At 69.8% G+C, this 55866-nt stretch carries 51 protein-coding genes and 1 pseudogene (2 of these 52 cut by a window edge); 21 read left to right on the top strand and 31 right to left on the bottom strand.

Annotated features, from left to right (window positions below; all coding sequences use genetic code 11):
- On the top strand, positions 1-576 hold the 3' portion of the coding sequence (locus ACW5DW_RS01525) for a copper resistance protein B (protein WP_457016893.1). Its footprint begins 408 nt before the window's first position; 576 of the gene's 984 nt are visible here — the last part of the coding sequence; the start codon falls outside the window, past its left edge; it ends in the stop codon at positions 574-576.
- 193 nt (positions 577-769) lie between these two features.
- Here ACW5DW_RS01525 and ung read toward each other — a convergent pair whose 3' ends face one another.
- The 5 genes from ung to rhlB form a co-directional block, all read right to left on the bottom strand.
- Positions 770-1474 carry a uracil-DNA glycosylase gene (gene ung, locus ACW5DW_RS01520; protein ID WP_457016891.1) on the bottom strand — a complete coding sequence of 235 codons (705 nt, stop codon included), beginning with the start codon at positions 1472-1474 and terminating at the stop codon, positions 770-772.
- Positions 1471-2316: a response regulator gene (locus ACW5DW_RS01515; RefSeq protein ID WP_457016889.1), complete on the bottom strand. Its 846-nt coding sequence runs from the start codon at positions 2314-2316 to the stop codon at positions 1471-1473. The genes ung and ACW5DW_RS01515 overlap by 4 nt, the downstream gene beginning before the upstream one ends.
- A 4-nt stretch (positions 2317-2320) precedes the next feature.
- On the bottom strand, positions 2321-3268 hold the full coding sequence (ftsX, locus tag ACW5DW_RS01510) for a permease-like cell division protein FtsX (protein WP_457016888.1): 948 nt from the start codon (positions 3266-3268) through the stop codon (positions 2321-2323).
- Positions 3261-3950 (bottom strand): cell division ATP-binding protein FtsE, encoded by a 690-nt coding sequence (ftsE, locus tag ACW5DW_RS01505; protein WP_457016886.1) that lies wholly within the window; start codon positions 3948-3950, stop codon positions 3261-3263. The genes ftsX and ftsE overlap by 8 nt, the downstream gene beginning before the upstream one ends.
- Before the next feature lie 155 nt (positions 3951-4105).
- On the bottom strand, positions 4106-5896 hold the full coding sequence (gene rhlB, locus ACW5DW_RS01500) for an ATP-dependent RNA helicase RhlB (RefSeq protein ID WP_457016884.1): 1791 nt from the start codon (positions 5894-5896) through the stop codon (positions 4106-4108).
- A gap of 356 nt (positions 5897-6252) precedes the next feature.
- Here rhlB and trxA point away from each other — a divergent pair, with 356 nt between their 5' ends.
- Positions 6253-6579 (top strand): thioredoxin TrxA, encoded by a 327-nt coding sequence (gene trxA, locus ACW5DW_RS01495; protein ID WP_457016882.1) that lies wholly within the window; start codon positions 6253-6255, stop codon positions 6577-6579.
- A gap of 363 nt (positions 6580-6942) precedes the next feature.
- The gene (rho, locus tag ACW5DW_RS01490; RefSeq protein ID WP_457018371.1) at positions 6943-8748 is read left to right on the top strand and encodes a transcription termination factor Rho; all 1806 of its coding nucleotides are present in this window, start codon (positions 6943-6945) and stop codon (positions 8746-8748) included.
- A gap of 269 nt (positions 8749-9017) precedes the next feature.
- On the opposite strand, the gene ACW5DW_RS01485 is transcribed toward rho, so the two are convergent.
- The 3 genes from ACW5DW_RS01485 to ACW5DW_RS01475 form a co-directional block, all read right to left on the bottom strand.
- Complete coding sequence (locus ACW5DW_RS01485) at positions 9018-9923, bottom strand: energy transducer TonB (RefSeq protein ID WP_457016881.1); 906 nt, start codon at positions 9921-9923, stop codon at positions 9018-9020.
- Between the two features lie 147 nt (positions 9924-10070).
- Positions 10071-13364 carry an ankyrin repeat domain-containing protein gene (locus ACW5DW_RS01480; RefSeq protein ID WP_457016879.1) on the bottom strand — a complete coding sequence of 1098 codons (3294 nt, stop codon included), beginning with the start codon at positions 13362-13364 and terminating at the stop codon, positions 10071-10073.
- The gene (locus ACW5DW_RS01475) at positions 13357-13629 is read right to left on the bottom strand and encodes a YcgL domain-containing protein (RefSeq protein WP_457016877.1); all 273 of its coding nucleotides are present in this window, start codon (positions 13627-13629) and stop codon (positions 13357-13359) included. Before ACW5DW_RS01475 ends, ACW5DW_RS01480 begins: the two co-directional genes overlap by 8 nt.
- Before the next feature lie 181 nt (positions 13630-13810).
- Here ACW5DW_RS01475 and ACW5DW_RS01470 point away from each other — a divergent pair, with 181 nt between their 5' ends.
- From ACW5DW_RS01470 to pdxK, 5 genes are read left to right on the top strand one after another with little or no spacing between them, the layout of a single operon-like run.
- On the top strand, positions 13811-16183 hold the full coding sequence (locus tag ACW5DW_RS01470) for a S9 family peptidase (protein WP_457016875.1): 2373 nt from the start codon (positions 13811-13813) through the stop codon (positions 16181-16183).
- Between the two features lie 40 nt (positions 16184-16223).
- Positions 16224-16715 (top strand): hypothetical protein, encoded by a 492-nt coding sequence (locus ACW5DW_RS01465; protein WP_457016873.1) that lies wholly within the window; start codon positions 16224-16226, stop codon positions 16713-16715.
- A gap of 44 nt (positions 16716-16759) precedes the next feature.
- The gene (hemF, locus tag ACW5DW_RS01460; RefSeq protein WP_457016871.1) at positions 16760-17689 is read left to right on the top strand and encodes an oxygen-dependent coproporphyrinogen oxidase; all 930 of its coding nucleotides are present in this window, start codon (positions 16760-16762) and stop codon (positions 17687-17689) included.
- 7 nt (positions 17690-17696) lie between these two features.
- Positions 17697-18467, top strand: a complete 771-nt coding sequence (locus ACW5DW_RS01455) for a YggS family pyridoxal phosphate-dependent enzyme (RefSeq protein WP_457016869.1) — start codon at positions 17697-17699, stop codon at positions 18465-18467.
- Positions 18464-19342, top strand: a complete 879-nt coding sequence (gene pdxK, locus ACW5DW_RS01450) for a pyridoxine/pyridoxal/pyridoxamine kinase (RefSeq protein WP_457016867.1) — start codon at positions 18464-18466, stop codon at positions 19340-19342. The genes ACW5DW_RS01455 and pdxK overlap by 4 nt, the downstream gene beginning before the upstream one ends.
- A gap of 177 nt (positions 19343-19519) precedes the next feature.
- Here pdxK and ACW5DW_RS01445 read toward each other — a convergent pair whose 3' ends face one another.
- On the bottom strand, positions 19520-21586 hold the full coding sequence (locus tag ACW5DW_RS01445; RefSeq protein WP_457016866.1) for a TonB-dependent copper receptor: 2067 nt from the start codon (positions 21584-21586) through the stop codon (positions 19520-19522).
- 232 nt (positions 21587-21818) lie between these two features.
- Between ACW5DW_RS01445 and ACW5DW_RS01440 the strand changes: the two genes are divergently transcribed.
- A complete protein-coding gene (locus ACW5DW_RS01440) occupies positions 21819-22058 on the top strand; it encodes a hypothetical protein (RefSeq protein WP_457016864.1) in 240 nt (79 codons plus the stop codon).
- A 169-nt stretch (positions 22059-22227) separates the two neighbouring features.
- Here the strand turns inward: ACW5DW_RS01440 and glmS are convergent, their stop codons facing one another.
- The gene (glmS, locus tag ACW5DW_RS01435; RefSeq protein ID WP_457016862.1) at positions 22228-24057 is read right to left on the bottom strand and encodes a glutamine--fructose-6-phosphate transaminase (isomerizing); all 1830 of its coding nucleotides are present in this window, start codon (positions 24055-24057) and stop codon (positions 22228-22230) included.
- A gap of 180 nt (positions 24058-24237) precedes the next feature.
- On the opposite strand from glmS, the gene ACW5DW_RS01430 reads away from it, so the two are divergent.
- The 7 genes from ACW5DW_RS01430 to ACW5DW_RS01400 all read left to right on the top strand — a co-directional run bounded on the left by ACW5DW_RS01430 (position 24238) and on the right by ACW5DW_RS01400 (position 32012).
- Complete coding sequence (locus ACW5DW_RS01430) at positions 24238-25533, top strand: efflux RND transporter periplasmic adaptor subunit (RefSeq protein ID WP_457016860.1); 1296 nt, start codon at positions 24238-24240, stop codon at positions 25531-25533.
- Position 25534: 1 nt separating this feature from the next.
- Entirely contained in the window at positions 25535-25747 is a 213-nt protein-coding gene (locus ACW5DW_RS01425) for a hypothetical protein (RefSeq protein ID WP_457016858.1), read from the top strand.
- 107 nt (positions 25748-25854) lie between these two features.
- The gene (locus tag ACW5DW_RS01420; RefSeq protein ID WP_457016856.1) at positions 25855-26580 is read left to right on the top strand and encodes an ABC transporter ATP-binding protein; all 726 of its coding nucleotides are present in this window, start codon (positions 25855-25857) and stop codon (positions 26578-26580) included.
- A gap of 50 nt (positions 26581-26630) precedes the next feature.
- Positions 26631-27932, top strand: coding sequence for an ABC transporter permease (locus tag ACW5DW_RS01415; RefSeq protein WP_457016854.1), 1302 nt, complete (start codon positions 26631-26633; stop codon positions 27930-27932).
- Positions 27933-27958: 26 nt separating this feature from the next.
- Positions 27959-29191, top strand: a complete 1233-nt coding sequence (locus tag ACW5DW_RS01410; RefSeq protein ID WP_457016852.1) for an ABC transporter permease — start codon at positions 27959-27961, stop codon at positions 29189-29191.
- Positions 29192-29341: 150 nt separating this feature from the next.
- Positions 29342-30676 (top strand): sigma-54-dependent transcriptional regulator, encoded by a 1335-nt coding sequence (locus ACW5DW_RS01405; RefSeq protein WP_457016850.1) that lies wholly within the window; start codon positions 29342-29344, stop codon positions 30674-30676.
- 13 nt (positions 30677-30689) lie between these two features.
- Complete coding sequence (locus tag ACW5DW_RS01400; protein WP_457016849.1) at positions 30690-32012, top strand: sensor histidine kinase; 1323 nt, start codon at positions 30690-30692, stop codon at positions 32010-32012.
- A 150-nt stretch (positions 32013-32162) separates the two neighbouring features.
- Here ACW5DW_RS01400 and glmU read toward each other — a convergent pair whose 3' ends face one another.
- Positions 32163-33530 carry a bifunctional UDP-N-acetylglucosamine diphosphorylase/glucosamine-1-phosphate N-acetyltransferase GlmU gene (glmU, locus tag ACW5DW_RS01395; protein WP_457016848.1) on the bottom strand — a complete coding sequence of 456 codons (1368 nt, stop codon included), beginning with the start codon at positions 33528-33530 and terminating at the stop codon, positions 32163-32165.
- A 199-nt stretch (positions 33531-33729) separates the two neighbouring features.
- Between glmU and ACW5DW_RS01390 the strand changes: the two genes are divergently transcribed.
- Positions 33730-34113, top strand: coding sequence for a GtrA family protein (locus ACW5DW_RS01390; protein ID WP_457016846.1), 384 nt, complete (start codon positions 33730-33732; stop codon positions 34111-34113).
- Positions 34114-34210: 97 nt separating this feature from the next.
- On the opposite strand, the gene ACW5DW_RS01385 is transcribed toward ACW5DW_RS01390, so the two are convergent.
- From ACW5DW_RS01385 to ACW5DW_RS01335, 11 genes and pseudogenes are all read right to left on the bottom strand, one after another.
- Positions 34211-34633 carry a F0F1 ATP synthase subunit epsilon gene (locus tag ACW5DW_RS01385; RefSeq protein ID WP_457016844.1) on the bottom strand — a complete coding sequence of 141 codons (423 nt, stop codon included), beginning with the start codon at positions 34631-34633 and terminating at the stop codon, positions 34211-34213.
- Positions 34634-34675: 42 nt separating this feature from the next.
- Complete coding sequence (gene atpD, locus ACW5DW_RS01380; protein WP_457016843.1) at positions 34676-36079, bottom strand: F0F1 ATP synthase subunit beta; 1404 nt, start codon at positions 36077-36079, stop codon at positions 34676-34678.
- A 78-nt stretch (positions 36080-36157) separates the two neighbouring features.
- The gene (atpG, locus tag ACW5DW_RS01375; protein WP_457016841.1) at positions 36158-37021 is read right to left on the bottom strand and encodes a F0F1 ATP synthase subunit gamma; all 864 of its coding nucleotides are present in this window, start codon (positions 37019-37021) and stop codon (positions 36158-36160) included.
- Between the two features lie 92 nt (positions 37022-37113).
- On the bottom strand, positions 37114-38679 hold the full coding sequence (gene atpA, locus ACW5DW_RS01370; protein WP_457016839.1) for a F0F1 ATP synthase subunit alpha: 1566 nt from the start codon (positions 38677-38679) through the stop codon (positions 37114-37116).
- 141 nt (positions 38680-38820) lie between these two features.
- Positions 38821-39348, bottom strand: a complete 528-nt coding sequence (locus tag ACW5DW_RS01365) for a F0F1 ATP synthase subunit delta (RefSeq protein ID WP_457016837.1) — start codon at positions 39346-39348, stop codon at positions 38821-38823.
- Between the two features lie 4 nt (positions 39349-39352).
- The gene (locus ACW5DW_RS01360) at positions 39353-39838 is read right to left on the bottom strand and encodes a F0F1 ATP synthase subunit B (RefSeq protein ID WP_457016835.1); all 486 of its coding nucleotides are present in this window, start codon (positions 39836-39838) and stop codon (positions 39353-39355) included.
- A gap of 116 nt (positions 39839-39954) precedes the next feature.
- Complete coding sequence (gene atpE, locus ACW5DW_RS01355) at positions 39955-40236, bottom strand: F0F1 ATP synthase subunit C (RefSeq protein WP_013534007.1); 282 nt, start codon at positions 40234-40236, stop codon at positions 39955-39957.
- A gap of 64 nt (positions 40237-40300) precedes the next feature.
- Positions 40301-41101, bottom strand: coding sequence for a F0F1 ATP synthase subunit A (atpB, locus tag ACW5DW_RS01350; RefSeq protein WP_457018370.1), 801 nt, complete (start codon positions 41099-41101; stop codon positions 40301-40303).
- A gap of 35 nt (positions 41102-41136) precedes the next feature.
- Positions 41137-41448, bottom strand: a complete 312-nt coding sequence (locus ACW5DW_RS01345; protein WP_457016833.1) for a hypothetical protein — start codon at positions 41446-41448, stop codon at positions 41137-41139.
- Positions 41449-42329: 881 nt separating this feature from the next.
- Entirely contained in the window at positions 42330-44498 is a 2169-nt protein-coding gene (gene lpdA, locus ACW5DW_RS01340; RefSeq protein ID WP_457016832.1) for a dihydrolipoyl dehydrogenase, read from the bottom strand.
- 98 nt (positions 44499-44596) lie between these two features.
- Positions 44597-46123: pseudogene (locus tag ACW5DW_RS01335) on the bottom strand (dihydrolipoyllysine-residue acetyltransferase); the annotation flags it as partial.
- Between the two features lie 385 nt (positions 46124-46508).
- Here ACW5DW_RS01335 and ACW5DW_RS01330 point away from each other — a divergent pair.
- Positions 46509-47126 (top strand): OmpW/AlkL family protein, encoded by a 618-nt coding sequence (locus ACW5DW_RS01330; RefSeq protein WP_457016830.1) that lies wholly within the window; start codon positions 46509-46511, stop codon positions 47124-47126.
- Positions 47127-47257: 131 nt separating this feature from the next.
- Here ACW5DW_RS01330 and ACW5DW_RS01325 read toward each other — a convergent pair whose 3' ends face one another.
- From ACW5DW_RS01325 to ACW5DW_RS01310, 4 genes are read right to left on the bottom strand one after another with little or no spacing between them, the layout of a single operon-like run.
- Positions 47258-47809 carry a DUF1453 domain-containing protein gene (locus tag ACW5DW_RS01325; RefSeq protein ID WP_457016829.1) on the bottom strand — a complete coding sequence of 184 codons (552 nt, stop codon included), beginning with the start codon at positions 47807-47809 and terminating at the stop codon, positions 47258-47260.
- Between the two features lie 10 nt (positions 47810-47819).
- Complete coding sequence (locus tag ACW5DW_RS01320; RefSeq protein WP_457016827.1) at positions 47820-48731, bottom strand: DMT family transporter; 912 nt, start codon at positions 48729-48731, stop codon at positions 47820-47822.
- Positions 48731-49771 (bottom strand): NAD(P)-dependent alcohol dehydrogenase, encoded by a 1041-nt coding sequence (locus ACW5DW_RS01315; RefSeq protein ID WP_457016826.1) that lies wholly within the window; start codon positions 49769-49771, stop codon positions 48731-48733. Before ACW5DW_RS01315 ends, ACW5DW_RS01320 begins: the two co-directional genes overlap by 1 nt.
- A gap of 51 nt (positions 49772-49822) precedes the next feature.
- A complete protein-coding gene (locus tag ACW5DW_RS01310) occupies positions 49823-50935 on the bottom strand; it encodes a prephenate dehydrogenase (protein WP_457016825.1) in 1113 nt (370 codons plus the stop codon).
- Positions 50936-51167: 232 nt separating this feature from the next.
- Between ACW5DW_RS01310 and ACW5DW_RS01305 the strand changes: the two genes are divergently transcribed.
- Both ACW5DW_RS01305 and ACW5DW_RS01300 read left to right on the top strand, forming a co-directional pair.
- Positions 51168-51650, top strand: a complete 483-nt coding sequence (locus tag ACW5DW_RS01305) for a YajQ family cyclic di-GMP-binding protein (RefSeq protein WP_457016824.1) — start codon at positions 51168-51170, stop codon at positions 51648-51650.
- The gene (locus tag ACW5DW_RS01300) at positions 51643-52227 is read left to right on the top strand and encodes a DUF1415 domain-containing protein (protein WP_457016823.1); all 585 of its coding nucleotides are present in this window, start codon (positions 51643-51645) and stop codon (positions 52225-52227) included. Before ACW5DW_RS01305 ends, ACW5DW_RS01300 begins: the two co-directional genes overlap by 8 nt.
- A gap of 49 nt (positions 52228-52276) precedes the next feature.
- Here the strand turns inward: ACW5DW_RS01300 and ACW5DW_RS01295 are convergent, their stop codons facing one another.
- Genes ACW5DW_RS01295 through ACW5DW_RS01285 form a run of 3 tightly spaced genes read right to left on the bottom strand, consistent with a single transcriptional unit; the run spans position 52277 to position 54725 of the window.
- On the bottom strand, positions 52277-52975 hold the full coding sequence (locus ACW5DW_RS01295) for an HAD family hydrolase (RefSeq protein WP_457016821.1): 699 nt from the start codon (positions 52973-52975) through the stop codon (positions 52277-52279).
- Entirely contained in the window at positions 52972-53682 is a 711-nt protein-coding gene (locus ACW5DW_RS01290) for a pseudouridine synthase (RefSeq protein WP_457018369.1), read from the bottom strand. Before ACW5DW_RS01290 ends, ACW5DW_RS01295 begins: the two co-directional genes overlap by 4 nt.
- An 11-nt stretch (positions 53683-53693) precedes the next feature.
- Entirely contained in the window at positions 53694-54725 is a 1032-nt protein-coding gene (locus ACW5DW_RS01285) for a class I SAM-dependent methyltransferase (protein WP_457018368.1), read from the bottom strand.
- A 132-nt stretch (positions 54726-54857) separates the two neighbouring features.
- Between ACW5DW_RS01285 and ACW5DW_RS01280 the strand changes: the two genes are divergently transcribed.
- A complete protein-coding gene (locus tag ACW5DW_RS01280) occupies positions 54858-55115 on the top strand; it encodes a hypothetical protein (protein WP_457016819.1) in 258 nt (85 codons plus the stop codon).
- 184 nt (positions 55116-55299) lie between these two features.
- Here ACW5DW_RS01280 and ACW5DW_RS01275 read toward each other — a convergent pair whose 3' ends face one another.
- Complete coding sequence (locus ACW5DW_RS01275; RefSeq protein ID WP_457016817.1) at positions 55300-55743, bottom strand: hypothetical protein; 444 nt, start codon at positions 55741-55743, stop codon at positions 55300-55302.
- Positions 55740-55866, bottom strand: the final stretch of a protein-coding gene (locus ACW5DW_RS01270) for an RNA polymerase sigma factor (RefSeq protein WP_457016815.1). 635 nt of this gene lie beyond the right edge of the window; the window shows 127 of its 762 coding nt (coding positions 636-762); its start codon lies beyond the right edge, outside the window; its stop codon occupies positions 55740-55742. Before ACW5DW_RS01270 ends, ACW5DW_RS01275 begins: the two co-directional genes overlap by 4 nt.

Raw genomic sequence — 55866 nt, 5'->3', positions numbered from 1 at the left:
GATGCCAGCGGCCAGGCCTGGGAAGGCAGCGCATCGACCGGAGGCGACATCCATCGCGTCTGGCTGCGCAGCAGCGGCAGCCGCAGCGCCGGCAGGACCAGCTCGGCGAATGCCGAGCTTCGCTGGTCACGCGCGGTCGCACGCTGGTGGGACGCCGTTGCCGGCGTGCGCCATGACTTCGATCCGGGGACGTCTCGTACACGCGCGGCGTTTGGCGTGCAGGGGATCGCGCCGTACATGTTCGAGGTCTCGGCGCTGGCGTATGTCGGCGACGGCGGCGGTGTCGCCGCCAAGCTCGAGGCCGAGTACGACATGCGCTTCAGCAACCGGCTGGTCCTGCAGCCGCTGCTGGAGCTGGAGCTGCATTCCAGTGACGACCCGGCGCGACTCACCGGCAGCGGCCTGTCGAAAGCGGAGGCCGGCTTGCGCCTGCGCTACGAGCTCACGCGCAGGTTCGCGCCCTACCTCGGCATCGCGCACGAGCGCAGCTTCGGTCGCACCGCGCGGTATCACGAAGATGCCGGCGAGGCCGCGCGCGATACGCGGCTGGTGGCGGGCGTGCGGTTCTGGTTCTGAGGCCGGTGCCAGGGGACGCCCTTCCCCCACGTGGCGAATGACGCCACACATTGTCATTTCGACCGAAGGGAGAATCTCATTCGAAGTGCCGGAAAGCGGATTTCTCCCTTCGGTCGAAATGACACACTTTCCTGCCTGTCTCGCCGTGCAGGTCGTGCGGGACCGGCCGGGTTGCAGTCGCCACATCGCGCCGTCAGTTCCCCAGCGCTGCGAGCGGCGGCAGCGCCCAGTCGATCGGGGTCACGCCGCGGCGCGTGAGGTATTGATTGGCGGCCGAGAAATGCCCGCAGCCCAGAAAGCCGCGATGCGCCGACAGCGGCGACGGGTGCGTCGTGCGCAGCACGCGGTGGCGCTGCGTGTCGATGACCTTGCCCTTGGCCTGCGCGTAGCTGCCCCAGAGCATGAACACCAGGCCTTCGCGCTCGCGGTTGAGCACGTCGACCACATGGTCGGTGAAACCTTCCCAGCCCTTGCCCTGGTGAGAGCCGGCGCGGCCTTCCTCGACGGTCAGCACCGCGTTGAGCAGCAGCACGCCCTGGCGCGCCCACGGCATCAGCCAGCCGTGGTCGGGCGGCGCGATGCCCAGGTCACGCTCCAGCTCCTTGTACATGTTTCGCAGCGACGGCGGCACCGGCACGCCCGGCGGCACCGCGAAGCACAGCCCATGCGCCTGGCCATGGCCGTGGTAGGGATCCTGGCCAAGCACGACCACCTTCACCGCATCGAACGGCGTGGCCTCGAACGCCGCGAAGATCCGCGGCCCAGGCGGATAGATGCGCACGCCGGCCGCCTTGCGCTGGCGCAGGAAGGCCGACAGCGACTGCATGTCCTCGCGCGCGAACCAGTCGCCCACGCGCACCTTCCAGGAAGGCTCCAGCTGCACTTCGGCTTCGCTCATGGCTGCTGCGCGGGCGACGTCGGCAGGCGCGACAGCCGCAGCTGGAACAGCGCCTTGGTCGCCAGCAGGCGTTCCTCGATCGGCTTGAGCACCAGGTCGTTGGCGCCGTGGCGCAGCAACGTGGCCTGGTTGGCGCGGTTGTCGTCGCCGGTCATCACCAGCACCGGCAGCCGCCGCTTGCCGTAGCCCAGGCCGTTGCGCACCTTGTTCAACACGTCGCGGCCGTCGAGCTCGCCCTTGAGGTAGAGGTCGGTCAACACCAGGTCGGCGCCGGGCGCACCCTCGGTGCCGGCATAGGCTTCGAGGTAGGCGATCGCATCCTCGGCGGTGGTGACGTGGGTAACGCGCATCTGGTGCGCCTCGAGCATGCGCCGGATCGCCACCGCCACCGTGCGGCTGTCCTCGATGTAGAGCACGTGCGCGTCGGGGATCGGCTGCGGCTGCACGTAGCCGCGGATGAAGGCGGCCAGCGCGTTGTGGCCCAGGCTCTTGTCGAAATAGTCGGTGACGTCCTCGGTGAAGCGCCGGTCCTCCAGGTGCGACTGCACGTCGCCGGAGATCACGATCACCGGCACGTAGCGCTGGCTGTCGGCCTCGCGTACCGCGCGCGCGACCTGCAGGCCGTCGCCATCGGGCAGCACCAGCGCGGTGGTGACCAGGTCGATCGGCTCGCCGGCCAGCAGCGCGCGCGCATCGGCCAGGCTGCCGCCCTCGACCACCTGCACGCCCGGCAGCTCCTTCACCAGCACCGCATGGATCAGCTTGCGTACCAGCCTGGAGCCGTCGACGACCAGTACACGCGGGCTGTCGGATTCGAGGTGTCGGAGGTCGTGCTGGATCATGCGCTCAGATTCCGGTGGGGCGCGTCTGGCGCAGGAAATGGCCGGCCACGAGACCCGCGCCGAGCCAGCCGAGCAGGGTCGAACCGCCGATCACGGCGAGCGCCCACGGCGGGTTGATCGCGGACAGCGCGAAGCTGCTGCCGTAGCTGGCGGCCAGCCCGGCCAGGGGTTCGCGCAGCGCCAGTCCGGCCACAGCCAGCAGCACAAGCGCCAGCCCGCCGGACGCCACGCCGTACCACGCGCCCAGGTACAGGAACGGCCGCCGGATGAAGCCGTCGGTGGCGCCGAGCAGCTGCAGCACGCCGATCTCCTCGCGCCGCGACTGGATGTCCAGGCGCACCGTATTGCCCACCACCAGCAGCGCGCCCAGCCCCAGCAACGCCGCCAGCACCCACGACACGCGCGTGCCGAAGCGCAGCCAGGTGTCGAGGCGCTCGCGCCACTGCACGTCGTGCTGCACCAGCTCGGCCTCGGGCAGCTGCTCCAGCGACGTGGCCACCATCAGCTCGTCGCCCGCCGGCGTCACCACCAGCACGTGCGGCAGCGGATTGTCCTCGCCCACCGCGTCGACGATGCCCGCCAGCGCGCCACCTTCGCGCAGCGAGGCAAGCCCCTGGCCCGGGGTGACATGGACCACGCCGCCGATGTTGGCACGCGCACGCAGCTCATCCGCCAGCGCGCCAGCGCGCGCGGCATCGACATCCTGCTTGAGGAACACGCTGATTTCGCGCGAGCGTTCGACGTTGCCCGCCAGCCGTTCGACATTGCCCAGCACCAGCCACAGTCCCAGCGGCAGGGCCAGCGCCAGCGCCATCACCGACACGGTCAGCAGCGCCGCCCACGGCTTGCGGAACACGCGCCCCAGGCTGGCGACAAGGCTGTAGGAATGATGGTCGAACCAGGTCCCGACCTGCGACGCGGAGCCGGCGCCGCGCACGTTGGCCTCACTCATCGGCCAGGTCCTCGGGCGCGATGTCGTCGACCAGGCGCCCGTGGTCGAGCACCAGCACGCGCTTGCGCATGCGCTTGACCAGGCCGAGGTCGTGGCTGGCCACCAGCACGCTGGTGCCGCGCTCGGGCAGCGAGGCGAACAGCGCCATGATCTCCGACGACAGGGTCGGGTCGAGGTTGCCGGTGGGTTCGTCGGCAACCAGCAGCCGCGGCTCGGCCACGACGGCGCGGGCGATGCCCACGCGCTGCTGCTCGCCGGCCGACAGCTGCGTGGGCAGCGCGCGCTCGCGGTCGCCCAGGCCCAGCCGTTCAAGCACGTTGCGCACGCGCTTGCCGATCTCGCCGCGGCGCAGGCCACGCAGGATCAGCGGCAGCGCGATGTTGTCGAACACGCTGCGGTCGGTGAGCAGGCGGTGATCCTGGAACACCACGCCGACCTCGCGCCGGTGCAGCGCCACGCGCCGCCCGCGCATCTTGAGCAGGTTGCGGTCGTTGAACAGCACCGCGCCGCGGCTGGGCCGCTCGGCGAGGTGGATCAGCTTGAGCAGGGTGCTCTTGCCGGCGCCCGAGTGCCCGGTGAGGAACAGCATCTCGCCGGCGGCCACGTCGAAACTGACCTCGGCAAGCGCAACGCGCCCACCGGAGTACTGCTTGCTGACGCTGTCAAAACGCAGGACGACCATGGCGAGGGAGTATCGCAGAACTCGCACGGGCCGAATCGGACCCACTGCGGCCTTTGCAATCGAAGCCGAAGGGCTGCCGCCGAAGCGGGACCGCGCGCTCCGTCATCCGGCGCGCGAGAGCCTGCCGGCGCGCACGCGCCGGCAGGCCGCGTCACTCAATGCTGGTTGTGCGGTGCGCGGGTGACGAGCTTGCGCAGCCGCGTGCCGATGCGCGAGAACAGCGATGGTTCCTGCGCGGTCGATGCGTCGGCCTGTCGCGAGCCGGACTGCGGACGCGCCGCAGGCGCCGGCCTGGCTTCGCGCGCCTTGGGCTGGCCGGGGTTGTCCTGCCCATTGCCATTGGTCGCCGTGTCTTCGGCACCGGCGAGGCGCTTGCCGCCACGACGCCGACGGCGCTTGCGCGGGGGACGCGACTCATCCGGCATGGCCGCGGCCACCGTGGCGGCGACATCGATCACCGGCTTGGCCACCGCCTCATCCGGCGCAGCAGCCACGACCGGCGCGGACTCACTCACCGACGCTGGTCCGGCAACGGCAACCGGTTCGCCCTCGGGCTTCACCCGCGGCTGGCGGGGAGGCCGGGCGCGCTCGCCGCCAGCGGCGCCGGCACGCGACCCACGACCGCCACCCGGACCACCACGGCCACCGCCACGCTTGGCATCCTCGGCCGCCCGCGCCTCGCGCACCTCGCGGTAGATCTCGTTGATGCTGTCGCCGTCCTCGTTGTCAGCCGCCTCGACAGTGGCACCGGCCCGCGGCGTGCGCGGCTGCGGCACCAGCAGTTCCGGCGTCACCGGCTCGGACGGGATCCTCTGCTCGATAAAGGCCTCGATGTCCGGCAGGCCGATCGCGTAGCGCTCGCAGGCGAAGCTGATCGCGTCGCCCTCCTCGCCCAGGCGCGCGGTGCGGCCGATGCGGTGCACGTAGTCTTCGGCGTCGAAGGGTAAGTCGTAGTTATAGATGTACTTGACGCCGTCGATGTGCAGGCCGCGGGCGGCGACGTCGGTGGCGACCAGGATCTCGAGCTGGCCGCCCTGGAACTTCTTCAGCAGCGACTCGCGCTTCTTCTGCGGGACGTCGCCCGAGAGCACGCCCACGCGGTAGCCGGCGCGTTCCAGCGCACGGGCCACGCGCTCGACGAACACCTTGGTGTTCACGAACACCATCGTGCGGGCACCCTCGCCGCGCGAGAGCAGGCCCAGCAGCAGCGGCAGCTTCTCTTCGTCGGAGGGGTAGTAGAGCTTCTGGCGCACCAGCGCGGCGGTGATGGTCTCGGTCTCGACCACCATTTTCTGTGGCTCGTTCATGTGCTCGTAGGCGAGCTCGAGCACGCGATGGCTCAGCGTGGCCGAGAACAGCAGCGTCTGGCGCTCGGTGCGCACCGGCATGCGGCGCAGCAGGAAGCGGATGTCCTTGATGAAGCCGAGGTCGAACATGCGGTCGGCCTCGTCCAGCACGCAGATCTCGCAGGCGTGGAGGCTGACCACCTTGTGCTGCTTGACGTAGTCGATCAGCCGGCCCGGGGTGGCGATGATGACGTCCACGCCCTCCTGCAGCAGCTGGCGCTGCTTGTCGTAGTCGACGCCGCCGTAGACCAGGGCGAAGCGCAGGCCCAGCTCGGGGCCGAACTTCACCGCGTCCTTGTGGATCTGGATCGCAAGTTCGCGGGTGGGCGCCAGGATCAGCGCGCGCGGGTCCTCGGGCTTGCGGTCGGCCAGCGCCGGGCGCGTCAGCAGGCGGTTCATCACCGCTACCAGGAAGGCCAGCGTCTTGCCCGTGCCGGTCTGGGCCTGGCCAGCGACATCGCCCCCGGGCAGTGCGACCGGGAGGGTCAGCGCCTGGATCGGCGTGAGGCGCGTGAAGCCTGCGGTCTCGAGCCCGGCCTGCAGCCGCGGATGGAGATCGAAGGAGGAGAAGGTGATGTCGGTAAGTGGCTTATCGCTCATATATGGGATCTTGTGTGCCGCGCCAGCGCATGCCGTGTGCTCCGAAGGACTCCCGGTCCGCTTGGGTCGCCGCAATGCGGGGCGATTCGCCGCTTTGCGGCGACCCAAACGGGCAGGGAATACGTTCAAGCTGCATGACACGCTCTGGTGCTTGCGTGGGCGGCGCCCGCATCGCAGACTGCCTGGGAAACGGGATGACGCCGTCAGGCGCGGTTCCCGGAGACTCGCGGACCATGGCCGCGTGGGGCGACCGGGGTTTTCCGTACGGTGGCCTTGATTCGGGCCGCGAATCGCCCAAGTTTAGCATCCATCCGCGGCCGCCCTGCTGGCCCGCCCCCTACCCCAGGAGCCTTTCCGTGAGCGAACACGTCATCCATGCCACCGACGCCGATTTCGATGCCACCGTGCTGCAGTCCGCCGAGCCGGTGCTGGTCGATTTCTGGGCGCCCTGGTGCGGGCCGTGCAAGATGATCGCCCCCGCCCTGGACGAGCTGGCCAGCGAGTACGCCGGCAAGGTGAAGATCGCCAAGGTCAACGTGGACGAGAACCGCGCCACCGCCCTGAAGTACCACGTCCGCTCGATCCCGATGCTGCTGCTGTTCAAGGACGGCCAGGTGCAGGCGACCCAGATCGGCGCCGTCGGCAAGCCGCAGCTGGCGCAGATGATCGACAAGGCGGTCTGACCAGGACCGTCTGAATCGGCCCGCGTCCGCGTCTGCCCACTGGCGGCCGCGGGCCCGCTCCGCATGCAGGAGCCTGGCCGTTGCCCCTGGGCTGTGCGCCCCTCTGGCCTGCCCGGTGGACCCACCCTCCGCCCATCACCCGATGCGTTGCCAACCGGCGCGCATGAACGAGGTCCTGCCAGACCGCTTGCCGACGTCCGCCGTCTGGTGTTAGTTTGGCCGCATCCGGCGTTGAATTGGGCGCCGCACCCCGTCTGCACGACTCCCCTCACCATCCCGCCCGCTTCAGGGCGCTCGCACCGAGCGAGGAACTCTCACTTGTCCGACCAAACCCCCGACGCCGGCGATACCGCCGTCAAGCGCGTGCGCAAGACCGCTTCGCGCGCCACCAAGAAGCCCGCAAAATCCGCCGACGCCGACGCGCCGACGCTGTTCGAGTCGAGCCCGGCGCCCGCCGAGCCCAGGCCCGCCGAGCCCAGGCCCGCTGCGCCGGAACCGGCTGCGGCCAGGCAGCCTGCGCGAAGCGAGACCCCGGAAGGCCAGCCGAGTCAGCCCTCCCAGCCCTCCCAGCCCTCCCAGCCCTCGCAGCCCAGCCAGTCCAGCCAGCCCGCACAGGGCGGTGGCGCCCAGCCCACGCAGAGCGGCGGCGAGAGCCAGTCCTCGGATTCCGGCCAAGGCCAGCGCCAGCCCCAGCAGGACAACCGCGGCGGCAACGGCGGCAACCAGGCCAATGCACAGGGCACCAGCAAGCGCGACCGCTTCCGCAATCGCCGCGATCGCCAGCGCGGTGACGATCGCCCGCGCGGTGACCGCCCACGCGACGGCGGCCTGCCGCAGGACGACGGCGGCAACGGCCACGAGCAGGCCAACCGCATGCCGCCGCCGAACATCCCCGAAGGCTTCCCCCAGTATTCGCTGGGCGAGCTCAAGCGGATGCCCGCGCACAAGTTGTTCGACATCGCCGAACTGCTCAACATCCATGAAGGCGTGGCCCGCGCGCGCAAGCAGGACGTGATCTTCGCCCTGCTCAAGGTGCTCACCCGCACCAACGAGGGCGTGCAGGCCGACGGCGTGCTGGAAATCCTGCCCGACGGCTTCGGCTTCCTGCGCGGCGCCGAGGCGAGCTACCTCGCCGGCCCGGACGACACCTACATCTCGCCCAGCCAGATCCGCCGCTTCAACCTGCGCACCGGCGACCACCTGTCCGGCCGCATCCGCTGGCCGAAGGACGGCGAGCGCTACTTCGCGCTCAACGTGGTCGACACGATCAACGGCGAGCCGCCGGAGGCCAGCAAGGGCAAGGTGCTGTTCGAGAACCTGACCCCGCTGTTCCCGCGCAAGCGCTTCAAGCTCGAGCGCGGCGACGGGTCCACCGAGGACATCGCGGGCCGCATCCTCGACCTGATGGCGCCGCAGGGCAAGGGCCAGCGCGCCCTGATCGTCTCGCCGCCCAAGGCCGGCAAGACCATGCTGATGCAGCAGATCGCCACCGCGATCACCAGCAACCACCCGGACGTGCACATGATCGTGCTGCTGGTGGACGAGCGGCCCGAGGAAGTGACCGAGATGCAGCGCACCGTGCGCGGCGAAGTGGTCAGCTCCACCTTCGACGAGCCGGCCGCGCGCCACGTGCAGGTCGCCGAAATGGTGATCGAGCGCGCCAAGCGCCTGGTCGAGCACAAGAAGGACGTGGTGATCCTGCTCGACTCGATCACCCGACTGGCGCGTGCCTACAACAACGTCGTGCCGTCGTCGGGCAAGGTGCTGACCGGCGGCGTCGACGCCAATGCGCTGCATCGCCCGAAGCGTTTCTTCGGCGCGGCGCGCAACGTCGAGGAAGGTGGTTCGCTGACCATCATCGCCACCGCACTGGTCGACACCGGCAGCGCGATGGACAAGGTGATCTACGAGGAGTTCAAGGGCACCGGCAACTCGGAAGTGCACCTGGACCGCCGCATCGCCGAAAAGCGCGTGTACCCGGCGATCGCGGTCAACCTCTCCGGCACCCGCCGCGAGGACTATCTGATCGAGCCCGACATGCTCCAGCGCATCTGGATCCTGCGCAAGCTGCTGCATCCGATGGACGAGATCGCGGCGATGGAATTCCTGCTCGACAAGATGAAGAGCACCAAGTCCAACGACGAGTTCTTCGCCTCGATGAAGCGCTGAGGCCCGCACCGGACCGCGATGACGAAGAGCCCGCCCTGCGGGCTTTTCGTTTTTTCGGGTCCTGCACGCGATGCCGCGCCCGCAAACCCGCCCCGCGTTTCACTGGCGCCCTTCAGTCGGACAGGCACGCGGGATGGATGTCCGTCGATGCGCGACCATCGGGCCGTCCGCCGCTCCCGGCCATTGCACTCGTCGGCGCGGGGGCCCAAGCGCGGCGCGCGTCAGCTGCAGATGCTGGCGGGGCGACAAAGCCCGGTGCGTGACGTGGCTCAGCCGCCTTCCAGCGGAACCAGCAGCTTCAACCCCGTCCCGACCTGGTGCACCACACCCGACACCAGCGCATCCGGTGCGATATCGAAACCTTCCAGGCCCTCCATTTCCCAGGGGATCGGATTGCGCGGGCCGGCCACGTAGGACTGCCACTGCCCGTAGCCGGGCTCGCCGTCGTCGGCAAACCTGTAGTCGACCGGAACCCGCGCCGACCAGTTCTCCTGGTCGGCCCACTCGCCCCGGGTGGGCGGCTGGAAGGTCCATTTGCGCGCGGCCACCAGGGCCGACTTCGCCAGCAGCTCGCGCATCTGCACCATCTCCCGCTCGGTGCCCAGCACCCGCAGGTTCACCATCTCCGCCACGGCGTCCTGCACCCGGCCGGTCCGGTCCACCCGGACAACGACGTAGACCACGCCATGCGCACCGGCATAGCGCGCCTGCACCGGATACTCCGGTGGCTTCATCTCAATCGACGACAGTTGATCGCTCTCGTCCCGCGTCGCCGCGCCCGAACGCTCCGCGGAATGGCGTGCGGCCATCAGGACCGCCTCGCGCCCGAAGTAGCCGCTGCGGATCGTCACCCGGAACCGCCGGGCGTCGACCCGTTCGGCCAGCATCAGCAGGCTCATCCTGGCGCTGCCGTGTGCCGGCTTGCCGTCGACCAGGATCGGCTCGAAACGCCAACCTGGCGCGGCGGCATCGATCACGTTCGCGACCGCCGGCGGCAGCTTGTTCCGCTGGTCGATGGTCCAGTCGCTGACGGTGCCCTCGAGCGTGATGGTGACCCGTCCGGTCACCAGCATGCTCGCCTCGACCTGCCTGCGCGCCTCGGCCGCGCCGGCAGCGTGCACCGCACCCGCCACGAACCACAGCATCAGCACGCACCCGCACAAATGGCGTCTCATCCGCATGTTCCCGCTCCCTGGTGCGGCGTCGAGGCCGGATCGCCGCAGCGCGGCCCCGGCGCAGTTACCCGGGCCGCTCGGGCACTGCCGGCGGACTGTAGATCCCGCCCCCGCACGCCCGCAAGTGGAGAGGTCCGGGCGGTGCCTTCAGCCGCGGTCGCGCAGGAACCGGGCCATCGACACGCCGGCCGGGGATGGGACGTATTCGTGGGCGACGTCGACGAAGCCGCGCATCACCGCGATCTCGCGCGGGGTCCGATTGAGCGCGTCGCGCGCTTCGGGGTCGGCGCCGGCGCGCAGCAGGCGCCGGGTGAGCAGCAGCAGACCGTGCAGGGCGGCGAGGTGCAGTGGGCCGAAGCCGCGCGGGTCGCGCGCGTCGAGCATGGCGCCTTCGTCGAGCAAGTGTTCGAGCACCGCCAGCAGCACATCCTCGTCGCAGGCGGTGCCGGGTTCGGCGCGGGCGCCGAGCAGCAGCAGCAGCGGGGTGACGCCACCGGCGGCCAAGGCGTCGACCTCGGCGCCGGCCAGCAGCAGGGTGTCGAACAGGGCCACCAGGCGGGTGCGGTCGCGCGCGGTGAAGCCGTACAGCGCCGCACAGTGCAGCGGGGTCAGGCCCTGGGCGTCGGTGGCGTGGACGTTGGCGCCGGCGGTCATCAGCTTGGCGCACAGGTCCGGCAGGCCGAGCGCGGCGGCCAGCATCAGCACGGTGACTTCGCCGGGCAGGCGCTGTTCGAGCCTGGCGTTGGCGGCGAGCAGGCGGTCGACCAGCTCGCCGTGGCGCATGCTGACCGTCGCCGACAGCGGCGTGGCGCCGGTGTGGGCGACGTGCTGCGGATTGGCGCCACGCGACAGCAGCAGCTCGACCACGGCGCGATGGCCGCCGCCGCAGGCGCGCAGCAGGCCGGTGCAGCCCTGCGCGTCGACGGCGTCGACCGGCAGGCCAAGTTCGATCAGGCGGCGGACCGCATCGGCATCGCCGGCCATGGCGGCGGCGGGCAGGTCGGACGGCTGCAGCACGCGCCGCGGCAAGGGCCAGTCGCGCCAGTCCAGCCAGTCGGCCAAGTCGCGCCGCCCGCTGGCCAGGGCCACGCCCAGCGGCGTTTGCCCGTCCTGTGCGCGCACGTCGACTGCCGCGCCATGGCGCACCAGGGTCTTGAGCACGTCCTCCCGCGCCAGCGCCGCGGCCAGGTGCAGTGCGGTCATGCCGCGCGCATCACGGGCGTCGGCGTCGACGCCGATCACCAGCAGGCGCTCGATCAGCCGGTCCCAGCCCAGGTGCACGGCCAGCGACAGCGGCGGATCGCCGGCTGGCGAGGCCGCGAACGGGTCGGCGCCGCGCTCGAGCAGGTCCAGCGCGCACTGCTCCAGCGCGCGGCCGGCCTGGTCGCCGGCGACGCAGGCGGCAAGGAACCGGGCCAGCCCGCCGCGGCCGGCCGGCGAGGCGCCGTGGCCGAGCAGGGCCTGCAGCGCGGGCAACGCGGCCGGGCCGCGTGTGAGCAGGCGGAAGACAGCGGTTTCGCCCGACGCGTCGCGGACCTCGAGGTCGGCGCCCTGGGCGGCGAGCCAGTCGATGCGGGCCGGCGTCGGGAGATCGTCGACGCAGGTCAGCAGGCCGCCGAGCTCGGCCGGCGGCACCAGCGCGGCGACGCGCTCCAGGTCATCGTGGCGGCCCGCGTCCAGGCCTTCCCGCAGCAGCAGCAGCGGCGAGCGCTGCTCGGGCGGCGCCTCGCCGGCATCGGGCCGCACGCTGGCCGGCAGCGCGTAGTCCGGATCGAGCATTGCGACCAGGCGCCAGCGGCCCGCCTCGGCCGCGACTTCGGTTGCGCGCCTGCCGTCGCGTGCCGTGGCCTGCGGGTCGAGGCCGAGTTCGAGCAGGCGCCCCACCAGGGCCGAGGACGGCGCATCAGCCAGGCAGGCCAGCAGCAGTGCGCTGCGGTCCTGCGCGTCGACCGCCATTGGATCGGCCTTGGCGCCGAGCAGGGCCTCGAAGACGCTGGCGGCGCCACCGCGCGCCGCTTCCAGCAGCGGCGTGGCGCCGGCGGCGTCGTGCGCATGCACGTCCGCCCCCGCGTCCAGCAGCGCGGCGACGATTCCGGCATGGCCCTGGAAAGCGGCGACGTGCAGCGCGGTGCGGGCGTCGCGGTCGCGCGCGTCGACCCGCGCCTTGTGCCGGAGCAGCAGCTGCACGGCCGCCGGATCATCCTCGTCGCCACCGGCCGCCGCCACCAGCGCCGGGGTGCCGTCCTCGATCGCCGGGCTGGCGCCGCGTTCGAGCAGGAACCGCGCAAGCCGCCAGTTGCCTGCGGCGCAGGCCACACCCAGCGGGGTCATGCCCTCGTGGTTGGCCACGTCCAGCGCACAGCCGGCATCGCGCAGCAGCGCCGCGACGCCTGGATCGGAGCTGCGCGCGGCGTGGTGCAGCGGGGTGTTGCCGTCGCGGTCGGCATTGCGCGGATCGGCGCCGTTGGCCAGCAGGGTCATCACCGCCTCGGGGCGACCGTGCCAGCTGTCGCGGGTGGCGGCCAGCAGGGGAGTCAGGCCCGCATGCGCGGCGTTGAGGTCGACGCCGCGGGCGATCAGCAGGCGCAGCAGGCGCAGGTCGGGCAGCACCGCGGCCAGCACCGGCAGGCCGCGCTGGTCGCGATCCTCGTCCAGCGGCAGCGCGCGCACGTCGGCACCGGCCTCGACCAGCGCCAGGGCCTGGTCGACGCGGCCAGCGCGCGCGGCGGCATACAGCGCGCGGTCGAGGTCGCCGTCCAGCACCGACGACGGCAGGCTTGTAGCCTCGCCGTCCATTTCCACCACCGGAATCGGGCGCGCCGCTTCGATCGGGGCCGGCAGGCGCTGCAGCAGCAGGTGCAGCAGCGGCCATGCCAGCGCCGAAACCAGAGCCAGCGACCAGCGCGCCGTGTCGGTCAGCAGCTGTGGCCAGGCCAGGAGCACGATGCAGGCCAGGATCGCGGCCACGCAGGCGGCGGCGGCGGCGCCGTGCCAGCCCGAGGCGTCGCGCTTTGCCAGCGCCTGCCAGTGGCGGACGACGCTGCCGCCCTCGCGCTCCAGCCCGTGCCACAGCGGCCAGGTGCGCCACAGGCCGAGCACACACAGGCCGGCCATCGCGCTCAGCGCCAGCACAACGCCCAGGCCGTTGCTGCGCAGCAGTTCCACCAGCGGCCAGCCGACCAGCACCACGGCCGCCAGCAGGCCACCCGTCCACAGCGACAGCAGCGCCCGCGCATCGCGCAGCAGGGCGTCGCGCCCGGCGGGCAGGTCCATGCGCCAGCCGCGCACCGCCAGCGCCAGCGCGGGCTGGGCCAGCAGTGCGGCCAGCAGCGCGACGATGCCGCCAAAGCCGGTGGCCAGCACCAGGGCCAGGCCAAAGGCGGCGGCAGCCGCGGGGACGCGTCGTTGTCGCAGGGGTGGGATCCGCGGGGCCTCAGGCATCGGTGCCCCAGTCCTCGCTCATCGGGTCGGCGTGCGCGTCGGCCGGGAACTGCAGGTGGAAGCCATGCAGCGCCAGGTTGTCGCGCACTTCGTCCGCATTGCCACGCGCCAGCCGGCGGCCGGGCACCAGCGCCACGTCCAGCACGAACTGCAGCGCACCCAGCCGGGCACGCAGCGGTTCGGGCAGACGGTCGAAATCATCGTGGGCGGCCAGGTAGACAAAGGTATCGGCCCGGCGCTGGCTTTTGTAGACGTAGGCGTGCATGTCCGCGCGGTGTCACAGGTCGCGGAATTGTGCGGTAAATCGGCCCTGCGGGGAACGTCGCGGTGTTCAGGCGGCGATGCGCGTGCGGCCCGCGCCCGCCCGCGGAGCATGACCGTCGGCAGATGCCACGCCGGAAGCGACTGCTAGGCTGTCGCAATTCCCGCTTCCCGTGCACGTGCAAATGCATCGATCCGCGCCATTGCTGTCCTGCCTGCTGCTCGCCAGCGCCGCCGCACTCGCCCAGGCGCAGCCTGCGCCGCCGCTCACGCTGGACCGGATCATGGCCGATCCGGACTGGATCGGGCCGACGGTCGAACAGGCCTGGTGGTCGTGGGACGGCCGCCACGCCTACTACCCGCTCAAGCGCGAAGGCAACGGCATCCGCGACGTCTACCTGCAGGACATCGCCGGCGGACAGGCGCGCATCGTCGACGGCCCCTCGCGCGCCGGCATCGACGCCGCGCGGCCGGTACTCGATGCGCAGCGCACGCGCATGGCCTTCGTGCGCAACGGCGACGTGTTCGTGCGCGACCTGCGCAATGGCGCGCTGACCCAGCTCACCCGCAGCGAAGCGACCGAAGCCAACCCGCGCTGGTCAAGCGACGGTGCCCTGCTCTGGCGCAGCGGCCACGACTGGTTCCGCTGGAGCGCGGCCGACGGCGCCACCACCCACGCCGCCTCGCCCAAGGCCGAGGACGACCCTGCGGCGGCGCCCAAGCCCGACCTGCTGCGCGAGAACCAGCTGCGCCTGGTCGAGACGCTGCGCACCGAGCGCGAGCGACGCGAGACCCAGCGCAACCGCGATGCCGAACTGCGTCGCGCAGACCCCACCCGCGCGCCCGCGCCTGTGTTCCTGGGCAAGGACGTGGAAATCGCCGCGACCTCGCTTTCGCCCGACGGGCGCTGGCTGGCGGTGGCGGCCGAGCGCAAGTCCGACGAGCGCGGACAGGCCGGCAAGATGCCGAAGTACGTCACCGAATCGGGCTACGAGGAGTTCGAGGACGTACGCACCCGCGTCGGCCGCAACCTGCCGCGCGCGCAGACCTTCTGGCTGGTCGACATGCGCGACGGCTCGCGTCGCGAACTTTCGACCGGCGCGCTTCCGGGCATCGGCGACGATCCGCTGGCGACGCTGCGTAAGGCCGCCGGCAAGGAGCCGCTCAAGGGCGCGCGCGCGCTGCGGCTGGAGGACGACGAGGACGGGCTGCTGTGGAGCGCGGACTCGCGCTTCCTCGCGCTGATGCTGCATTCGATCGACAACAAGGACCGCTGGCTGGCAACGCTGCAGCCGGAAGGCGGCGAGCCGCAGTCGCGCCACCGCCTCACCGACCCGGCCTGGATCAACTGGAGCTTCAACGAGTTCGGCTGGCTGCCCGACCAGCGCAGGCTGTGGTTCGTGTCCGAGGAAAGCGGGCATGCGCACCTGTACACGGTCGATGCCGGTCGTGGCCGCGCGAGCGCGCTGACCTCGGGCCGCTGGGAAGTCTCGCAGCCGGTGCTGGCGCCGGACGGCGCACGCTTCCACTTCACCTGCAACCGCGCCCGCCCGGGCGACTACGAGCTGTGCACCGTGCCCGCGGCCGGCGGCGATGTGGCGGAGCTGACCCAGCTCGGCGGCGTCGAGGATTTCGTAGCCTCGCCCGATGGCGCGCGCCTGCTGCTGCGCCATTCGTCGAGCTACGTGCCGCCGCAGCTGGCGGTGGTCGATGCCGACGGCGGCAACCTGCGCACGCTCACCGACACGCGCAGCGCCGAATACCGCGCCTACGAGTTCCTGCAGCCGCAGTACGTGCAGGTGCCGTCGAAGCACGGCGCCGGCACGATCTGGGGCAAGTACTACGGCCCGGCGACGATGGAGCCCGGGCGCAAATACCCGGTGGCGCTGTTCGTGCACGGCGCGGGCTACCTGCAGAACGTCAGCGACCGGTATCCGAACTACTTCCGCGAACAGATGTTCCACAACCTGCTGGTGCAGCGCGGCTACATCGTGCTGGACCTGGACTTCCGCGCATCCGAAGGCTACGGCCGCGACTGGCGCACCGCGATCTACCGCAACATGGGCCAGCCGGAACTCGAGGACTACCTGGACGGCATCGACTGGCTGGTCGAGCACCAGCAGGCCGACCGCGAACGCGTCGGCATCTACGGCGGCAGCTACGGCGGCTTCATGAGCTTCATGGCGCTGTTCCGCGAGCCGGACAAGTTCAAGGCCGGCGCCGCGCTGCGTCCGGTCACCGACTGGACCCAGTACAACCACGACTACACCGCCAACATCCTCAACACGCCCGACATCGACCCCGAGGCCTACCGCGTGTCCTCGCCGATCGAGTACGCCGAAGGCCTGCAGGGCCACCTGCTGATCGCGCACGGCATGATCGACGACAACGTGTTCTACCGCGACTCGGTGGTGCTGGCGCAGCGCCTGATCGAGCTGCGCAAGGACAAATGGGAGCTGGCGAGTTACCCGATGGAGCGGCACGGCTACGTGCATGCCGACTCGTGGTACGACCAGTACCGGCGGATCCTGGAGCTGTTCGAGCGCACGCTGAAGTGAGCGCCTCGCGGCAACGGAGGCAGCAGCAACTGCCAGCGACATGAGCGCGCCGTCACCAGGCACGGAGATCCTGCGCCCTTCGCCGCTGAAGTGGCTGGCGATGGGCGCGGCCTCGGCCGGCCTGGTGTGGATCGGCGGCATCATCATGCCCACGCATCCGGTGCTGGCCTGGGGCTGCATCGTGTTCTTCGGGCTGTGTGCAGCGGTCGCCTTGCTCAACCTGCTGCCAGGCGGCAGCCGGCTGCTGCTGGACGCGGACGGTTTCGAGATGGTGTCGCTACTGCGCCGCTCGCGGATCCGCTGGGCCGAGGTGGCGCGCTTTGGCGAAACCCGGGTCGGGATGCAGCGCCTCGTGGGATTCGACTTCGTCGAATGCGAGCGCGGTGGCGAGCGGCTGCACCGGATCAACCGCCGTGTCAGCGGTTTCCACGGCGCGTTGCCCGACACCTACCGCCTCGACGCCGGCGAGCTGGCCCGCCGCCTGGACATTCGCCTGCAGGCCTGGCGCGCGCCCGCGACACCGGGCGCCTGATCCAGCGCAACGCCGCGCACACCGGCGCCGCCTAGAATGGCGGCATGGACCGATTCGACGACATCCGCGACTACCTCACCGGCCTGCAGGACCGCATCTGCGCCGCGATCGAAACCGCCGACGGCAGCGCACGCTTCTTCGAGGACGCCTGGCAGCGCGATCCCGACGACGCCAGCACCACCCTGCGCGGCGGCGGCCGCACCCGCGTGCTGCGCGATGGCGCGGTGTTCGAGCAGGCCGGCATCGGCTTTTCCGACGTGTCCGGCAGCACCCTGCCGCCGTCGGCCACGGCCGCCCGCCCGGAACTCGTCGGCGCTTCCTGGCGCGCGGTGGGCGTGTCGCTGGTGTTCCATCCGCGCAATCCGCACCTGCCGACCACGCATGCCAACGTGCGCCACTTCCGGGCGCAGCGCGATGGCCAAACCGTGGCCTGGTGGTTTGGCGGCGGCTTCGACCTGACCCCGTTCTATCCCGTTGACGAGGACGTGCAGCACTGGCATCGCACCGCGCGCGCGCTGTGCGAGCCGTTCGGCGCGCAAGCCCGCTATGAGGCGCACAAGCGCTGGTGCGACGAGTACTTCTTTCTCAAGCATCGCAATGAGACGCGCGGCGTGGGCGGGCTGTTCTTCGACGACCTGCAGGACGACATGGAGCAGGATTTCGGCTACCTGCGCGCGGTCGGCGACGGTTTTCTCGACGCCTACCTGCCGATCGTCGAACGCCGCAAGGACACTCCTTACGGGGAACGCGAGCGCGAGTTCCAGCTCTACCGGCGCGGCCGCTACGTCGAATTCAACCTGGTCTACGACCGCGGCACCCACTTCGGCCTGCAGAGCGGTGGCCGCGCCGAATCGATCCTGATGAGCCTGCCGCCGCTGGTGCGCTGGGAGTACGGCTACGCGCCCGAACCCGGCAGCATCGAAGCGCGCCTGCACGACTATCTGGTGCCACGCGACTGGCTGGCGGGGACCTGAGGTCGCCATGGACGCTTCCGCCGCGCAGCTGCAGGCCAACCTCGACACCATCCGTACACGCATCGACGCGGCCTGCCGCGCCGCGGGGCGCGATCCGGGCGAGGTGCGCCTGCTGCCGGTCAGCAAGACCGTCGACGCGGCGCGGCTGCGCCTGGCCCATGGCATCGGCCTGCGTGAACTGGGCGAGAACAAGGTGCAGGAGGCGATGGGAAAGTGGGAGGCGATGTCCGACCTGGCCGACCTGCGCTGGGTGCTGATCGGCCACCTGCAGACCAACAAGGCCAAGTACGCAGCGCGTTTCGCCAGCGAATTCCAGGCGCTCGACAGCCTGCGCGTGGCCGAGGCGCTGGATGCGCAGCTGCAGAAGCAGGGGCGCGCGCTGGACGTGCTGGTGCAGGTCAACACCTCCGGCGAGGCGACCAAGTTCGGGCTGGCGCCGGAGGAGGTCGACGCCTTCGTGAAACAGCTGCCGGCATTTTCATCGCTGCGCGTGCGCGGGCTGATGACGCTGGCGCTGTTCTCCGAGGACCAGGCGCGGGTGCGCCCCTGCTTCGTGCGCCTGCGCGAGCTGCGCGATCGCCTACGCCAGGATGCGCCAGAGGGCATCGCGATGGACGAACTGTCGATGGGCATGTCCGGCGACTTCGAACTCGCCATTGCCGAAGGCGCGACCACGGTGCGCGTGGGCACCGCGATCTTCGGCGGCCGGCCCACGCCCGACAGCGCCTACTGGCCTGGTTTCGCGGGCAATCCAGGCGGGGCGGGCGACACTCGATGAGCGGCGACGCCCTGTTCTCACCCACTGCGGGTGCGCGCCTGGTCGACGTGGTATCGGTGCAGTCGCAGGTCGCCTACGGCGCGGTCGGCAACTCGATCGCCGTGCCAGTGCTGCAGGCACTGGGCCTCCACGTGGCGCCGGTGCCGACCGTGGTGCTGGGCAATACACCCCACTACCCGACGATGCACGGCGGGCCGCTGCCGCAGGACTGGTTCGAAGGCCTGCTCGATGACCTGGAGGCACGCGAGGTCGCGACGCGTGCGCGCTGCGTGCTGGTCGGCTACATGGGCTCGCCGCAGCAGGGCCTTGCGCTGGCGCGCTGGCTGCGACGCATGCGCGAGATCAATCCCGCGCTCGTGGTGCAGATCGATCCGGTGATCGGCGACCACGACACCGGCAGCTACACCGATCCTGCCCTGCTGCCGGTCTGGCGCGAGCACCTGCTGCCCTGCGCGGACGGGCTGACGCCGAATCATTTCGAACTCGAACAGCTGTGCGGCCGCACGCTGCCCACGCTTGCGCACTGCGCGGACGCCGCCGCAGGCCTGCTGGGCGGATGCACGCGCTGGGTGGCGGTGACCAGCGCCGCGCCACGCGCCTGCGCACCGGGGCGGATGCAGGTGCTGGTGGTGACCGCGCAAGGACACGAAACCGTCGAACACGCGCAGGTGCCGCACGCGGTCAAGGGCGGCGGCGACCTGTTTGCCGCACTCCTCGCGGGCCGCGCGCTGTCCGGTCTGCCGCTGGCCGATGCCGTGCGACGCGCCTGCAGCGATGTCGTCGCGATCCTGCAGCACGTGCAGGCGCAAGGCTGGCAGGAGCTGGCGCTGCCGCGGGAAATCGCCCGCAACCTCGACCAACCCATGCCCCCGTAGGAGCGGCTTCAGCCGCGATGGATTGGCGCGGACTTTCCTTTCCCCGTCTGCGCGGCTCATGCGCTTCGAGGTGAAAGGCGCGCCGGAGGCGCGGACGCATCGACGCTGCGGTTTGCCCCCACCCCGACCCCCTCCCCCGCAGGCGGGGGAGGGAGCATGGGCCGTCCCGACGGCGGATCAGAACTCGACGTTGAGCTTCACCCACGCCGTGCGACCCGGCTCGTGGATCCGGGTGGGATCGGCGGGATAGCCGAAGGCGCTGTTGCCGGCGAGGTTGAGGTGCTCGGCGTAGTCGCGGTCGAACAGGTTGTCGATGCCGGCCGCCAGGCGCACCCGGTCGCTGAAGCGATAGGCGCCGTTGAGCGAGAACACGCTGAATCCGCTGCTCGGCCCGAGGTCGCGGCCGACCACGTTGCCCAGCGAGGGGCTGACCCGGTCCTGCGCGGCCACCGCGCGCAGCAGCGCCCCGGCCGACCATGTGCCGTTGTCGTAGCCCGCGTTCAGTCGCGCCTCCAACGGCGGCATCTGCGGCAGGGCCTGGCCGCTGTCCGACAGCTCACCCCGGGAATAGGCCAGCGTGCCGCCGAGCTTCCAGTGCTCCATCGCGCGCCACTCGATGCCCGCCTCGCCGCCACGGATGTCGGCGTCGGCGTTGCGCGCGCGCGTGCTCGCCCCCATCGCGCCGGTCATGTAGTCGAACGCGATGTAGTCCTGCATGCGCCCGGCATAGGCCGAAACCCAGGCATCGACGCGCTTGCCTGCGTAGCGCATGCCGACATCGAGCTGGGTGGTGCGCTCGGGTTGCAGGCCGGCGAAGGCGTTGACTGCACCATCGGGACCGCGGTTGGGGGAGAACAGCTCCCAGTAGTCGGGCATGCGCTGGGTGTGGCCGACGCCGGCGTACCAGCGCAGCGGCTTGCCGTCGATGTCCTGTTCGAAACGCACGAAGGCCGAGGGCAGCGTCTCTGCGCGCGTTTGCCCCGCGGTCGGGTTGGGCATCGGCATCATGCCGCTCGTGACCGCGCGCCGGTCCTCGGCTTCGGCACGATCAACGCGCGCGCCGGCGATCAGGTGGTTGCGCCCGTCCAGGTGCCAGTGCAGTTCGGCGAAGGCGCCAGTCTGGCGGAAGCGTGCGTCCACCGTCCACGGCTGCGCCAGGTACTGGTCGCGTCCCATCGCGCTGCGGCGCGCATGGCGGCTGCCGCGTGCGTCCATGCCCGCGGTGAGCTCCCAGTGTTCGCCACCGAAGCCGAACGCGGCGCGCCCACCGCTTGTGCGGTGTGCAACGTTGCTCGCCATCGGCATGGGCATCGAGCTGTCGGGGTCGGGATCGCGCAGCGTGTAGTTGTCCATCACGTGGTCGACATCGTTGTAATAGACGTTGGCCGTGACCTCGCGCAGCGTGCCTTCCATGTTCTTCTTCTCGAAGCGCAGGCCGTAGCTGGTGCGGTCGAACTGCGAACCGTCCATGCCGCGCCCGGCGTAGCGCGCCTGTCCGTCGCCGGTGCCGACGCTGGCCTCCAGCACGGTGTCGGGATCCGGTGTCCAGCCGATGGCCGCGTCCGCATTCCACTTGTCCCAGGCCGAGGGCACGCGCCGGCCCGCGCCATCGGCGTAGTCATCGGACTCCGAGCGGTTGGCGGTGAGCCGCGCATACATCTGCGGATTGCCGGCCAGGGCGTTGACCACCTGGTCGTTGCGGCCGTGGCTGCCGAACATCGCGCTGCCGTCCAGGCGCAGGCCGGCCTCGTCGAAATAGGGGATTTCGCGCTCGAAGCGCACCGTGCCCGCCGACGCGCCACCGCCCCACAGCACCGTCTGCGGACCCTTGACGATGGTCAGCCGGTCATAGGTTTCCGGCGAGACGTAGGACATCGCGTTGTCCATGCGCGAAGGGCATGCACCCATCAGCGCGCCGTCGCCGGCCAGCAGGTTCAGGCGCGAACCGAACTGCCCGCGCAGCACCGGATCGCCGTTGGTGCCACCGCTGCGCAGCGTGGCGAACCCCGGCACGGTCTTGAGGTAGTCGGCGCCATCGCTGGCCGGCACCGGCTGGCGCGGCACGCGCGGATCGGTCACCCATGTCAGCGAGGCCACCGGGGCCACGCCCACGACCACCAGCGCGTCGAGGTTGACCACGCGTTCGTCGACAGGCGCCGCCGCATCGTTCGCCGCCCATGCGGCGCCTGCGGCGAGCTGTGCAAGTACCGCCGCCACGCCCAGGTACAACAGCTTGCTTCTCATTCCCGATCCTCCGTTCATGGCGCCATTGCAGCGCCATTCCGTACGCGCGGGAATGGACAAAATGTCCGGATCCCGGAGCGTCTTGACCTGCGTCAGGCCCCGCGTGCGCAGTGCGAGCAGGCTGATGCAGGTCAAGGCACGGAACCGCGCGTGCGCGCATGCTGGCGCAGCGGTCGGCATTGCCGGTTGCGGCCCGGCGGCGCGATACCGCCCGTATCCCTAGGAGACCACCATGCAATTCGACGTACAGCTGGACACCGGCCGCATCGACCTGGCCGCACTCGAGCAGCAGCTTCAGTCGCAGGATCCGGCAGCCATCGCCGACTTCGACGTGCTCAGCCGCAAGCTGCGCATCTCCACGGCGCTGGAAGAAGGCGACATCGCCGCAGGCCTGGCGCGCGCAGGCATCGCCGTGCCGGAAAGCGCGATCGAGCGGCAGCCGTCGACCTGTTGCGGTGGCTGCGGCGGCTAGCGGCAGGGTGCTTCGCGGTTCGCTGTAACGGGCTGCTGGGCGTTCAGCAGCCCGGTCGGGGAGATTTCTCCCTGCGGTCGAAATGACAGTCGCCGGCTGTCATGGACGGCTGGCTCGCCCTGCTTGGGAGCGAAAACCGCCGGCTGCCACTGCATCGCAGTCGGGCCGCCTACTCCACCGTCACCGACTTGGCCAGGTTGCGCGGCTTGTCCACGTCCGTGCCGCGCGCCAGCGCGGTGTGGTACGCCAGCAGCTGCACCGGGATGGTGTGCACGATCGGGCTGAGCACGCCGACGTGGCGCGGGGTGCGGATCACGTGCACGCCCTCGGACTCGCTGAAGTTGCTGTCGGCATCGGTGAACACGAACAGCTCGCCGCCGCGCGCGCGCACTTCCTGCATGTTCGACTTCACCTTTTCCAGCAGCGAGTCCTTCGGCGCGATCACCACCACCGGCATGGCCGCGTCCACCAGCGCCAGCGGGCCGTGCTTGAGCTCGCCCGCCGGATAGGCCTCGGCGTGGATGTAGGAGATTTCCTTGAGCTTGAGCGCGCCTTCCAGCGCGATCGGGTAGTGCACGCCGCGGCCGAGGAACAGCGCGTGGTTCCTGGGCGCGAAACGTTCGGCCCACAAGGCGATCTGCGGTTCGAGGTTGAGCGCGTGCTGGATGCTGCCGGGCAGGTGGCGCAACGCCTCGACGTACTCGGCTTCCTGGTCTGCCTCCAGCCGCCCATTCAACTTGGCCAGCGTCGCGGCAAGCGCGAACAGGCCCACCAGCTGGGTGGTGAAGGCCTTGGTCGATGCCACGCCGATCTCGGCGCCGGCGCGGGTGTAGAACACCAGCCGGCTGGCGCGCGGGATCGCGCTCTCGGGCACGTTGCAGATCGACAGCGTGCGCTCGTGGCCCAGTGATTTGGCGTACTTGAGCGCCTCCATCGTGTCGAGTGTTTCGCCCGACTGGGAGATGGTGACGATCAGGTACGCGGGATTGGCCACCGCCTTGCGGTAGCGGTATTCGCTGGCGATCTCGACGCTGCAGGGCAGGCCGCTGATCGCCTCGATCCAGTAGCGCGCCACCGAGCCGGCGTAGAAGCTGGTGCCGCAGGCGAGGATCTGCACGCCCTCGACCCCGCGCAGCACGTCCTGCGCATCCTTGCCGAACAGCTCGGGCTCGAAGCCGTTGGCATCGATGATTGCCTCGAGCGTGTCGCCGATGGCACGCGGCTGCTCGTGGATCTCCTTCTGCATGAAGTGGCGGTACGGGCCCAGCTCCAGCGAGGCCAACGAGACATCCGACAGGTGCACGTCGCGCTCGACCTGGGCGTCCTGCGCATCGAACACGCGCACCGCATCGCGGGTGATCTCGGCGGTGTCGCCTTCCTCAAGGAAAATGACGCGGCGCGTGGCCTGCAGGATCGCCGAGACGTCCGACGCCACGAAGTTCTCGCCCTCGCCCAGGCCCACCAGCAGCGGGCAGCCCATGCGCGCGACCACCATGCGCTCGGGCTCCTTGCGGCTGACCACGGCCAGCGCATAGGCGCCATGCAGCTCCTTGACCGCACGCTGCAGTGCGCCGAGCAGGTCGTCGCCGGCCTTGATGTAGTGGTGGATCAGGTGCGCGATGACCTCGGTATCGGTCTGCGATTCGAAGGTGTAGCCCAGCTGCTGCAGGCGTTCGCGCTGCTGCTCGTGGTTCTCGATGATGCCGTTGTGCACCAGCGCCACGCCGTGGCTGATGTGCGGATGGGCGTTGGATTCGGTGACCCCGCCGTGGGTGGCCCAGCGTGTGTGGCCGATGCCGAGCATGGCCTGCACATCCTCGTCCTGCGCGGCCGCCTCCATCTCCACGACCCGACCGGTCCGGCGCACGCGACGCACCTCTCCCTCGGAGACCAGGGCGATGCCGGCGGAGTCGTAGCCGCGGTATTCCAGACGCTTGAGCCCTTCGATCAGGACCGGTACCACATCGCGATCCGCGATCGCGCCAACGATGCCGCACATGTATCCGTTTCTCCTCGCGTGTGTCCGGCAAGTGTACGGGAAAGCAGCGTCCGGCCGGACACGCGCGGTGTCCGTCCGGACACTTCGCGCGCCTGCATTCCGTTTCCAAATCAGCCACTTGGATGTTGGCACGCAGATTGCGTGCAACCACGGCAGACCTCTCCGCATCCAGATCCAGACATGGACACGCAAGCCCGCATCCGCGACACCTCCGCACAGGATCAGGCCCTGGCCCGGCCCGCCGGCCTGCGCCGCCTGCCGCGTCGCTGGCTGCTGGCCGGCGGCGTCGCGCTGGCGGTTGCCGCGCTGGTGGCGTGGGTGGCCAGCGGCTGGGCTTCGGGCGCCTCGTCCTACGACGCTTCGCGGATTCGCATCGCCGAGGTGACGCGCGGCGATCTGGTGCGCGACCTGTCGGCGGACGGGCGCGTGATCACCGCCAACAGCCCCACCCTCTACGCGATCGCCGGTGGCACCGTGTCGCTCAAGGTCGTGGCCGGCGACGTGGTCAAGGCCGGCCAGGAGCTTGCCGTCATCGACAGCCCGGAACTGCGCAGCCGCCTGGTGCAGGAGGAATCGACCCTGGCCAGCCTGGAAGGCGAAGCCAACCGCGCCGTGCTCGACGCGCAGCTGACCCGCTCGGAGGCGCAGAAGCTGCTCGACCAGGCCCAGATCGACCACACCGCCGCGCAGCGCGACGTCGAGCGCTACCAGCGCGCCTTCGAGGGCGGCGCGGTATCGAAGAACGAGTACGACCGCGCGCTCGACGGGCTGAAGAAGGCCGAGCTCGGCCTGGCCGCCTCGCACCGGGATTTCTCGCTGCAGGGCCAGGGCGCCGGCATCGACGCACGCAACAAGCGCCTGCTGGCCGACCGCCAGCAGGCGGTGGTGGCCGAACTGCAGCGCCAGGTCGACGCGCTGACCCTGCGCGCGCCATTCGACGGCCAGGTCGGCCAGGTGCAGGTTGCGCAGGGCACCAACGTGGCGATCAACGCGCCGGTGCTGGGCGTGATCGACCTGAGCGTGTTCGAGGTCGAGATCCGCGTGCCGGAGAGCTTCGCCCGCGACCTCGCCATCGGCGTGCCGGCGCAGGTCACCAGTACAGGCAATCGTTACGCAGCGCTGGTCTCGGCGGTCTCGCCGGAAGTGGTCAGCGGCGAGGTCACCGCGCGCCTGCGCTTCGACGATGGCCAGCAGCCGCCCAACCTGCGCCAGAACCAGCGCCTGTCCGCACGCATCGTGCTGGACACGCGCGAGAACGTGCTGATGGTGGAGCGTGGACCGTTCCTGGAGCAGGATGGCGGCCGCGCCGCCTGGGTGGTCGACGGCAGCAGCGCCGTGCGCCGCCCGATCCAGGCCGGCACCAGCAGCCTCAATGCAGTGGAAATCGTGTCGGGCCTGCGGGAGGGCGAGCGCATCGTCGTCTCCGGCACCGACCAGTTCGCCAACGCGGACCGCGTCCGCATCTCGGGACAATGACATGGACACCTTCGCCTACTTCCCTTCCCGCCTGCACTGGACCGCGCAGCAGTTGGCCGACGCCGTGCCGCTGCGCCTGCATGAGCTGTACGCCTTCGACGCAGCGCGCGATACCGCGAGCTGCACCGCCGCCAACGGCGAACGCCGTCGCAGGCCGGCAGCGCACGCCTACGCGGCACGCTCGGCGCTTCCCGCCCGTTTTGGCATCCGCTGAGCGCACCCGTTTTCCATCCCGCCCCGGCGCGCCCGACTCTCTCTCCGGGCGCAACGCGGCGGGATGACCTTCTCCATCCTCCCAGCCGCGCTTCGAAGGAACCCGTCATGCTCGACATGCGCCAGGTCACCAAGGTCTACCGCACCGAACTCGTCGAAACCCATGCCCTGCGTTCGCTCGACCTGCATGTGGGCGACGGCGAGTTCGTCGCCGTCACCGGGCCGTCGGGGTCGGGCAAGACCACCTTCCTCAACATCGCCGGCCTGCTGGAAACCTTCACCGGCGGCGAGTACCACCTCGATGGCGTCGACGTGAAAGGGCTCAACGACAACCAGCGCTCGCGCCTGCGCAACGAAAAGATCGGCTTCATCTTCCAGAGCTTCAACCTGATCCCCGACCTGAACCTGTTCGACAATTGCGAGGTGCCGCTGCGCTACCGCGGCATGCCCGGCAACGAGCGCCGGCTGCGCATCGAGGAGGCGCTGTCGCAGGTCGGGCTGGGCTCGCGCATGAAGCACTACCCGGCCGAACTGTCCGGCGGACAGCAGCAGCGCGCCGCGATCGCGCGCGCCCTGGCCGGTTCGCCGCGGCTGCTGCTGGCCGACGAACCCACCGGCAACCTGGACTCGCAGATGGCGCGCAGCGTGCTGGAGCTGCTGGAGGACATCAACTCGCGCGGCACGACCATCGTGATGGTGACCCACGACCCGGAGCTGGCGGCGCGCGCGCAGCGCAACGTGCACATCGTCGACGGCATGGCGACCGACCTGTCGATCGAACCGGGGCTGGCCCGCGCCGCGAACGCGGCCCGCGGCGAAATCCAGACGGCGTAAGCCTCCTCCAGCAAACACAGCACGACCGACGCCCGCCTCCGGAGGCTCCCATGTTCAGCTACTACTTCACCCTCGCGCTGCGCAGCTTTCGCCGCAATCGCGTGCTCACCGCGCTGATGGTGCTGGCGATCGCGCTGGGCATCGGCGCGTGCATGACCACGCTGACCGTGTTCCGCGTGCTGTCGGGAGATCCCATTCCCGGCAAGAGCGGCCAGCTGCATTACGTGCAGCTCGATCCGGAGGGCATGCAGGGCTACACCCCCGGCGGCGAGCCCAACGAGCAGGTCACCCGTACCGACGCGGAAACCCTGCTGCGCGAGAAGCGCGGAGACCGCCAGGCGATGATGACCGGCGGCGGCGTGTCGGTGACGCCCGACCGCGCCGACCTGACCCCCTTCCTCTCCGATGCGCGCTACGCCAGCACCGACTTCTTCCCCATGTTCCAGGTCCCGTTCCTGCACGGCAACGGCTGGTCGCAGGCCGATGACGAGTCGCGTGCGCGGGTGGTGGTGATCTCGAGCGACCTCAACGAACGCGTGTTCGGCAGCGCCAACAGCGTCGGCAAGCACCTGCGCCTGGACCAGACCGATTTCACCGTGATCGGCGTGATCGACGACTGGCGCCCCACCCCGCGCTTCTACGACCTGAACAGCGATCGCTACGGTGAACTGGAGGATGTGTTCCTGCCGTTCTCGACTTCGCGCGACCTGGAGATGGGCCGCAACGGCAACATGAACTGCTGGGGCGATTCGCGTGGCGACAGCACCGCGCTCAACGTGCCCTGCGCCTGGATCCAGTACTGGGTGGAGCTGGGGTCGGACGACAAGCGCAAGGCCTACCACGACTACCTGACCAGCTACTCCGAGCAACAGCGCACGGCGGGTCGCTACGAGCGTCCGACCAACGTGCGCCTGCGCAGCGTGATGGAGTGGCTGGACTTCAACCGTGTGGTGCCCAACGACGTGGTGTTGCAGCTGTGGCTGGGCTTCGGCTTCCTGCTGGTGTGCCTGCTCAATACTGTCGGGCTGCTGCTGGCCAAGTTCCTGCGCCGCAGCAGCGAGATCGGCGTGCGCCGCGCGCTGGGTGCATCGCGCGCGGAAATCTTCAAACAGTGCCTGGTCGAGGCGGGCACCATCGGCCTGGCCGGCGGGGTCCTGGGCCTGGGGTTGGCGCTGCTCGGACTGTGGGCCGTGCGCCAGCAGCCGGACAGTTACGCGGAGCTCGCGCACCTGGACCTGGGCATGCTCCTGACCACGTTCCTTCTCGCCATCGTCGCCAGCCTGTTCGCCGGGGTCCTGCCCGCCTGGCGCGCGATGCAGATCACCCCCGCGCTGCAGCTCAAGTCGCAGTAGCGCCCGCCGCTTTCCTGGAGACCGTCATGGAAATCCGCCCCATCCTCTCCACGCTGATGCGGCACAAGACCGCCGCGACCCTGATCGTGCTGGAGATCGCGCTCACCTGCGCGATCATCTGCAACGCCCTTTTCATGATCGGCGAGCGCATTACCTTCGTGAACGAACCCAGTGGACTGGCCGAGGACGAACTGGTGCGCGTGCAGATCACCGGCATCGGCAACGACGACAACGCTGCCGCGCAGACCCGCACCGACCTGGCCGCGCTGCGCGGCATGCCCGGCGTCACCGCCGCCACCGTGCTCAACCAGGTGCCTTTCACGAACTCGTCCTGGAACAGCGGCGTGCGACTGAGTCCGGACCAGGCGCAGGCCAACCTCGCCGCCACGGTGTACATGGCCGACGATCAGTTCCTGGACACGCTGGGCCTGCGCCTGGTGGCCGGACGCTGGTTCCAGCCCGACGAGTACCTGGAGTTCGAAGCCGTGGACCGTGCCGAGGGGCCGGTAAGCATTCCCGGCGCAGTCATCACCCGTACGATGGCCGAGCGGCTGTTCCCGGGCGAGGACGCGGTCGGCAAGACGATCTACAGCTGGGGCGACGAGCCGATCCGCATCGTCGGCCTGGTCGAACACCTGGTGCGGCCCAGCCTGCAGGGCGGCCCCGAGGCCCGCGAGTACAGCATGGTCTTTCCGATCCGGCCGACCTACGCGGTCGGTGGCAACTACGTCATCCGCACCTCGCCCGAACGGCGCGACGAGATCCTGGACGCCGCCATCAAGACCCTGCGCGCCAGCGGCCCCCAGCGCATCGTGCTGGAGGAGAACACCAAGACCATGCAGGCCTTGCGCGAGGAGTTCTACCAGGCGCCCAAGGCGATGGCCTGGCTGCTGGGCATCGTCTGCCTGGGGCTGCTGTTCATCACCTCGCTGGGCATCGTGGGCCTGGCCAGTTTCTGGGTGCAACAGCGGACCAAGCAGATCGGCGTGCGCCGCGCGCTGGGCGCGACCAGAGGGCAGATCCTGCGCTATTTCCAGACCGAGAACTTCCTGCTAGCGACCATCGGCATCGTGCTGGGCATGGTCGCCGCCTACGGCATCAACCAGCTGCTGATGAGCCAATACGAGCTGGCCCGCTTGCCGCTGTATTACCTGCCGCTGGGCGCGCTGGCGCTGTGGCTGCTGGGCCAGGTGTCGGTGCTGGGGCCGGCGCGCCGTGCGGCCGCGGTGCCGCCGGCCATCGCCACCAGAAGCGTGTGAGCAGGCCTTCCCGACTCCGTCCCGACCCGTCGCCCTCGCAATGTGGAAATCCACCGCAGGCCTGCGGATCCCGTCATCCCCGCACAAGCGGGGATGACGGGAGAACCGGTTACGCTTTGCTGACGATACGAACTTCCGACGCCCTGCCCCATGCCCACCGTCCTGGTCATTGACGACAACCCGTCCGTCGGCACCGCACTGGAGCTGCTGTTCTCGCTGCACGAGATCGACGTGCTGCGCGCCGAAACCCCGGACGCTGGCCTGGCGCTGTTGCAGCGTGGCGGCATCGACCTGGTGGTCCAGGACATGAACTTCCACGCCGACACCACCTCCGGCGACGAGGGCGTGGCGCTGTTCCGGCAGATCCGCGCGCAGCATCCGGACATGCCGGTGATCCTGCTCACTGCGTGGACGCGGCTGGAGTCGGCGGTGGACCTGGTCAAGGCCGGCGCCGCCGACTACATCGGCAAGCCCTGGGACGACCACAAGCTGATCGCCAGCGTGAACAACCTGCTGGAGCTGGCCGAGACGCGTCGCGAGCTGTTCCAGCGCAATGCCGACGAACGCCGCCGGCGCAGCGCGCTGGAGCACGAGCACGATCTGCGCGGCCTGGTCTACGCCGACAGCAGCAGCGAGGCCACGCTGCGACTGGCGCTGCAGGTCGCGCGCTCCGAGCTGCCGGTGCTGGTCACCGGCCCCAACGGCAGCGGCAAGGAGAAGATCGCGGAGATCATCCACTACAACTCCAGGGCGCGGCCCGGCCCCTTCATCGCAGTGAACTGCGGTGCGCTGCCGCATGATCTGATCGAAGCCGAACTGTTTGGCGCCGAAGCCGGCGCCTACACCGGCGCGGGCAACAAGGCGCGCGCGGGCAAGTTCGAAGCGGCCGATGGCGGCACGCTGTTTCTCGACGAGATCGGCACGCTGCCGCCGGCCGGCCAGGTCAAGCTGCTGCGCGTGCTGGAGACCGGGCGCTTCCAGCGCCTGGGCGGGCACCAGGAACGCCAGGTCAAGGTGCGCGTGGTCAGCGCGACCAATGCCGACCTGCCCGCGCTGATCGCGCAGGGCCAGTTCCGCGAAGACCTCTACTACCGGCTCAACGGCATTGAAGTGCGGCTGGCTGCGCTGGCACGGCGGCCGCGCGACATCCTACCGCTGGCCCGGCATTTCCTGCCGGACGGCAAACAGTTCGCCGAGCGCGCCGAGCGCGCCCTGCTGCAGCACGCCTGGCCGGGCAATGTGCGCGAGCTGCGCAATGCGGTCCAGCGCGCGGCGCTGCTGTCGGGCGAGCGGATCGAGGCCGAGGCGCTGGGTCTGGCCCCGTCGGCCATCAACCCGGTGCACGGCGACGAGCCGGACCGGGCCAGCATCGAGGCGGCGCTGGCGCGCAGTCGCGGTGTGCTGGCGCAGGCGGCAGCCGAGCTGGGGCTGTCGCGCCAGGCGCTGTACCGGCGCCTGGACCGCTACGGCATCCCACGCGGCTGAGCCGCGACCGGACATGCGCCGCCCTCGCGCCCTGCCCCTGTCGCTGAAGCTGCTGGCGCTGATCCTGGCGTCGATCACCGCCGTTGCCGCGTCCACCGCCTGGCTGGGCCAGTGGCTACCGCCCTGGGCTGCGGCCACGATCGCAGCCGCGCTCATCGGCGGCATCACCGCGCTCATCGTCTGGCGCACCTTCGCCCCGATCCGCGCCCTGCTGCGCGCGCTCACTGGCACTGTGGCCGCCTACCGCGACGGCGATTTCAGCTTCGGCATCCACTGGGACCGGCATGCCGACCTGATCGAGCTGGTGCGTTCGCACAACGAGCTTGGCGACGTCCTGCGCGAGCAGCGCCATGCGCTGGTGCAGCGCGAACTGCTGCTCGACACGATGGTGCAGAACACGCCCGTGGCGATGCTGCTGCTGGATCCGGCGCGACGCGTCGTGCTGGGCAACCTCGCCGCCCGGCGGTTGCTGGGCGACGGGCGCAAGCTCGAGGGCCATTCGCTCGACGCGCTGCTCGAACAGGCCCCGGCTGCGGTGGGCGAAGCCTTTGCCCGCGGCGGCGATGGCATGTTCACCGTGGGCGACGAGGACCAGGAGGACATCTACCACCTGGCGCGGCGCATGTTCCGCCTCAACGGGCGTCGCCACGAGCTGATCCTGCTGCGCCAGATGACGGCCGAGCTGCGACGCCAGGAAGTGCAGACCTGGAAGAAGGTGATCCGGGTGATCAGCCACGAACTCAACAATTCGCTGGCGCCGATCGCCTCGCTGGCGCATTCGGGCGCCGAGCTGCTGCGTCGCGGCCAGTACGAAAAGCTGCCGATCGCGCTCGCCACGATCGAGGAACGCGCGCGCCATCTCGAAGACTTCCTGCGCGACTATGCGCGCTTCGCCAAGCTGCCGGCGCCGCGCGGCGAACCGGTGCAGCTGGCCCGCTTCGTGGAGAAGCTTCGCACCCAGATCGGGTTCGCGATCGAGGGGGCGATCCCGGAAGAGATCCTGCGCTTCGATCCGGCGCAGATGGAACAGGCGCTGCTCAACCTGCTCAAGAACGCGCATGAATCGGGCACCGGGCACGACGATGTCGCGCTGGCGGTGCGCCGCACTGCCGAGGGCTGGCGCATCGACGTGCTCGACCGCGGCAGCGGCATGAACGAGGCGGTGCTGGCCAACGCCCTGCTGCCGTTCTACTCGACCAAGCGCAGCGGCACCGGCCTGGGCCTGGCACTGGCGCGCGAGATCGCCGAGGCCCACGGCGGCCGCATCGCCCTGCTCAACCGCGACGGCGGAGGACTGTGCGTGTCGATGGTATTGCCGGGCCAAACGCAACCCTGAGCAGCTTGCGGGAAGAACGCGTCCCCACGCGCGACGCACTGGAGCCGCAACGGACCCCAATCATCGGGCGGCGACCCTGTTCGCGGCTGAAGCCGTCCCGCACAAACGACGCAGTCGCATGAAGTGCGCCCTGCATCACGCGCGGCGCCGCTAAGACTTCTTCACCGGCCGCACCCAACCCTCGATCGTCACCTGCCTCGCCCGCGCCACCGTGAGCTTGCCGGGCGCGGCGTCCATGCCGATCACGGAGCCCGCGCCGATGGTCGCGCCTTCGCCGATCGTCACCGGCGCGACCAGCGATGCGTTGGAACCGATGAATGCCCCATCGCCGATGGTCGTGGTCGACTTGTTCGCGCCGTCGTAGTTGCAGGTGATCGTGCCCGCGCCGATGTTCACCTTCGCACCGACCACCGCGTCGCCGAGATAGGCCAGGTGGTTGGCCTTGCTGCCCACGCCCAGCTGCGTGTTCTTGGTCTCGACGAAGTTGCCCACATGCACGCCATCGGCGAGCACGGTGCCCGGGCGCAGGCGCGCGAACGGACCGATGGTTACCGCGCCTTCCGCACGCGCGCCCTCCAGGTCGCAGTGCGCGCGCACCTCGGAGCCGGCACCGAGCACCACGTCCTTGAGCCGCGCAAACGGGCCGATGCGCACGCCGTCGCCCAGCTCCACGCGGCCCTCGAACACCACGTCCACGTCGATCACCACGTCGCGGCCGACGATCACCTCGCCGCGGATGTCGATGCGCGCCGGATCAGCCACCCGCGCGCCCTGCAGGCACAGCGCACGCACGGCGCGCAGCTGGAAGGCGCGCTCGAGCTGCGCCAGCTGCCAGGGATCATTCGCCCCCTCGGTCTCGCGCGGATCGGCGACGATCACCAGCTCGGCCGCGGTGAAGTCCGCCGCGGCCATGCCAGCCACGTCGGTGAGGTAGTACTCGCCCTGCGCATTGTCGTTGGACAGGCGCCCCAGCCACTCCTTGAGCGCAGTGGCGTCGGCGGCGATCACGCCAGTGTTGACCAAGCCGATCGTGCGCTGTTCGTCGCTGGCGTCCTTTTCCTCGACCACGGCGGCCACGTGGCCCTGCGCATCGCGCACGATGCGGCCGTATCCGGTCGGATCCTCGAGTTCGGTGGCCAGCAGCGCCAGGCGGCCCTTGGCGGACAGCAGCCGGCGCAGCGTATCGTTGGTGAACAGCGGCGCATCGCCATACATCACCAGCACGCGCGCATCGTCGGGCACTTCGGGCATCGCCTGCTGCACGGCGTGGCCCGTGCCAAGCTGCTGCGCCTGCTCGGCCCAGAGCAGGTCGGAGTGTTCGGCGAACGCGGCCTGCACCTGGTCGCCGCCGTGGCCATGGACCACGTGGATGCCTGCGGGCTGGAGCGCGCGCGCGGTCGCGATCACGTGGCCGAGCATCGGCCGGCCCGCGATCTGCTGCAGCACCTTGGGCAGGGACGACTTCATGCGCTTGCCCTCGCCGGCAGCGAGGATGACGACGTGAAGGGGGCTGGTCATGGGACTTCCATCAGATCCGGACCGGGAATTCTAAGGCGGTTGGCGCCGGCGCGGAGAACGAGCCGTGGCCTGCGGGAACGTGACCCCTCCGCGGATGTCGGCTGCCACGCGGGCCGCAGGATGTCCTCTCGACCGTGGAGCCGCTACGCTTGGCGACGATGACCGCCCCCACGACATCGCCGCAACCGGAGCCCGGAGCGTGAGCCTGCGCCGCCAGGGCAGCCACTACCTCGTGATCGGCGGCCTGCAGTGGCTGCTCGACTGGGGCGTGACGGTGTGGCTGTCGCACATGGGCATGCTGATCGAACCGGCCAACATCACCGGCCGCATCAGCGGCGCCATGCTCGGCTTCTGGCTCAACGGCAAGTTCACCTTTGCCGGCGACGGCAGCACGCTGGGCCGCGTGCAGCTCCAGCGCTTCGCCGTGATGTGGCTGTGCACCACCGCGGCCAGCACCCTGGCCGTTGGCATGATCGACGACATGCTCGGCCTCAAGTGGGCGTGGCTGGCCAAGCCCGTGGTGGAAGTCGTCCTGGGGCTGGTCGGCTTCGTGATCTCGCGGCACTGGATCTATCGGCGCTGACGCAGCGGCGGCCGCTTGGCCGTCGTCGCCACGCGTTGCACCCGTAAAAACGCCGGCGCGAGGCCGGCATTCCAGTCATGCGTGGCGTACGCCGACGTCAGTGCTTGAGGTTCTTGCGCAGGCGCTCGAGCGCCGAGAGCTGGGCCATCACCTCGGCCAGCTTCTGCTGCGCCTCGGCCACTTCCATCGCCTCGCCGCGACCGGCGAGCACGCGCTCGGCCTCTTCCTTGGCCGCGCGCACCTTGGCCTCGTTGATCTCGTCGGCGCGGATCGCGGTGTCGGCCAGGATCGTCACCACCTGCGGCTGCACCTCGAGGATGCCGCCACCGATGGCGAAGTCCAGCTGGGTGCCGTCGGCCTGGGTCACCACGACCTTGCCGGGCTTGAGCCGCGTGATCAGCGGCGCATGGCGCGGCGCGATGCCGAGCTCTCCCATCTCGCCGGTGGCGACCACGAGCGTGGCCTCACCCTGGAAGATCTCTGCCTCGGCGCTGACGATGTCACAACGGATGGTGCTCATGGTTTCGCTCGCTTTAACCCGGGAGTCTCAGAGGATTTCCGCTTACGCGGAGATCTTCTTCGCCTTCTCGACCGCCTCGTCGATGGTGCCGACCATGTAGAAAGCCTGCTCCGGCAGATGGTCGAACTCGCCGTCGACGATGCCCTTGAAGCCGCGGATCGTTTCCTTCAGCGAGACGTACTTGCCCGGCGAACCGGTGAACACCTCGGCCACGTGGAACGGCTGCGAGAAGAAGCGCTCGATCTTGCGCGCGCGCGACACGGCCTGCTTGTCCTCTTCCGACAGCTCGTCCATGCCCAGAATCGCGATGATGTCCTTGAGCTCCTTGTACTTCTGCAGCGTCGACTGCACCCGGCGCGCGGTGTCGTAGTGCTCGTGGCCGATCACGTTCGGGTCGAGCTGGCGCGAGGTCGAGTCGAGCGGATCGACCGCCGGGTAGATACCCAGCGAAGCGATGTTTCGCGACAGCACGACGGTGGCGTCGAGATGGGCGAAGGTGGTCGCCGGTGACGGGTCGGTCAGGTCGTCCGCCGGCACGTACACGGCCTGGATCGAGGTGATCGAGCCGGCCTTGGTCGAGGTGATGCGCTCCTGCAGCACGCCCATTTCCTCGGCCAGGGTGGGCTGGTAGCCCACCGCCGACGGCATGCGGCCCAGCAGCGCCGACACTTCGGTACCGGCCAGCGTGTAGCGGTAGATGTTGTCGATGAACAGCAGCACGTCGCGGCCGTCGTCGCGGAAGTACTCGGCCATGGTCAGGCCGGTCAGCGCGACGCGCAGGCGGTTGCCCGGCGGCTCGTTCATCTGGCCGTAGACCATCGCCACCTTCGACTTCTCGGGCTCTTCGACGTTGACGACGCCCGACTCCTGCATCTCGTGGTAGAAGTCGTTGCCTTCGCGGGTCCGCTCGCCCACGCCGGCGAACACCGACAGGCCCGAATGCTCGGTCGCGATGTTGTTGATCAGTTCCATCATGTTGACCGTCTTGCCCACGCCGGCGCCGCCGAACAGGCCGACCTTGCCGCCCTTGGCGAACGGACACATCAGGTCGATGACCTTGATGCCGGTTTCCAGCAGCTCGGTGGTCGAGGACTGGTCCTCGTAGGACGGCGCGGCGCGGTGGATTTCCCACGTCGTGTCGGCCTTGACCGGGCCGGCCTCGTCGATCGGGCGGCCCAGCACGTCCATGATCCGGCCCAGCGTGCCCAGGCCTACCGGCACCGAGATCGCGCGGCCGGTGTTCTCGGCCACCAGGTTGCGCTTGAGGCCGTCGGTGGAGCCGAGCGCGATCGTGCGCACGACGCCGTCGCCGAGCTGCTGCTGCACCTCGAGCGTGATCTCGGTGTTCTGCACCTTCAGCGCGTCGTATATCTTCGGCACTTCGCCGCGCGGGAACTCCACGTCGACGACGGCGCCGATGATCTGAACGATCTTGCCCTGACTCATGTTCGTTTCCTCTGAACTCTCGAATGCTTTTTGTAGGAGCGGCTTCAGCCGCGAATCGGTGCCGTCGCGGTTAACGGATCACACCGCGGCCGCACCGCCGACGATCTCGGAAATTTCCTGGGTGATCGCCGCCTGCCGGGCCTTGTTGTAGACCAGGTTCAGCGTGTCGATCATCTTGGTGGCGTTGTCGCTGGCCGACTTCATCGCGACCATGCGCGCCGCGTGCTCGGACGCCACGTTCTCCATCACCGCCTGATACACCAGCGATTCGACGTAGCGCGACAGCACGTGGCTCAGCACGCCCTCGGCGTCGGGTTCGTAGATGTAGTCCCAGTCGTGCTTGGCAACCGAAGCTTCCGCCGCCGGCAGCGGCACCAGCTGATCGAACGCCGCGCGCTGGGTCATGGTGTTGACGAAGTCGTTGTAGGCCAGGAACACCTTGTCGACCTTGCCCGCGTCATACGCTTCCAGCATGACCTGGACCACGCCAACCAGCTGCTCGAGCTCGGGCTGGTCGCCCAGGTGCGCGACGCTGGCCAGCATGTTCACCTTCAGCCGGCGGAAGAACACCGCCGCCTTCTGGCCGATGGTCACCACGTCGACCTCGACGCCCTTGTCCTGCCACTGCCGGATCTCGACCAGCAGCTTGCGGAACAGGTTGTTGTTCAGGCCGCCGGCCAGGCCGCGATCGGACGAGACGATAACGTAGCCCACGCGCCTGACCTGACCGCGCTCGATCAGATAGGGATGCTGGAACTCGGTGTTCGCCTGCGCGAGGTGGCCGATGATCTGCTTCATCGCCCGCGCATACGGACGCGAGGCGCGCATGCGTTCCTGCGCCTTGCGGATCTTCGAGGCCGAGACCATCTCCAGCGCGCGCGTCACCTTGCGGGTGTTCTGCACGCTCTTGATCTTGGTCTTGATTTCCCTGCCGCCTGCCATCTCATCTTCCCGGTAGGGCGGGCCATTGCCCGCCTTTCGCCACGTTTGGGTTCACGCCACCGCGGGCCAGCGGCCCGCCTGCAGCATCGGTCTTACCAGCTGCCGGTCTTCTTGAATTCCTCGACGCCGCCCTTGTAGGCCGCTTCGATTTCGTCGTTCCAGTTGCCGCTGGCATCGACCTGCCCGATCAGCTCGCCCTGGGTGTTGGCGAAGTGCGCATGCAGCGCCTCTTCGAACGCCAGGATCTTGCCGACCGGCACATCGTCCATGTAGCCCTTGTCGACCGCGTAGATCGACAGCGCCTGGTAGGCGATCGACATCGGCTGGTACTGCTTCTGCTTCATCAGCTCGGTGACGCGCTGGCCGCGCTCGAGCTGCTTGCGGGTCGCATCGTCCAGGTCCGAGGCGAACTGGGCGAATGCCGCCAGCTCGCGGTACTGCGCCAGCGCGATACGGATGCCGCCGGAGAGCTTCTTGATGATCTTGGTCTGCGCCGCGCCACCCACGCGCGACACCGAGATGCCGGCGTTCACGGCCGGGCGGATGCCGGCGTTGAACAGGTCGGTCTCGAGGAAGATCTGGCCGTCGGTGATCGAGATCACGTTGGTGGGCACGAACGCGGACACGTCGCCGGCCTGGGTCTCGATGATCGGCAGCGCGGTCAGCGAGCCGGTCTTGCCCTTGACCTCGCCATTGGTGAACTTCTCGACGTAGTCGACCGACACGCGCGCGGCGCGCTCGAGCAGGCGGCTGTGCAGGTAGAACACGTCGCCGGGATAGGCTTCGCGGCCCGGCGGGCGCTTGAGCAGCAGCGAGATCTGGCGGTAGGCGACGGCCTGCTTGGACAGGTCGTCATAGACGATCAGCGCGTCCTGGCCGCGGTCCATGAAGTACTCGCCCATGGTGCAGCCCGAGTACGCCGAGACGTACTGCATCGCGGCCGATTCGGACGCGGTCGCGGCGACCACGATGGTATGCGCCAGCGCGCCGTTCTCTTCGAGCTTGCGCACGATGTTGGCCACGGTCGAGGCCTTCTGGCCGATCGCGACATACACGCACTTGATGCCGGTGGACTTCTGGTTGATCACCGCGTCGATGGCCATCGCGGTCTTGCCGGTCTGGCGGTCGCCGATGATCAACTCGCGCTGGCCACGGCCGATCGGGATCATCGCGTCGACCGACTTGTAGCCCGTCTGCACCGGCTGGTCGACCGACTTGCGCCAGATCACGCCCGGCGCCACGCGCTCGACCGGTGCGGTCAGCTGGGCGTCGATCGGGCCCTTGCCGTCGATCGGCTCGCCCAGCGCGTTGACCACGCGGCCGAGCAGCTCCGGCCCGATCGGCACCGACAGGATCTGGCCGGTGGTCTTGGCCACGTCGCCTTCGCGCAGGTGCTCGTAGTCGCCCAGCACCACCGCGCCGACCGAATCGCGCTCCAGGTTCAGCGCCAGCGCGTAGGTGGGCGTGCCACCCTCGGCGGCGGGCAGCTCGATCATCTCGCCCTGCATCGCATCGGCCAGGCCGTAGATGCGCACGATGCCGTCGGCCACGGACGTCACCGTGCCTTCGTTGCGCGCTTCCGCGGACAGCTTGACGTTCTCGATGCGGCTCTTGATGAGCTCGCTGATTTCGGACGGGTTGAGCGTGGTGGTTGCCATTGTTCGGTTCCTGGTCGTCTGCCGCCGCCTGCGGCATTCGGATTTCTATGTTTGTTCGTGATCGGTGGCTGTCGACTGGTGGTCGGGACGGAGCGATCGACGCCCGCCCCGGTCACGCATCAGCAATCGCCGATCACCGATTCAATGCGCCAACGCCGACTGCAGGCGCGCCAGCTTGCCGCGCAGCGATCCGTCGATGACCACGTCGCCGGCTGCGATCACCGCGCCGCCGATCAGGTCCTCGTCGACCGCTTGCTCGATCTCGACCTCGCGGCCGAAGCGCTTGCGCAACGCCGCCCGGATGCCTTCGAGCTCCGCCGCCGGCAGCGCCGTCGCCGATGTCACCTTGGCTTTGACGATGTGCTCGGCCTCGGCGCGCTGCTCCTCGAACAGTCCCGCGATCTCCGGCAGCAGGCCCAGCCGACGATTGTCCGCCAGCAGCGCCAGGTAGTCGCCGAACACCGGTGCAACGCCGTCGGGCGCCAGCAGGCCAACCGCCTGCGCGCGCAACAGCGCCGGATGGGCGAGCAGCGCCGAGGCCTGCGGATCGACCGCCACGCGCGCGGCGAAGCCGAGTGCCTGCGACCATGCCGCAAGCGCGCCGGCGTCACGCGCGAGCATGAAGGCCGCACGTGCGTAGGGCCGGGCAAGCGTGAGGGCCTTGCTCATGGGGTCAGGCCGCCTCGTCCGTCAGCTGCATGGCCAGTTCGTCCAGCAGCGCCTTGTGGGCGCTGGCGTCGATCTCGCGGCGCAGCAGCTTCTCGGCACCGGCAACGGCCAGCGACGAGACTTGCCGGCGCAGATCCTCGCGGGCACGGGTGGTGGCCGCCTGGATCTCGCCATCGGTCGCCGCCTTCAGGCGCGCCGCTTCGACCAGCGCTTCGGCCTTGGCCGCATCGACGATCTGGTTGGCGCGCTGGTGTGCGTGCTCGATGATCTCGTTGGCCTTGGCGCGGGCCACCTTGAGCTCAGCGGCGACCTGTTCGTCGGCCTGCGCAAGATTCTTCTGCGCGTGGTCGGCAGCCGCGAGGCCTTCGGCGATCTTCTTCTGGCGCTCTTCGATTGCCGCAAGCAGCGGCGGCCAGATCTTGCTGGCAATCAGCCAGATCAGGCCTGCGAAAGCCAGTGCCTGGGCGACTAGGGTCAGATTGAGGTTCATTGATGCGCTCTGCCTGTACTCAGGGCGCCGCCGGTCGTATGACCGGGGCTACCCAAATGCCGCCAGGCGGGCCGCGAAGCCCGTCCGGAGGCGCCATCGGTTCGGAAAACCGACAGTTACGGGGCCAGGCCGCCCACCAGGAACGGGCTGGCGAAGGCGAACAGCAGGCCGACCGCCACCGAGATGATGAACGCGGCGTCGATCAGGCCGGCGGTGATGAACATGCGGACCTGCAGGACGGGGATCAGTTCGGGCTGGCGCGCGGCCGATTCGAGGAACTTGCCGGCCATGATGGCCAGGCCCAGACCGGCGCCGAGCGCGGCCAGGCCGATCATGATGCCGATGGCCAGGACGGTCGAAGCCTGGACGGAAGCGAGGGCGGTCAGTGCGGTTTCCATGGTTTTCTCCGAAACAACGAGCTTGGTAAGGGTGAAGGATTCAAGTGGGGCGAAAAGCGGAACTCTAGTGCGCGTCTTCCGACAGGCTCAGGTAGACGATCGACAGCATCATGAAGATGAAGGCCTGCAGCGGGACCACCAGCAGGTGGAAGATCATCCAGCCCAGGCCGAACACGGCGCTGCCGAGCAGGCCGAGCAGGCCGGCGCCACCGAGCACCCAGATCAGCAGGAACACGATCTCGCCGCCGAACATGTTGCCGAACAGTCGCATCGCCAGCGAAATCGGCTTGCTCACCCATTCGACGATATTGAGGATGAGGTTGAACGGCATCATCCACTTGCCGAACGGCGCGACCAGGAACTCCTTGGTGAAGCCGCCCAGGCCCTTGGCGCGCAGCGCGAAGAACAGCATCAGGAAGAACACGCTGATCGACATGCCGAGCGTGGCGTTCACGTCGGCGGTCGGCACCGGCTTCCAGTAGGGCACGCCCAGCAGCTCGAGCGGCTTGGCGATGAAATCGGCCGGGATGAACTTGAGCATGTTCATCATCAGGATCCAGAAGAACAGGGTGATCGCGATCGGCGTCACCAGCTTGCTGGTCCCGTGGTAGGTGTCGCGCGCCTGGCGGTCGACGAACTCGAGCATCATCTCGACCAGCGCCTGCCACTTGCCGGGCACGCCGGCCGTGGCCTTGCGCGTGGCCAGCCAGAAGATGAACACCATGAACAGGCCCATCGTCACCGAGCCCACCAGCGTGTCCACGTGGATCGTGAAGAAGCCGCCACCCTCGCCGACCGGCGAGGTGAGGTTCTGCAGGTGGTGCTGGATGTAGCTGGTTGGGGTCATTTCCGACTCGCCCGCCATGTCTCGACTCATCCTGTTGATGACACTGCTCTGGATCAACGCCGCGCCAGCGCCACGATCTGGGCGACCAACGCGACAAGGGTTCCCGCCAACACCGCCACCGGCGGCCAGCCGGCCCATGCCACCGCCGCCAACAGCACGGCGAACACCACCATCCACTTCACCACCACGCCAGCCAGGATCCGCAGCAGCGCGGTGGTCCCGGGGCCGACACCGCCGCCCAGCGCCAGGCGCGTGGACAGCCAGCCGCCGGCGATGATCGCGACCCCACCTGCCAGCACCCCCAGCGACCACGCCCCGCCCCGCAGCAGCAGGGCGGCGACCGCAGCCAGGGCCGTCGCGATCACCTGGGGCACCACTGCCTGCGCGAGTGCGCGCCGGTGAGCGGAGATGGGATCGCGCAAAGCCCGTGCCTCTGGTCGTCGGAGGGTCGGCCGAAAAGTGAATCGGCCCGGCAAAGCCGCAAAATTATAGCAAGGGCAGCATTTGAACGGCAACGTGTTGCAGCGCACAACCTGAAGACGGGTCCACGGTGTGCCTTTGCGGGGCCCCCGACCCACCGGATGGTGACCGGCATCCCAGGTGACGCTCCCCCGGGGAACTTGTCCGGACTGGCCGGGTCCATCCCTGCAGGCCCGTGATCACCTCGTCGATCCTCCGGGCCCCCAAGCCCCGGCCCTGCCGGGGCTTTCTATTGGCCTCTCCCATTCGAGGGGCGGCCAGTTGCAAGCTACTGGGATCAGGCCTGCGGCAGGAGTCGTCCCGGGCCGGGGGCTGCTCCTCGGCTCGGTCAGCCATCCATGGCTGACTCGCCGCCGCAGCGCATCCATGCGCTGCTTTCCGCAACCCCCGCCCCGGAACGACCATCGCCCAGTCACTTGGCGTGGCTTCGAAAAAGCTGGCTATCGAAGCATCGCAGCACCAGTCGCAGTGAGCCGTGCTCTGGCGACCGGGGGTCGCGGAAAGCAAAACATGGATGTTTTGCGCGTGAGTCAGGGCAGGATGCCCTGACCGAGCGAAAAGCGACCCCCGGTCGACAGGGCGCGGCGTCCAGTCGAAGCCGCGGAACTCCGACAACCGTGTCCACCTTTCCCTTGCACGGGAGAGAGCCTTGCTTTGAGCGACGCGGCTGGGCCAGCAACGACCAGGCGGCGGCCGCACGCAGGCGCCTCGGTGTCGCGGCCTGCGCCGCGCAGATCCTTGCCGCGATGGACCCGAGCGGGGTGCGCTACTTCTTTTTCGGCAGGTACAGGTCGGTAATGGTGCCGTCGTAGACCTCGGCCGCCATTGCCACCGATTCGCTCAGGGTCGGATGCGGATGGATGGTGTGGCCGATGTCCTCGACCTCGCAGCCCATCTCGATCGCGAGCGCAGCCTCGGCGATCAGCTCGCCTGCGTGCACGCCGACAATGCCCGCGCCGATCACGCGGTGCGTGGCTTCGTCGAACACCAGCTTGGTGAAGCCTTCGGTGCGCCCCAGCCCGATCGCGCGGCCGCTGGCCGCCCACGGGAACTTGCCCACGCCAACCTTCAGCCCTTTGGCCCGGGCCTCGGTTTCGGTCACGCCGACCCAGGCGATTTCCGGATCGGTGTAGGCCACCGACGGGATCACCCGCGCCACCCACTCCTTCTTCGCGCCCGAGGCGACTTCCGCCGCCAGCTTGCCCTCGTGCGTCGCCTTGTGCGCCAGCATCGGCTGGCCAACGATGTCGCCGATGGCGAAGATGTGCGGCACGTTGGTGCGCATCTGCACGTCGACGTCGATGAAGCCGCGATCGGTGACGCGCACGCCGGCCTTGTCCGCGTCGATCCTGCCGCCGTTGGGCGCGCGACCGACCGCGACCAGCACGCGATCGAAGAGCTTGCCCTCGGGAATGTTTTCGCCGTCGAAGCTGACCTCGATGCCCTTCTTGCCGGCCTTGGCATCCACCACCCTGGTCTTGAGGTGGGTGGAGACGCCCTGCTTCTTCAGCCGGTCCGCCAGCGGCTTGACCAGGTCCTTGTCGGCGCCCGGCATCAGCTGGTCGGCCAGCTCGACCACGGTGACCTCGCTGCCGAGGCCGCGATACACCGTCGCCATCTCCAGCCCGATGATGCCGCCGCCGACCACGAGCAGCCTCTTCGGTACGTCTGCAAGGTCGAGCGCATCGGTGGAATCCATGATCCGCGGATCGTCCCAGGGGAAGCCCGGCAGCTTCAGCGCCTGCGAACCGGCGGCGATGATGCACTGCTCGAAGCGCAGCAGCTGGGTCTTGCCGTCGTCGCCGGTGATCTCCAGCTCGTTGGCCGAAACGAATTTCCCGACGCCCTGCAGCACCCGCACCTTGCGCTGCTTGGCCATGCCGGCCAGGCCCTTGGTGAGCTGGCCGACGACCTTGTCCTTGTAGCCGCGCAGGCCGTCGATGTTGATCTTCGGCTTGCCGAACTCGACGCCGAACTCGCCGGCGTGGCTGGCCTGGTCGATCACGTCGGCGGCGTGCAGCAGCGCCTTGGACGGGATGCAGCCGACGTTGAGGCAGACGCCGCCAAGCGCGGGATAGCGCTCGATCAGCACCGCGTCGAGCCCGAGGTCGGCGGCGCGGAACGCGGCCGTGTAGCCGCCCGGGCCCGCGCCCAGCACCACCACGGCGCATTCGACGTCAGCCTTGCGTCCGCTCGGCGCGGCCGCCGGCAGCGCCGGCTCGACCGGCGCGCGATGCGAGGTCGCAACCGGCGGACGGCTGCCCGGCGCCACTTTCTGGCTGCCCGGCGCCGCGGTATCGGTCTGGATCAGCGCGACCACCGCGCCTTCGGAGAGCGTGTCGCCCACCTTGACCCGGAGCTCCTTGATCACGCCGGCGTGCGAGGCCGGCACTTCCATCGTCGCCTTGTCCGATTCCAGCGTCACCAGGCCCTGGTCGCGGGCCACGGTGTCGCCCACGGCGACCAGCACCTCGATCACCGGCACGTCGTCGTAGCCGCCGATGTCGGGGACGGTGGCTTCGACCACCGCGCCGGAGCCAGAGCCGGAGCCGCCAGCGCTGCCCGCTTCATTGCTCCCGCCCCCGCTTGCGGGGGCGGGCTGGGCTGGGGGCGACGCGGCGACGGCCTTGCCCCCACCCGGCGCGCTGCGCGCGCCGACCTCCCCCGCAGGCGGGGGAGGTGCAGCTGCGGCGTCATCAACATCCAGCACCACAACCACGCTGCCTTCCGACACGTTGTCGCCGAGCTTGACCTTCAGCTCCTTCACCACGCCGGCGTGCGAGGACGGCACTTCCATCGAGGCCTTGTCCGACTCCAGCGTCACCAGGCCCTGGCCCTTCGCCACCGTGTCGCCGACCGCGACCAGCACCTCGATCACCGGCACATCGTCGTAGCCGCCGATGTCGGGCACCTTCACTTCAACCGTGTTCGCCATGCTCTGTTCCTCTGGTCGGGCGGGTCGTGGCCCGCCTCATCGCGCAATGTGGATGCCGCAGGCCGGGTCGACTGCGCCCGGCCGCGCCCGCGCCGGTGCTACAGCAGCACCCGGCGCATGTCCGCGAGCAGCTGCGCGAGGTATGCGGTGAAGCGGGCTGCGGCAGCGCCATCGATCACGCGGTGGTCGTAGCTCAGCGACAGCGGCAGGATCAGCCGCGGCTGGAACTGCGCGCCGTCCCAGACCGGCTTCATCTCCGACTTGGAGACGCCGAGGATGGCCACCTCCGGCGCGTTGACGATCGGCGTGAACGCGGTGCCGCCGATCCCGCCCAGCGAGCTGATCGAGAAACAGCCGCCGGACATCTGGGCCGGGCCGAGCTTGCCGTCACGGGCCTTCCTGGCCAGTTCGCCGGTTTCCTGCGCGATCTCGATCACGCCCTTCTTGTCGACGTCGCGGACCACCGGCACCACCAGGCCGTTGGGCGTATCGGCGGCGAAGCCGATGTGGAAATACTTCTTGAGCGTGAGCGTCTCGCCGCTGGCGTCGAGCGAGGCATTGAAGTCGGGGAACTTCTGCAGCGCGTTGGCGCTGGCCTTGATCAGGAAGGCGAGCATGGTGAGCTTGATGCCCGCCTTCTCGTTTTCCTTGTTCAGTGCGACGCGCAGCGCCTCGAGCCCGGTGACGTCGGCATCGTCGTGCTGGGTGACGTGCGGAATCATCGCCCAGTTGCGCGCGAGGTTGGCGCCGGAGATCTTCTGGATCCGCGACAGCGGCTTTTCCTCGATCTCGCCAAACTTCGAGAAGTCCACCTTCGGCCAGGCCAGCAGATTCAGGCCCGTGCCACCTCCGGCAGCCACGCCGGGTGCAGTCTTACCGCCCGCCAACGCGCCCTTGACGTACTTCTGCACGTCATCCCTGGTGATCCGCCCGCCCTTCTCCGTCCCGGTGATCTGGAACAGGTCCACGCCCAGCTCGCGCGCGAACAGGCGCACTGCGGGACTGGCGTAGGGCACCTTGCCGGGAATCAGCGCGTCGGCATCGAACCGGACCGGCGGCTGGCCGGGCGCAGGCCCGTGGCTTGCCTGGGCGTCGATCGAGGCCTGGGCAATGCGGTCCGGACGACCGCCGACGGCAACCGGTTCGACCACCGGATCGGGCTCCTTCGCGCGCGCAGGCACCGGCACTTCGGCGGCCGGGGCGGCGGGCTTCGGCGCAGGCTGCGCAGCGTCGTCGCCAGCACTTGCGGCTTCGATCACTGCAACGACGCCTCCTTCGGAGATGGTGTCGCCGACCTTGACCCTCAGCTCCTTCACCACGCCGGCGTGGACGGACGGCACTTCCATCGTCGCCTTGTCGGACTCCAGCGTGACCAGGCCCTGGTCCTTCGCGACCGTGTCGCCCACCGCGACCAGCACTTCGATGACGGGGACATCGTCGTAGCCGCCGATATCGGGGACGCGTGATTCTTTGAGGTCGGCCATCCGGCCCTCTCCAGGCGCAAGGGGATTCCTATTGTGGCGGCATGGCTCGCCGACCGCCAATCGTTGCGCAGTCCCGAAGTCCGGCCGGGCCTGCGGCAACGCGAGCGGCGCGCGGGAAACAGCGGCGTTTGCAGCGTGTATCGGAGTTAGCGCGGTTCTGGCGCGGCCACGATACGCCTGCGCACGGTCACCCCGGCGTCACGCCCCCGCGCATGGTTTCGCCTGCAACGTGCGCATCACCCCTCATCCGGTCGACAGCCGCCGCAGCCTCAGGCGTTCACATCCGGCCTGTGCATCGCGGCGCCTGCACCGGCAAGCGCAGCGCACGCGGCGCATGGCTGCGCGCTTCCGGTGGAATCCGGCTTCGAAGCGCATCGCGGACGCGTCGATCACCGCGATGAACAGCAGCCAGACGACGCCCGCGCGTCCACCCCGTGCAACGGCGCGTGTTCATCCCCGGCTGCCTACGGTAGGCGCCGCCCACCTCAAGGGCGCGCACTTACAACAACCACTGAGGAGTTCCCCCATGCAGTCCATGCGTCTTTACGGCCTTGCCGCCGCCATCACCGCCCTCCTGGTCGCCCCGACCGCCTTTGCGCAGGATGGCGACACCGCATCCGGCAAGCGTTTTTCCGTGGTCGGCAGCGCCACCATCCTGGAGCCCGATGCCGATCCCCTGGGCGCCGAGGTCCGCGGCGACGTCGCCCCGACCCTGAGCGCCACCTGGCACGTCAACGACAACATCGGCGTCGAGCTCTGGGGCGCGGCCGACAAGTTCAACCATCGCGTGCGCAGCGATGCCGGCAACCTCGGCACGGTCGAGTCGCAGCCGCTCGCGCTGAGCGGCCAGTACCACTTCGGCGCGGCCGACAACACCTTCCGCCCGTTCCTGGGCCTGGGCTACCACCAGACCAACATCAGCAACGAGTCGATCGGCAGCGGTGAACACGTCAGCATGACCACGCCCAAGGGCGCGATCGGCACCGCCGGCGTGGACATCAACATCAACCCGACCTGGTTCGCCCGCCTCGACGCGCGCTACCTGGACGGCGATGCGGACGTGAAGGTCGCCGGCCAGACCGTCGAGCGCGACGTCAGCTTCGACCCGTGGACCGTCGGCTTCGGTATCGGCGCCCGCTTCTGATCCCGCGAACCCTGTGACAGCACCAAGGCAACGGACCCGAAAGGGTCCGTTGTCGTTTCCGGCGTGCGGCGTTGCCGCCGCGGACGTGGCCGGGCAAACGCCCCCTCCACCACCACCGGATCGGGCAAAGTTCAGCCCCGCCGCAGCATCCCCAGCCTGCGCAGCTTGCGCCGCAGCCCCAGCGCGAACGCCAGGTGGTAGCCGAGCAGCAGCCCGCCCATCGCCCACAGGCTGGCCGGCTGCGCCAGCCATGGCCACGGAACCGGCGCAGGCATGCCTTCAAAGGCGCGATGCCAGGCCTGCCACGCCGCCAGCGCCACGCGCGCCGCGACCAGCAGCGTCAACCCAAGCACGAGCCAGGCATTGGCGGTGTAGTGCAGTTGCCCGTTGCCGGCCTCGAACCGCGCCAGCCACAGCCCCGCCGCACCGGTCACCAGCCCCGCCAGCAGGCCGGCGCCGGCGTTCCAGGCGGCGCCCTCGATCCAGATCCCGGCAAACGCCGCGCCCGCCAGCAACAGCGCCGACGACAGCATCAGCCCGGCCGCGTTGAACGTCACCCAGGCCGGCCGCGCCCGCCTGCGCGAACGGCCGGCGCGATAGCGCTGCCACAGCCCCAGCGGCCACAGCAGCAGCACCAAGGCCAGGAAGCACAGCAGCAGCGCGGGGATCAGCAGCAGGGGCATGGACGCGGCATCAGGGCGGCGGGGTCTGCGCGGTGCCGGGATCGTGCGCGGCGCCCACCACGCGCTCGCGGCGGATCAGGTACAGGCCGCTGGCAACGATGATCGCCGCGCCCAGCCAGGTCATCGCGTCGGGCAGGGTCCCCCACACGGCCAGGTCGATCAGCACCACCCAGATCAGCGCGGCATATTCGAGCGGCGCGATCTGGCTGGCCTCGCCGAAGCGGAAGGCATGGGTCAGCGCGACCTGGCCGAGCGCGCCGGTCAGCCCGATCAGCGCGATCACCCACAGGTGGCCGGCCTGCACCGGCCGCCAGTCGAAGGCCGCGATCGCACCGGCGAACACCGCCATCAGCACCAGGAACCAGAACACCATCGCCTCGGGGCTGTCGCGCAAGGCCAGCTTGCGCACGGTGACCGCGGCGACCGAATAGCAGAGCGCCGCCAGCACCACGACCAGGCCGGCGGTGGTGGCAACTCCCGCACCGGTCGGGCGCAGCACCACCAGCACGCCGGCCAGTCCGACCGCGATCGCGGCCCAGCGGCGTGGGCCGACCTTTTCGCCCAGCAGCGGCACCGCCAGCGCGGTGATCATCAGCGGCGCCACGAACACGATCGTGTACGCGGTCGAAAGCGGCATCCGCGCCAGTCCGTAGACGAAGCCGGCGATCATGACCAGACCCATCACGCCACGCAGCAGGTGCAGCGGCCAGTGCACGCGCAGCAGGGTATGGGCACGGCCGCGCGCCAGGATCCACAGCACCACCAGCGGCAGCGCCGAGATGCTGCGCAGGACCGCCACCTGGAACGGCGGATAGTCGGCAGCCAGCCACTTCATGCCCGCGTCCATGAAGGCGAACAGCACCCCGGCGGCGAGCATCCACGCCGCCGCCTTGCCTGGATGCAGGCCGGGGGACCCCGGCATCAGCCGCGCAGCGTGGCCGTGTCGATCACGAAGCGGTAGCGCACGTCGCCGCGCAGCATGCGCTCGTAGGCCTCGTTGACCTGGTCCACGGCGATCAGCTCGATGTCCGCCGCGATGCCGTGCACGGCGCAGAACTCCAGCATCTGCTGGGTCTCGGCGATGCTGCCGATCATCGAGCCGGCGATGCGGCGGCGCTTGGACACAAGCGGGAACGCCGACACCAGCGAGGGCTCGGGGATGCCCAGCAGCACCAGGGTGCCGTCGACCCTGAGCAGGCTCAGGCAGGCGTTGTAGTCGTGCGGCGCCGAGACCGTGTCGATGATCAGGTCGAACTGGCGCGCATGGCTCTTGAACGCGCGGCCATCGCCGGTGGTGGCGAAATCCTGCGCGCCCAGCGCCAGCGCATCGGCGCGCTTGGACTCGCTGGTGGACAGCACGGTGACCTCGGCGCCCATCGCCACCGCCAGCTTCACCGCCATGTGGCCCAGCCCGCCAAGTCCCATCACCGCCACCCGGTGCCCGGCGACCACGCCGAAGTGACGCAGCGGCGACCACGTGGTCACGCCCGCGCACAGCAGCGGCGCGGCGCGGTCGAGCGGGATGCCATCGGGAATGCGCAGCACGTAGTCCTGGTCGACCACGATGCGGGTGGAATAGCCGCCGTAGGTCGGCGCGCCGCTGCTGCGCTCGTGCGAGTTGTAGGTGGCGGTCATGCCTTCGTCGCAGTACTGCTCCTGGCCGCCGCGGCACTGCGGGCAGGCGCGGCAGGAGTCGATGAAACAGCCCACGCCGACCGCGTCGCCGACCTGGTACCGGTCGGCCTGCGCGCCAACCGCCGACACGCGGCCGATGATCTCGTGGCCCGGCACCATCGGGAAGATCGCGCCGCCCCACTCGTCGCGCGCCTGGTGGATATCGGTATGGCAGACGCCGCAGTAGAGGATGTCGATCTGCACGTCGCGCGGGCCGGGCGCGCGGCGCTCGATCGCGAAGGGCGCCAGCGGCGAACCGGCGGCCTGGGCAGCATAGGCGGGGATCATGGGGGTCTCGCTATCGGCGGAAACCGTGATGATGCCGCATCCGTGTGTCTTTCAGCCGGCCTCGAGCACGTGACCGAGCCCATCGGCGTCGATCTCGGCCACCGCCGCGATCAGGGCGGCCGGATCGGTATCGCGGACGAAGCCGATCCGGAAGTGCACTTCGCCGCCCGGGGTGCGCGAGGAATGGATCGACTCCAGGCTGACCCCGTGGCGCTCGAACACGTGCAGCAGGCTGCGCAGCGAGCCCGGCCGGTCCTGCGGCAGGTGCACGCTGGCGTAGCGCCTGGTCACCAGGTCGGCCAGCAGGTAGCCGACCCGTTCGTAGGCGTAGTTGCCATCGGCCAGGGCCTGTTCGCCAAACACGTCGCGACTGTGCAGGAAGCGTTCGCGGAAGCGTGCCCGCGCCGCATCGTCGCCCTGGCGCACCAGGTCGCGCAGTTCCGCCAGCTGCGCCAGCAGCCGGTCCAGCATCTCGGCCGCGTGCCGGTTGCCGAACTGGATCTCTTCGTAGATCGCCGGGTTGAGCGACAGGATCCGCGCGGCGATGGCGGCATCGAGCTCGAACGAGGCGGAGCGGAACGGCATGATCGCCTGCAGCCCGCCCAGCTCCTGCGCGTACTCGCCCAGCACGCCGGCCTGTGCCAGGTGCGAGGCATGCACCATCGCCTGCACCAGCGCCATCATCCGGTCGTGACCCTCGGCGCTGGCCCGCACGCATTCGCCTTCCAGCGCGTCCAGCATGCCCTGCAGCCACGGCCGCCAGCGCTCCACGCGCGCCTCGCACACCACCACCACCCGGCCCTTGAGCGTCGGCGCCTTGGGCGGCGCGGTCATCGGGTGCAGCCCTGCCACTTCGGCGCGCGAGCGCAACATCGCCTCGACCGCGCCCTGCTTGATCGAGGTGACGTCCAGCCACAGGCGGCCGGCCTCGCGTCCCGCCGAGCGGCGCACGTAATCGTCGATCACCGCCGCGGTCACCCGGATCGGCGTGGCGAACAGCAGCACGTCGGCCTGTTCGACCAGCACTTCGGGCGCATCGCTGCCCGGGTCGCCGGGGTCGTGGCCCAGCACGCGCAGGCCCATGCGCCGTTCGAAGAAGCCGCGCAGCCAGCGGCCGTAGGTGCCGGCGCTGCCGACGATGGCGATGGTGGGGGATGGGGTCACGCGTCGAGGGGTGTCAGTGCCGGAAGCGCGACACGTTACGGGCTGGCAGGCGCGCGCGCATCCGTTGCTGGCGCAACCGTGGGGTAACCTAGCGTCCGCGGCACGCAACCACGTGGTGTCATCCCGAGCGCAGCGAGGGATCTGCACCGGTCGCATGTCGAAGCAGATCCCTCGCTGCGCTCGGGATGACAGCAAGGGTCATGCCCGACTCCCCAACACATTCCGGATTGCCATGCCCTCCTTCGATATCGTTTCCGAAGTCGACACCCACGAGCTGATCAACGCCGTCGACCAGGCCAACCGCGAGCTCTCCACCCGCTTCGACTTCAAGGGCGTGGAGGCGAAGTTCGAGCGCGAGGACGCGGTGATCACCCAGTCCGCGCCCAGCGAATTCCAGCTGCAGCAGATGACCGACATCCTGCGCGCGCGCCTGGTCGCGCGGAAGATCGACGCGCGCTGCCTGGAGTTCGGCGACATCGACACCAACGTCGCCGGCGCGCGCCAGAAGGTGACCGTGCGCCAGGGCATCGAGCGCGAGCTGGCCAAGAAGATCCAGGGCAAGCTCAAGGACGCCAAGCTCAAGGTCGACAGCCAGATCAACGGCGACAAGCTGCGCGTCATCGGCAAGAAGCGCGACGACCTGCAGGCCGCGATGGCGCTGCTGCGCGGCGAGGACTTCGAGCTTCCGCTGCAGTTCGACAACTTCCGTGACTGAGGCCGCGCCCGACGCCGCGCAGGTCGAGCGCGAGGTCCGCCGCTGGCTCGAGCGCGCGGTGATCGGCCTGAACCTGTGCCCCTTCGCCAAGGCGGTGTACGCCAGGGACCAGGTGCGCATCGTGGTCAGCGACGCCAGCACCGAGCGCGCCCTGCTCGAGCAACTGGGCGAGGAGCTGGCCCTGCTGCGCGACACGCCGGCCGAAGCCACCGACACCACCCTGCTGGTGCATCCACAGGTGCTGGGCGATTTCCTGGCCTACAACGAGTTCCTCGGCGATGCCGACGCGCTGGTCGAGGCGCTGAAGCTCGACGGCGTGCTGCAGGTGGCCAGCTTCCACCCCGACTACCAGTTCGCCGACAGCGCGCCGGACGACGTCGAGAACCTGACCAACCGCGCGCCGTACCCGATCCTGCACCTGCTGCGCGAGGCCAGCGTGGACCGCGCGGTGGAGGCCTACCCCGATCCGGACGCGATCATCGAACGCAACATCGCCAGCGTGCGCGCGCTGGGCTTCGAAGGCTGGCGTGCGCTGCTGGAAGACCCCGAAAACGCCGCGCCTCCCGGCACCCCGTAGGCGCGGCTTCAGCCGCGACCGCTCGCCGCACGGTCGCCAGGCGCGCCCGCTACCGGTCCGGCGTGGGTATCAGTGAACTGGCTTCTTCCAGCAGGCGCTGCGCGTCGGCCAGCGACGCGACGATGCGGTGGCCCAGCGCGCGCACGGCATCGTCGGGCTCGACCATGTCCGGCACCTGCACCGGGATCATCCCTGCCGCCAGCGCGGCACGCACGCCGGTGGGCGAGTCCTCGAGCACGAGACAGCGCGCGGGATCGACCTCAAGTTGGGCTGCCGCCAGAAGGTAGACATCCGGCGCCGGCTTGGGCCGGGCGACGTCGCTGCTGGTGCAGATCGCGTGGAAGCGGTCGAGCAGGCCGGCCCGTCGCAGCTTGCGCAGGGCCAGCGGCCGCGCGGTGGAGGTCGCGACCGCGCGCGGCACGTCGCGCTGCTCCAGCCAGTCCAGCAGCTCCACGATGCCCGGGCGATGCGGCATGCCGGCATCGACCACCACGTCGTACAGCGTGTCGGCATGCGCGAGCATCGCGTCGGCCGCAGCGGCGCCCAGTCGCTGCCTCAGGATTTCCCGGCACGCCGCCTCGCCGGTGCCCACCAGCCCTAGCCACAGTGACTGCGGAAGAACGTGCCCGGCCTCGGCTGCGGCGCGCGCCATGCAGTCGGTGATCGCGCGCTCGCTGTCGAGCATCAGCCCGTCCATGTCGAACACCACCGCGTCGGGCCAGAACGGCAGCGGTTCGACCGCGCTCACGATGCCTGCGTGCCGAACAGCCGCGCGAGGTCGACGGCATCGAGCAATCGCCACTGTCCTTCCGCCAGATCGCCAAGCTCCAGCCCGCCGACGCGCGAGCGGTGCAGCGCGTCGACGTGGTTGCCCACCGCCGCGAACATGCGCCGCACCTGGTGGTAGCGACCCTCGGTGATCGTCAGCCGTGCGTGGCTGGCGTCGACGACCTCAAGCATGGCCGGCCGCAGCGGCGTCTTTTCCCCCTCCAGCATCAGCGTGCCGCTGGCGAACAGCGCCGCCTCGTCGCCGCGCAGCGGCGCGGCCAGCCTGGCCTCGTAGGTCTTGGCCAGGTTCGACTTCGGCGAAATGATCCGGTGCAGCAGCTTGCCGTCGTCGGTCATCAGCAGCAGGCCGCTGGTGTCGCGGTCGAGCCGGCCGACGGTGGAGAGCGTCGGGTCGCGCAGGCGCAAGCGCGGCGGCAGCAGGTCATAGACCAGGCGGCCGGGGCCCTTCGCCGAGCAGGTGCAGCCGACCGGCTTGTGCAGCATCAGCACCATGCCCGGGGCAGGATCGAGCGGCTCGCCGTCGATGCGGACGCTGTCGTGCGGGACCCGGTCGTCGGCGTACAGCACCTCGCCGGCGGGGTCGGTGACGCGCCCCTCTCCGAACATCCACTGCACCTCGCGGCGACTGCCGTAGCCGAGGTTGGCAAGGTACCGGAGCAGCTTCACCGCGCTTGTGCTCATCGCCCCCTCACCGCCGTGATCACCTTGAAGCCGCCTTCCTGCGCGACCTCGCGGGCTTGCGTGAACCGGGACGCGAGGATCTCCTCGTAGGGCAGCTGCCGGTTGGCCACCAGCCACAGCGCGCCGCCGGGCCGCAGGGCGTCGGCGGCCGCGTCGATGAAGGCCCGGCCGATCGAGGGCCGCGGCTCGCCGCGCAGGGCATGGAACGGTGGATTGCTGACCACGAAGTCGTAGCGGTGCGGCAGTCCGGCGGTGACGTCGCGCCACAGGTAGTCCAGCGCGACACGCGGCGCATGCGCGGCCAGGTTGGCCTTCGCGCAGTCCAGCGCACGCAGCTCGGCCTCGATCACGTCGAGCGCGGTCACGCCCGTGCAGCGCTCGAGCACCTGTGCCGACAGGTAGCCCCAGCCCGCACCCAGGTCGGCACCGTGGCCGGCAAGCGTCGGCGGCAGGTGCCGCGCCAACAGGGCCGATGCCCGATCGACCCGGTCCCAGGCGAAGACGCCCGGACGGCTGAGATGGGGGCCGCCCAGAATCGGCCGCGGCGCGTCCAGCCCACGCCAGGCAGCGGCCAGTGCGGAATCGGCCCGGTCGACCTTCGCCCAGAACACCCGGCATTTGTGCTTGCTCTGCACCGAGGCGCTGCCCAGCAGGGCCTCGAAGTCGGCCTGGCCCGAGCGGGCGCCGGCATCGTTGGGCATAGCCGCGACGATGCTGCCGCCGGGCGCGGTGCGGGCCAGCGCGTGGGCCAACAGCGCGCGTGCCTCCTCGCGCTGGCGCGGGGGCAGCAGCAGGACCAGGGGGAAGCTGTCCTCTCCCGCCGCCCTGGTGGGAAAGCCCGCGCGCTCCAGCGCGTCGTGTTCGGGCCGGAACGACTGCTCGCACACCAGGCTGCGCGGCGCATGCGCATGCAGGGCCGGCCCGCTACGGGCACGCAGGAACAGCGCGCTGTCCCCGGGCCAGGGCAATAGTCCGCCGGCAAAGGGCAGCATCAGGGCATCGAGGGCGGGATCGGTCATTGCGGTCAGGGTGCGGGACGGGGCACGATTCTAGCGGGCCGACCGCAGGGCAAGCGGGAACGCCCGCCACACGCGGTCTTGACCGCACGGGAACATCCCTGCCCGCAGTCTGCGGGCAGGCACATGACAGGAGGAGGCGCCATGCGTGCACTGTTCGTTGGCGGGGTTATCGACAATGGCGAGCTCGACATCGACGGCAGCGAGCCGCCGATGCACTACCCGCCCGAGACCGGCAGTGGCCAGTCCCGCTACCGGCTGCAGGCAGTGGGACGCAACGATGCGGGCGTGGCGTGCGCGGTCTACGGCGCGCCGGATTTCGATCGTGCCGAGGTGATGCGGGTCAGCGAGGAACGCGACTACGCGCGACGCTTCGAGGTGGAATTGCAGACCGTGGACTGAAGGCGGGACAGCCCCCGCGCGGCTGACTGCCGCCGCCATTTGGGCTAACGCTTACAAGAACTGTCATTTCGAGCGTAGCGAGAAAATCTTATGATCTTGATTTTTCAGAGATTGACCGGCTTCGCCGTTGTAAAGCGCTTCTCACTGCGTTCGAAATGACAAACCGCACCGGGTCCCGCTGGTCCTAGGCGGTCTCGGGTGGCCGGTCGCCGTGCAGGCGCCGCGCGGCCTCGGGCAGCCAGGACAGCAGCAGGCAAGCCGCGCCCAGCAGCGCCCATTGCGCGGCGCCTGCGCCCAGCGCCTGGCTGGCCAGCGCCCACCACTGATTGCCGTACCAGGCCGCCGCGCCGATCGAAGCCAGCGCGAGCAGGCCCAGCAGGACGTTGAGCACAAGCCGCTCCAGCCGCGCATCAACTGCGCTCGCCTGATGCCGGCCGGCCGCCGCCAGCCGCGCCACCTCCGCGGCAAAGCCGGGCGGTGGCCGCGACGCCGGCAGGCTGCGCAGGGCGCGCGCCAGCAGGGCATCGGCGCGCCGGCCCGACGGCATCGACAGGGCCTGCTCCTGGGCAAGCCACTCGCGCTCGTCGACAGGTGCCGGATCGGCGGGGCGGGATGGATGCTTGTTCATGCGGCGAAAACTCCCATGGTCGACTCCAGCAGGCCGCGCAGTTGCCTGCGGCTGCGGAACAGATGGCTCTTGATCGTGCCTTCGGCGATCCCTGTCACCTGTGAAATCTCGCCGATCGGCATC

The sequence above is a fragment of the Luteimonas sp. A482 genome, from assembly GCF_054072655.1.
Note: the sequence above shows the minus strand (reverse complement) of the source record. Positions and strands in the feature narration are given on the sequence as shown.

Excerpts from the sequence above, each read along its gene's own strand:
- ung (WP_457016891.1), bottom strand. The coding sequence starts at position 1,474 with ATGAGCGAAGCCGAAGTGCAGCTGGAGCCTTCCTGGAAGGTGCGCGTG.
- ACW5DW_RS01515 (WP_457016889.1), bottom strand. The coding sequence starts at position 2,316 with ATGATCCAGCACGACCTCCGACACCTCGAATCCGACAGCCCGCGTGTA.
- ftsX (WP_457016888.1), bottom strand. The coding sequence starts at position 3,268 with ATGAGTGAGGCCAACGTGCGCGGCGCCGGCTCCGCGTCGCAGGTCGGG.
- ftsE (WP_457016886.1), bottom strand. The coding sequence starts at position 3,950 with ATGGTCGTCCTGCGTTTTGACAGCGTCAGCAAGCAGTACTCCGGTGGG.
- rhlB (WP_457016884.1), bottom strand. The coding sequence starts at position 5,896 with ATGAGCGATAAGCCACTTACCGACATCACCTTCTCCTCCTTCGATCTC.
- ACW5DW_RS01485 (WP_457016881.1), bottom strand. The coding sequence starts at position 9,923 with ATGAGACGCCATTTGTGCGGGTGCGTGCTGATGCTGTGGTTCGTGGCG.
- ACW5DW_RS01480 (WP_457016879.1), bottom strand. The coding sequence starts at position 13,364 with ATGCCTGAGGCCCCGCGGATCCCACCCCTGCGACAACGACGCGTCCCC.
- ACW5DW_RS01475 (WP_457016877.1), bottom strand. The coding sequence starts at position 13,629 with ATGCACGCCTACGTCTACAAAAGCCAGCGCCGGGCCGATACCTTTGTC.
- ACW5DW_RS01470 (WP_457016875.1), top strand. The coding sequence starts at position 13,811 with ATGCATCGATCCGCGCCATTGCTGTCCTGCCTGCTGCTCGCCAGCGCC.
- ACW5DW_RS01465 (WP_457016873.1), top strand. The coding sequence starts at position 16,224 with ATGAGCGCGCCGTCACCAGGCACGGAGATCCTGCGCCCTTCGCCGCTG.
- hemF (WP_457016871.1), top strand. The coding sequence starts at position 16,760 with ATGGACCGATTCGACGACATCCGCGACTACCTCACCGGCCTGCAGGAC.
- ACW5DW_RS01455 (WP_457016869.1), top strand. The coding sequence starts at position 17,697 with ATGGACGCTTCCGCCGCGCAGCTGCAGGCCAACCTCGACACCATCCGT.
- pdxK (WP_457016867.1), top strand. The coding sequence starts at position 18,464 with ATGAGCGGCGACGCCCTGTTCTCACCCACTGCGGGTGCGCGCCTGGTC.
- ACW5DW_RS01445 (WP_457016866.1), bottom strand. The coding sequence starts at position 21,586 with ATGAGAAGCAAGCTGTTGTACCTGGGCGTGGCGGCGGTACTTGCACAG.
- ACW5DW_RS01440 (WP_457016864.1), top strand. The coding sequence starts at position 21,819 with ATGCAATTCGACGTACAGCTGGACACCGGCCGCATCGACCTGGCCGCA.
- glmS (WP_457016862.1), bottom strand. The coding sequence starts at position 24,057 with ATGTGCGGCATCGTTGGCGCGATCGCGGATCGCGATGTGGTACCGGTC.
- ACW5DW_RS01430 (WP_457016860.1), top strand. The coding sequence starts at position 24,238 with ATGGACACGCAAGCCCGCATCCGCGACACCTCCGCACAGGATCAGGCC.
- ACW5DW_RS01425 (WP_457016858.1), top strand. The coding sequence starts at position 25,535 with ATGGACACCTTCGCCTACTTCCCTTCCCGCCTGCACTGGACCGCGCAG.
- ACW5DW_RS01420 (WP_457016856.1), top strand. The coding sequence starts at position 25,855 with ATGCTCGACATGCGCCAGGTCACCAAGGTCTACCGCACCGAACTCGTC.
- ACW5DW_RS01415 (WP_457016854.1), top strand. The coding sequence starts at position 26,631 with ATGTTCAGCTACTACTTCACCCTCGCGCTGCGCAGCTTTCGCCGCAAT.
- ACW5DW_RS01410 (WP_457016852.1), top strand. The coding sequence starts at position 27,959 with ATGGAAATCCGCCCCATCCTCTCCACGCTGATGCGGCACAAGACCGCC.
- ACW5DW_RS01405 (WP_457016850.1), top strand. The coding sequence starts at position 29,342 with ATGCCCACCGTCCTGGTCATTGACGACAACCCGTCCGTCGGCACCGCA.
- ACW5DW_RS01400 (WP_457016849.1), top strand. The coding sequence starts at position 30,690 with ATGCGCCGCCCTCGCGCCCTGCCCCTGTCGCTGAAGCTGCTGGCGCTG.
- glmU (WP_457016848.1), bottom strand. The coding sequence starts at position 33,530 with ATGACCAGCCCCCTTCACGTCGTCATCCTCGCTGCCGGCGAGGGCAAG.
- ACW5DW_RS01385 (WP_457016844.1), bottom strand. The coding sequence starts at position 34,633 with ATGAGCACCATCCGTTGTGACATCGTCAGCGCCGAGGCAGAGATCTTC.
- atpD (WP_457016843.1), bottom strand. The coding sequence starts at position 36,079 with ATGAGTCAGGGCAAGATCGTTCAGATCATCGGCGCCGTCGTCGACGTG.
- atpG (WP_457016841.1), bottom strand. The coding sequence starts at position 37,021 with ATGGCAGGCGGCAGGGAAATCAAGACCAAGATCAAGAGCGTGCAGAAC.
- atpA (WP_457016839.1), bottom strand. The coding sequence starts at position 38,679 with ATGGCAACCACCACGCTCAACCCGTCCGAAATCAGCGAGCTCATCAAG.
- ACW5DW_RS01365 (WP_457016837.1), bottom strand. The coding sequence starts at position 39,348 with ATGAGCAAGGCCCTCACGCTTGCCCGGCCCTACGCACGTGCGGCCTTC.
- ACW5DW_RS01360 (WP_457016835.1), bottom strand. The coding sequence starts at position 39,838 with ATGAACCTCAATCTGACCCTAGTCGCCCAGGCACTGGCTTTCGCAGGC.
- atpE (WP_013534007.1), bottom strand. The coding sequence starts at position 40,236 with ATGGAAACCGCACTGACCGCCCTCGCTTCCGTCCAGGCTTCGACCGTC.
- atpB (WP_457018370.1), bottom strand. The coding sequence starts at position 41,101 with ATGGCGGGCGAGTCGGAAATGACCCCAACCAGCTACATCCAGCACCAC.
- lpdA (WP_457016832.1), bottom strand. The coding sequence starts at position 44,498 with ATGGCGAACACGGTTGAAGTGAAGGTGCCCGACATCGGCGGCTACGAC.
- ACW5DW_RS01330 (WP_457016830.1), top strand. The coding sequence starts at position 46,509 with ATGCAGTCCATGCGTCTTTACGGCCTTGCCGCCGCCATCACCGCCCTC.
- ACW5DW_RS01325 (WP_457016829.1), bottom strand. The coding sequence starts at position 47,809 with ATGCCCCTGCTGCTGATCCCCGCGCTGCTGCTGTGCTTCCTGGCCTTG.
- ACW5DW_RS01320 (WP_457016827.1), bottom strand. The coding sequence starts at position 48,731 with ATGCCGGGGTCCCCCGGCCTGCATCCAGGCAAGGCGGCGGCGTGGATG.
- ACW5DW_RS01315 (WP_457016826.1), bottom strand. The coding sequence starts at position 49,771 with ATGATCCCCGCCTATGCTGCCCAGGCCGCCGGTTCGCCGCTGGCGCCC.
- ACW5DW_RS01305 (WP_457016824.1), top strand. The coding sequence starts at position 51,168 with ATGCCCTCCTTCGATATCGTTTCCGAAGTCGACACCCACGAGCTGATC.
- ACW5DW_RS01280 (WP_457016819.1), top strand. The coding sequence starts at position 54,858 with ATGCGTGCACTGTTCGTTGGCGGGGTTATCGACAATGGCGAGCTCGAC.
- ACW5DW_RS01275 (WP_457016817.1), bottom strand. The coding sequence starts at position 55,743 with ATGAACAAGCATCCATCCCGCCCCGCCGATCCGGCACCTGTCGACGAG.